At 68.1% G+C, this 53,604-nt stretch carries 55 protein-coding genes and 2 pseudogenes (2 of these 57 cut by a window edge); 29 read left to right on the forward strand and 28 right to left on the reverse strand.

Annotated features, from left to right (window positions below):
- Both CSEG_RS02585 and CSEG_RS02590 read left to right on the forward strand, forming a co-directional pair.
- On the forward strand, positions 1 to 393 hold the final stretch of the coding sequence (locus CSEG_RS02585) for a TonB-dependent receptor (RefSeq protein WP_013077702.1). 2,085 nt of this gene lie to the left of the window's left edge; the window shows 393 of its 2,478 coding nt (coding positions 2,086-2,478); its start codon lies off the left edge, out of view; the stop codon is at positions 391 to 393.
- A 66-nt stretch (positions 394 to 459) separates the two neighbouring features.
- Complete coding sequence (locus tag CSEG_RS02590; RefSeq protein ID WP_013077703.1) at positions 460 to 2,163, forward strand: alkaline phosphatase D family protein; 1,704 nt, start codon at positions 460 to 462, stop codon at positions 2,161 to 2,163.
- 161 nt (positions 2,164 to 2,324) lie between these two features.
- Here the strand turns inward: CSEG_RS02590 and CSEG_RS02595 are convergent, their stop codons facing one another.
- Both CSEG_RS02595 and hisI read right to left on the reverse strand, forming a co-directional pair.
- On the reverse strand, positions 2,325 to 2,951 hold the full coding sequence (locus tag CSEG_RS02595) for a LysE family translocator (protein ID WP_013077704.1): 627 nt from the start codon (positions 2,949 to 2,951) through the stop codon (positions 2,325 to 2,327).
- The gene (gene hisI, locus CSEG_RS02600) at positions 2,938 to 3,357 is read right to left on the reverse strand and encodes a phosphoribosyl-AMP cyclohydrolase (protein WP_013077705.1); all 420 of its coding nucleotides are present in this window, start codon (positions 3,355 to 3,357) and stop codon (positions 2,938 to 2,940) included. Before hisI ends, CSEG_RS02595 begins: the two co-directional genes overlap by 14 nt.
- A gap of 62 nt (positions 3,358 to 3,419) precedes the next feature.
- Here hisI and CSEG_RS02605 point away from each other — a divergent pair, with 62 nt between their 5' ends.
- Positions 3,420 to 4,304, forward strand: a complete 885-nt coding sequence (locus tag CSEG_RS02605) for a DUF817 domain-containing protein (protein ID WP_013077706.1) — start codon at positions 3,420 to 3,422, stop codon at positions 4,302 to 4,304.
- Between the two features lie 129 nt (positions 4,305 to 4,433).
- Here the strand turns inward: CSEG_RS02605 and folE are convergent, their stop codons facing one another.
- A complete protein-coding gene (folE, locus tag CSEG_RS02610; protein ID WP_013077707.1) occupies positions 4,434 to 5,069 on the reverse strand; it encodes a GTP cyclohydrolase I FolE in 636 nt (211 codons plus the stop codon).
- A gap of 199 nt (positions 5,070 to 5,268) precedes the next feature.
- Here folE and cysS point away from each other — a divergent pair, with 199 nt between their 5' ends.
- Genes cysS through CSEG_RS02645 form a run of 7 tightly spaced genes read left to right on the forward strand, consistent with a single transcriptional unit; the run spans position 5,269 to position 11,573 of the window.
- Positions 5,269 to 6,660 carry a cysteine--tRNA ligase gene (gene cysS / locus CSEG_RS02615; protein WP_013077708.1) on the forward strand — a complete coding sequence of 464 codons (1,392 nt, stop codon included), beginning with the start codon at positions 5,269 to 5,271 and terminating at the stop codon, positions 6,658 to 6,660.
- Positions 6,661 to 6,664: 4 nt separating this feature from the next.
- Entirely contained in the window at positions 6,665 to 7,426 is a 762-nt protein-coding gene (locus CSEG_RS02620) for a 3-oxoacyl-ACP reductase (protein WP_013077709.1), read from the forward strand.
- 9 nt (positions 7,427 to 7,435) lie between these two features.
- Positions 7,436 to 7,897: an SRPBCC domain-containing protein gene (locus CSEG_RS02625; protein ID WP_013077710.1), complete on the forward strand. Its 462-nt coding sequence runs from the start codon at positions 7,436 to 7,438 to the stop codon at positions 7,895 to 7,897.
- Positions 7,898 to 7,905: 8 nt separating this feature from the next.
- Positions 7,906 to 8,367 carry an iron-sulfur cluster assembly scaffold protein gene (locus CSEG_RS02630; RefSeq protein ID WP_013077711.1) on the forward strand — a complete coding sequence of 154 codons (462 nt, stop codon included), beginning with the start codon at positions 7,906 to 7,908 and terminating at the stop codon, positions 8,365 to 8,367.
- Positions 8,368 to 8,419: 52 nt separating this feature from the next.
- Positions 8,420 to 8,674, forward strand: a complete 255-nt coding sequence (gene yidD, locus CSEG_RS02635) for a membrane protein insertion efficiency factor YidD (protein WP_013077712.1) — start codon at positions 8,420 to 8,422, stop codon at positions 8,672 to 8,674.
- Entirely contained in the window at positions 8,671 to 10,647 is a 1,977-nt protein-coding gene (thrS, locus tag CSEG_RS02640; protein ID WP_013077713.1) for a threonine--tRNA ligase, read from the forward strand. The genes yidD and thrS overlap by 4 nt, the downstream gene beginning before the upstream one ends.
- Positions 10,647 to 11,573 (forward strand): glycosyltransferase family 2 protein, encoded by a 927-nt coding sequence (locus CSEG_RS02645; protein ID WP_013077714.1) that lies wholly within the window; start codon positions 10,647 to 10,649, stop codon positions 11,571 to 11,573. The genes thrS and CSEG_RS02645 overlap by 1 nt, the downstream gene beginning before the upstream one ends.
- A gap of 18 nt (positions 11,574 to 11,591) precedes the next feature.
- Here the strand turns inward: CSEG_RS02645 and CSEG_RS02650 are convergent, their stop codons facing one another.
- Genes CSEG_RS02650 through CSEG_RS02660 form a run of 3 tightly spaced genes read right to left on the reverse strand, consistent with a single transcriptional unit; the run spans position 11,592 to position 14,577 of the window.
- Positions 11,592 to 11,966: a hypothetical protein gene (locus CSEG_RS02650; RefSeq protein ID WP_013077715.1), complete on the reverse strand. Its 375-nt coding sequence runs from the start codon at positions 11,964 to 11,966 to the stop codon at positions 11,592 to 11,594.
- Complete coding sequence (locus tag CSEG_RS02655) at positions 11,963 to 12,862, reverse strand: hydroxymethylglutaryl-CoA lyase (protein WP_013077716.1); 900 nt, start codon at positions 12,860 to 12,862, stop codon at positions 11,963 to 11,965. The genes CSEG_RS02650 and CSEG_RS02655 overlap by 4 nt, the downstream gene beginning before the upstream one ends.
- The gene (locus CSEG_RS02660; RefSeq protein WP_013077717.1) at positions 12,859 to 14,577 is read right to left on the reverse strand and encodes an ArnT family glycosyltransferase; all 1,719 of its coding nucleotides are present in this window, start codon (positions 14,575 to 14,577) and stop codon (positions 12,859 to 12,861) included. The genes CSEG_RS02655 and CSEG_RS02660 overlap by 4 nt, the downstream gene beginning before the upstream one ends.
- 55 nt (positions 14,578 to 14,632) lie before the next feature.
- Between CSEG_RS02660 and CSEG_RS02665 the strand changes: the two genes are divergently transcribed.
- Both CSEG_RS02665 and CSEG_RS02670 read left to right on the forward strand, forming a co-directional pair.
- Entirely contained in the window at positions 14,633 to 15,370 is a 738-nt protein-coding gene (locus CSEG_RS02665) for a glycosyltransferase family 2 protein (RefSeq protein ID WP_013077718.1), read from the forward strand.
- 106 nt (positions 15,371 to 15,476) lie between these two features.
- Positions 15,477 to 15,896, forward strand: a complete 420-nt coding sequence (locus tag CSEG_RS02670; RefSeq protein WP_013077719.1) for a hypothetical protein — start codon at positions 15,477 to 15,479, stop codon at positions 15,894 to 15,896.
- Positions 15,897 to 15,898: 2 nt separating this feature from the next.
- Here the strand turns inward: CSEG_RS02670 and CSEG_RS02675 are convergent, their stop codons facing one another.
- Positions 15,899 to 16,357: a tRNA (cytidine(34)-2'-O)-methyltransferase gene (locus tag CSEG_RS02675; protein ID WP_013077720.1), complete on the reverse strand. Its 459-nt coding sequence runs from the start codon at positions 16,355 to 16,357 to the stop codon at positions 15,899 to 15,901.
- A 204-nt stretch (positions 16,358 to 16,561) separates the two neighbouring features.
- On the opposite strand from CSEG_RS02675, the gene petA reads away from it, so the two are divergent.
- Genes petA through CSEG_RS02690 form a run of 3 tightly spaced genes read left to right on the forward strand, consistent with a single transcriptional unit; the run spans position 16,562 to position 19,265 of the window.
- Positions 16,562 to 17,113: a ubiquinol-cytochrome c reductase iron-sulfur subunit gene (petA, locus tag CSEG_RS02680; protein ID WP_013077721.1), complete on the forward strand. Its 552-nt coding sequence runs from the start codon at positions 16,562 to 16,564 to the stop codon at positions 17,111 to 17,113.
- A 5-nt stretch (positions 17,114 to 17,118) separates the two neighbouring features.
- On the forward strand, positions 17,119 to 18,405 hold the full coding sequence (locus CSEG_RS02685) for a cytochrome b (protein WP_013077722.1): 1,287 nt from the start codon (positions 17,119 to 17,121) through the stop codon (positions 18,403 to 18,405).
- 5 nt (positions 18,406 to 18,410) lie between these two features.
- Positions 18,411 to 19,265 carry a cytochrome c1 gene (locus tag CSEG_RS02690; protein WP_013077723.1) on the forward strand — a complete coding sequence of 285 codons (855 nt, stop codon included), beginning with the start codon at positions 18,411 to 18,413 and terminating at the stop codon, positions 19,263 to 19,265.
- Between the two features lie 76 nt (positions 19,266 to 19,341).
- Here the strand turns inward: CSEG_RS02690 and CSEG_RS02695 are convergent, their stop codons facing one another.
- On the reverse strand, positions 19,342 to 20,121 hold the full coding sequence (locus CSEG_RS02695) for a hypothetical protein (protein ID WP_013077724.1): 780 nt from the start codon (positions 20,119 to 20,121) through the stop codon (positions 19,342 to 19,344).
- Between the two features lie 93 nt (positions 20,122 to 20,214).
- Here CSEG_RS02695 and CSEG_RS02700 point away from each other — a divergent pair, with 93 nt between their 5' ends.
- The gene (locus tag CSEG_RS02700; protein WP_013077725.1) at positions 20,215 to 20,919 is read left to right on the forward strand and encodes a TMEM175 family protein; all 705 of its coding nucleotides are present in this window, start codon (positions 20,215 to 20,217) and stop codon (positions 20,917 to 20,919) included.
- Positions 20,916 to 21,485, forward strand: coding sequence for a hypothetical protein (locus CSEG_RS02705; RefSeq protein ID WP_013077726.1), 570 nt, complete (start codon positions 20,916 to 20,918; stop codon positions 21,483 to 21,485). Before CSEG_RS02700 ends, CSEG_RS02705 begins: the two co-directional genes overlap by 4 nt.
- A 20-nt stretch (positions 21,486 to 21,505) precedes the next feature.
- Here CSEG_RS02705 and CSEG_RS02710 read toward each other — a convergent pair whose 3' ends face one another.
- The 3 genes from CSEG_RS02710 to ychF all read right to left on the reverse strand — a co-directional run bounded on the left by CSEG_RS02710 (position 21,506) and on the right by ychF (position 24,043).
- Positions 21,506 to 22,183 carry a dienelactone hydrolase family protein gene (locus CSEG_RS02710; protein ID WP_013077727.1) on the reverse strand — a complete coding sequence of 226 codons (678 nt, stop codon included), beginning with the start codon at positions 22,181 to 22,183 and terminating at the stop codon, positions 21,506 to 21,508.
- The gene (locus CSEG_RS02715) at positions 22,183 to 22,878 is read right to left on the reverse strand and encodes a dienelactone hydrolase family protein (RefSeq protein ID WP_013077728.1); all 696 of its coding nucleotides are present in this window, start codon (positions 22,876 to 22,878) and stop codon (positions 22,183 to 22,185) included. Before CSEG_RS02715 ends, CSEG_RS02710 begins: the two co-directional genes overlap by 1 nt.
- A 64-nt stretch (positions 22,879 to 22,942) precedes the next feature.
- Positions 22,943 to 24,043, reverse strand: a complete 1,101-nt coding sequence (gene ychF / locus CSEG_RS02720) for a redox-regulated ATPase YchF (RefSeq protein ID WP_013077729.1) — start codon at positions 24,041 to 24,043, stop codon at positions 22,943 to 22,945.
- Between the two features lie 123 nt (positions 24,044 to 24,166).
- Between ychF and CSEG_RS02725 the strand changes: the two genes are divergently transcribed.
- A complete protein-coding gene (locus tag CSEG_RS02725) occupies positions 24,167 to 25,012 on the forward strand; it encodes a pirin family protein (RefSeq protein ID WP_013077730.1) in 846 nt (281 codons plus the stop codon).
- A gap of 183 nt (positions 25,013 to 25,195) precedes the next feature.
- On the opposite strand, the gene CSEG_RS02730 is transcribed toward CSEG_RS02725, so the two are convergent.
- The 11 genes from CSEG_RS02730 to lgt form a co-directional block, all read right to left on the reverse strand.
- Positions 25,196 to 25,588, reverse strand: coding sequence for a response regulator (locus CSEG_RS02730; protein ID WP_013077731.1), 393 nt, complete (start codon positions 25,586 to 25,588; stop codon positions 25,196 to 25,198).
- Positions 25,585 to 26,670 carry a sensor histidine kinase gene (locus CSEG_RS02735; RefSeq protein ID WP_013077732.1) on the reverse strand — a complete coding sequence of 362 codons (1,086 nt, stop codon included), beginning with the start codon at positions 26,668 to 26,670 and terminating at the stop codon, positions 25,585 to 25,587. Before CSEG_RS02735 ends, CSEG_RS02730 begins: the two co-directional genes overlap by 4 nt.
- Positions 26,667 to 27,461: an alpha/beta fold hydrolase gene (locus tag CSEG_RS02740; RefSeq protein ID WP_041538446.1), complete on the reverse strand. Its 795-nt coding sequence runs from the start codon at positions 27,459 to 27,461 to the stop codon at positions 26,667 to 26,669. The genes CSEG_RS02735 and CSEG_RS02740 overlap by 4 nt, the downstream gene beginning before the upstream one ends.
- Positions 27,462 to 27,718: 257 nt before the next feature.
- Positions 27,719 to 28,471: a tetratricopeptide repeat protein gene (locus CSEG_RS02745; RefSeq protein ID WP_013077734.1), complete on the reverse strand. Its 753-nt coding sequence runs from the start codon at positions 28,469 to 28,471 to the stop codon at positions 27,719 to 27,721.
- A 31-nt stretch (positions 28,472 to 28,502) separates the two neighbouring features.
- A complete protein-coding gene (pth, locus tag CSEG_RS02750; RefSeq protein WP_013077735.1) occupies positions 28,503 to 29,123 on the reverse strand; it encodes an aminoacyl-tRNA hydrolase in 621 nt (206 codons plus the stop codon).
- 88 nt (positions 29,124 to 29,211) lie between these two features.
- Positions 29,212 to 29,811 (reverse strand): 50S ribosomal protein L25/general stress protein Ctc, encoded by a 600-nt coding sequence (locus CSEG_RS02755; protein WP_013077736.1) that lies wholly within the window; start codon positions 29,809 to 29,811, stop codon positions 29,212 to 29,214.
- A 155-nt stretch (positions 29,812 to 29,966) separates the two neighbouring features.
- Entirely contained in the window at positions 29,967 to 31,019 is a 1,053-nt protein-coding gene (locus tag CSEG_RS02760) for a hypothetical protein (protein WP_013077737.1), read from the reverse strand.
- Positions 31,020 to 31,181: 162 nt separating this feature from the next.
- A complete protein-coding gene (locus CSEG_RS02765) occupies positions 31,182 to 32,120 on the reverse strand; it encodes a ribose-phosphate pyrophosphokinase (RefSeq protein ID WP_013077738.1) in 939 nt (312 codons plus the stop codon).
- Between the two features lie 126 nt (positions 32,121 to 32,246).
- Entirely contained in the window at positions 32,247 to 33,035 is a 789-nt protein-coding gene (pgeF, locus tag CSEG_RS02770; RefSeq protein ID WP_013077739.1) for a peptidoglycan editing factor PgeF, read from the reverse strand.
- Positions 33,032 to 34,183 carry a class I SAM-dependent methyltransferase gene (locus CSEG_RS02775; protein WP_013077740.1) on the reverse strand — a complete coding sequence of 384 codons (1,152 nt, stop codon included), beginning with the start codon at positions 34,181 to 34,183 and terminating at the stop codon, positions 33,032 to 33,034. Before CSEG_RS02775 ends, pgeF begins: the two co-directional genes overlap by 4 nt.
- 4 nt (positions 34,184 to 34,187) lie before the next feature.
- On the reverse strand, positions 34,188 to 35,078 hold the full coding sequence (gene lgt / locus CSEG_RS02780) for a prolipoprotein diacylglyceryl transferase (protein WP_013077741.1): 891 nt from the start codon (positions 35,076 to 35,078) through the stop codon (positions 34,188 to 34,190).
- A gap of 281 nt (positions 35,079 to 35,359) precedes the next feature.
- Here lgt and CSEG_RS02785 point away from each other — a divergent pair, with 281 nt between their 5' ends.
- The 4 genes from CSEG_RS02785 to CSEG_RS02800 all read left to right on the forward strand — a co-directional run bounded on the left by CSEG_RS02785 (position 35,360) and on the right by CSEG_RS02800 (position 37,826).
- Positions 35,360 to 35,629, forward strand: a complete 270-nt coding sequence (locus tag CSEG_RS02785; RefSeq protein WP_013077742.1) for an accessory factor UbiK family protein — start codon at positions 35,360 to 35,362, stop codon at positions 35,627 to 35,629.
- Positions 35,630 to 35,761: 132 nt separating this feature from the next.
- Positions 35,762 to 36,268, forward strand: a complete 507-nt coding sequence (locus CSEG_RS02790; protein WP_013077743.1) for a type III secretion system chaperone family protein — start codon at positions 35,762 to 35,764, stop codon at positions 36,266 to 36,268.
- A 175-nt stretch (positions 36,269 to 36,443) separates the two neighbouring features.
- Entirely contained in the window at positions 36,444 to 37,226 is a 783-nt protein-coding gene (gene proC / locus CSEG_RS02795) for a pyrroline-5-carboxylate reductase (protein WP_041538154.1), read from the forward strand.
- 63 nt (positions 37,227 to 37,289) lie between these two features.
- Complete coding sequence (locus tag CSEG_RS02800) at positions 37,290 to 37,826, forward strand: hypothetical protein (RefSeq protein ID WP_013077745.1); 537 nt, start codon at positions 37,290 to 37,292, stop codon at positions 37,824 to 37,826.
- Between the two features lie 140 nt (positions 37,827 to 37,966).
- Here the strand turns inward: CSEG_RS02800 and CSEG_RS02805 are convergent, their stop codons facing one another.
- The 3 genes from CSEG_RS02805 to CSEG_RS02815 all read right to left on the reverse strand — a co-directional run bounded on the left by CSEG_RS02805 (position 37,967) and on the right by CSEG_RS02815 (position 40,702).
- Positions 37,967 to 39,307 (reverse strand): ATP-binding protein, encoded by a 1,341-nt coding sequence (locus CSEG_RS02805; protein WP_013077746.1) that lies wholly within the window; start codon positions 39,305 to 39,307, stop codon positions 37,967 to 37,969.
- A gap of 140 nt (positions 39,308 to 39,447) precedes the next feature.
- The gene (locus CSEG_RS02810; protein ID WP_041538447.1) at positions 39,448 to 40,155 is read right to left on the reverse strand and encodes a response regulator; all 708 of its coding nucleotides are present in this window, start codon (positions 40,153 to 40,155) and stop codon (positions 39,448 to 39,450) included.
- A gap of 40 nt (positions 40,156 to 40,195) precedes the next feature.
- Positions 40,196 to 40,702: a MarR family winged helix-turn-helix transcriptional regulator gene (locus CSEG_RS02815; RefSeq protein WP_013077748.1), complete on the reverse strand. Its 507-nt coding sequence runs from the start codon at positions 40,700 to 40,702 to the stop codon at positions 40,196 to 40,198.
- An 80-nt stretch (positions 40,703 to 40,782) separates the two neighbouring features.
- Here CSEG_RS02815 and CSEG_RS02820 point away from each other — a divergent pair, with 80 nt between their 5' ends.
- The 6 genes from CSEG_RS02820 to CSEG_RS02835 all read left to right on the forward strand — a co-directional run bounded on the left by CSEG_RS02820 (position 40,783) and on the right by CSEG_RS02835 (position 46,810).
- Complete coding sequence (locus tag CSEG_RS02820) at positions 40,783 to 41,673, forward strand: branched-chain amino acid aminotransferase (RefSeq protein WP_013077749.1); 891 nt, start codon at positions 40,783 to 40,785, stop codon at positions 41,671 to 41,673.
- Between the two features lie 60 nt (positions 41,674 to 41,733).
- Positions 41,734 to 41,877 carry a hypothetical protein gene (locus CSEG_RS23080; RefSeq protein WP_227878915.1) on the forward strand — a complete coding sequence of 48 codons (144 nt, stop codon included), beginning with the start codon at positions 41,734 to 41,736 and terminating at the stop codon, positions 41,875 to 41,877.
- Positions 41,878 to 41,935: 58 nt separating this feature from the next.
- On the forward strand, positions 41,936 to 42,019 hold the full coding sequence (locus tag CSEG_RS23670) for a hypothetical protein (RefSeq protein ID WP_106907040.1): 84 nt from the start codon (positions 41,936 to 41,938) through the stop codon (positions 42,017 to 42,019).
- Positions 42,020 to 42,119: 100 nt separating this feature from the next.
- Complete coding sequence (locus tag CSEG_RS02825) at positions 42,120 to 43,211, forward strand: 3-deoxy-7-phosphoheptulonate synthase (RefSeq protein WP_013077751.1); 1,092 nt, start codon at positions 42,120 to 42,122, stop codon at positions 43,209 to 43,211.
- 243 nt (positions 43,212 to 43,454) lie between these two features.
- Positions 43,455 to 45,575 (forward strand): TonB-dependent siderophore receptor, encoded by a 2,121-nt coding sequence (locus tag CSEG_RS02830; RefSeq protein WP_013077752.1) that lies wholly within the window; start codon positions 43,455 to 43,457, stop codon positions 45,573 to 45,575.
- A complete protein-coding gene (locus CSEG_RS02835) occupies positions 45,572 to 46,810 on the forward strand; it encodes a PepSY-associated TM helix domain-containing protein (protein ID WP_227878878.1) in 1,239 nt (412 codons plus the stop codon). The genes CSEG_RS02830 and CSEG_RS02835 overlap by 4 nt, the downstream gene beginning before the upstream one ends.
- A 688-nt stretch (positions 46,811 to 47,498) precedes the next feature.
- On the opposite strand, the pseudogene CSEG_RS23085 reads toward CSEG_RS02835, so the two are convergent.
- A pseudogene (locus CSEG_RS23085) lies at positions 47,499 to 48,614 on the reverse strand (phosphatidylinositol-specific phospholipase C1-like protein); the annotation flags it as partial.
- A 70-nt stretch (positions 48,615 to 48,684) separates the two neighbouring features.
- On the opposite strand from CSEG_RS23085, the pseudogene CSEG_RS02845 reads away from it, so the two are divergent.
- A pseudogene (locus tag CSEG_RS02845) lies at positions 48,685 to 51,538 on the forward strand (TonB-dependent receptor).
- A gap of 197 nt (positions 51,539 to 51,735) precedes the next feature.
- Here the strand turns inward: CSEG_RS02845 and ahpF are convergent.
- Together ahpF and ahpC are read right to left on the reverse strand one after the other, a co-directional pair.
- Positions 51,736 to 53,319 carry an alkyl hydroperoxide reductase subunit F gene (gene ahpF / locus CSEG_RS02850; RefSeq protein ID WP_013077756.1) on the reverse strand — a complete coding sequence of 528 codons (1,584 nt, stop codon included), beginning with the start codon at positions 53,317 to 53,319 and terminating at the stop codon, positions 51,736 to 51,738.
- A gap of 128 nt (positions 53,320 to 53,447) precedes the next feature.
- On the reverse strand, positions 53,448 to 53,604 hold the final stretch of the coding sequence (gene ahpC, locus CSEG_RS02855; protein WP_013077757.1) for an alkyl hydroperoxide reductase subunit C. The gene runs 407 nt beyond the window's last position; only the last 157 of its 564 coding nucleotides appear in the window; its start codon lies off the right edge, out of view; its stop codon occupies positions 53,448 to 53,450.

Genomic DNA, 53,604 nt, shown 5'->3' on the forward strand with positions numbered 1-53,604 from the left:
GGCAACCGTTTCCGGCTGTCGCCCGACCAGACCTATTCGGTCGGCGCCGCCTTCAGCCGTGAGGCCCTGGGCGGCAAGCTGACCTTCACGCCGACCTACACCTGGCGCTCGAAGATGTTCTTCGACGACGACAATGATCGGGGCGATCTGTCGAGCTCGGCGCTGTTCCCCGACACCAAGGTCGACGAGTTCCAGAACGCCTACGGTCTGCTGAACGTGCGTGTGGGCTTTGGCGCCGTCGACGAGCGCTGGAAGGTCGAGGCCTTTGTCGAGAACCTCGGCGACGTCCGCTACCTGAAGGACGCGGGCAATGTCGGCGACAGCTTCGGCATTCCGACCTTCATCGCTGGGAAGCCACGCTTCATGGGCGTAGGTGTCACATTCCGGCATTAGACGGTGTCGCTCTGGCCGGGCCTGCGCCGCGGCCTGGCTGACAAGCTTACCCGGGGAGAGCGCATCATGACGATAGACCGCCGTAAGGTTCTGGGCCTTCTGGGCCTGTCGGGCGCCGCCGCCGGCGAGGCCGCCGCCGCGACCGTAAAGGGCCTGCACGACGGTCCCGTGCGCTTCGAGCACGGCGTCGCCTCGGGCGATCCGCTGCAGGACCGCGTGATCCTCTGGACCCGCGTGACCGCGCCGGACGCCAAGCTGCCGGTGGGCGTGCGCTGGGACGTGGCGATCGATCCGGACTTCAAGACCATCGTCCGCCAGGGCCACGCCACCACCGACGCCGGACGCGACCATACGGTCAAGGTCGATGTCACGGGCCTGAAGCCTGGAACGGAGTATCACTACCGCTTCCGCGCCAGCCGCGCGGGCGAGGCGGTGGGCGAGGCCGTGATCGGTCGCACGCGGACCTTGCCGGCCGGCGCGACCAAGGACGTCGTCCTGGCGGTGACCTCGTGCAGCCTCTATCCGAACGGCTACTTCAACGCCTACGACGCGATCGCCAAGCTGGCCCGCGTCGACGCGGTGCTGCACCTGGGCGACTACATCTATGAGTACGGCGCCGCGCCCGGCGACTACGGCATGAACTCGCCGACGGCCAAGACGCGCAGCCCGCTGCCGCCCCACGAGATCGTCACCCTGGCCGACTACCGCCAGCGCCACGCCCAGTACAAGTCGGACCCGATGCTGCAGGCGGCCCACGCCCGCGCGCCCTGGATCGTCGTCTGGGACGACCACGAGACCGCCAACGACAGCTGGATCGGCGGGGCCGAGAACCATCAACCCAACGAAGGGGACTGGGCCACGCGCAAGGCCGCGGCGCTCAAGGCCTATTACGAGTGGATGCCGATCCGCGAGGCTGCGGCCGGGACCCTCCCCGAGGCCGCCTGGCGCGACTTCCAGTTCGGCGACGTGGCGACGCTACTGATGACCGAGACCCGCCTGACGGGACGGACGGCGGCGCTGGACTACGGGACCGACATGCCGATCGTCGACGGCAAGCCCGACGTCGCGGCCTTCGTGGCCAAGTGGAAGGATCCGTCGCGCCGCATGATGGGCGTGGATCAGGAGCGGTGGTTGGCCGGTCAGGTCCAGGCCTCGGTCAAGGCGGGCACGGCCTGGCAGGTGCTGGGCAATCAGGTCGTCATGGCCCGCGTCGCAACGCCCAACCTGAAGACCACGATGGGCGACGAGAAGTTCGCCGCCCTGTTCGCCCAACTGCCCGACTACGCCAAGGAGCCGGTCGCCCGCTCGGTGAGCATGTCGGCTTACGACATCCCGTCGAACCTGGACGCGTGGGACGGCTATCCGGCCGATCGCCAGCGAGTCTACGACATCTTCACCGCCGCCAAGGCGCAGCCGATCGTTCTGGCCGGCGACAGCCACATGTTCTGGGTCAACGAGCTGTGGAACGACGCGGGCGACAAGCGCGTCGCCGCCGAGTTCGGCGCGACCTCGATCACCTCTCCCGGCTATGGCGACATCCTGCCCGGCGCGCCGATCGGCGAGGCCTTTGTCCAACGCAACAAGGAAGTCCGCTACAGCCACGGCAGCGCCAAGGGCTTCGTCTTGCTGACCCTGGAGCGCGGCAAGGCGACCGGCGAGTTGGTGACGGTCTCGACGATCCTGGACCCGAAGTACGAGACGAGCGTGCTGAAGCGCTTCGTGGTGACCCCGGCGGCGGACGGCGGCGTCGAAGCGCTGAAGGAGGGGTAGGGCTTCTTGTCCTTCCTCCCCCATTGGGGGAGGGGGACCGGCGAACGCCGGTGGAGGGGCCCTGTGCGATGGCGACCTCACCGCCGCTACGCGGACCCCCTCCGTCTCGCCGCGTATTCGCGGCGATCCACCTCCGCCTAATGGGGAGGAGAGAATGTTCCTCACCGCCGCTCCAGCGCCAGCTTCAGGCCGAACGCCACGAACACGCAGCCGGTCACCCGGTCTAGCCACCGGACCACGACCGGGACGCGCAGCAGGCCGGCGATTGGCACCGTCGCGGCGATCAGGGCCGCGAACCACAGCAGGCCTTCAACGACGTGGATCAACGTCAGCAGCAGGCCAAAGCGGGCCGGATCGACGCCGGCCGGCATGAACTGGGGCAGGAACGAGACGTAGAAGACCCCGACCTTGGGATTGAGCAGATTGGTCAGCAGGCCCCGACGCAAGGCGGCGATGGGGCCGGCGTCCACCGGTCTCATTTCACCGGGCTCGAACCGATCCCGCGGTTTCAGGATCATCTTGATCCCGGTCCACGCCAGGAAGAGCGCGCCGGTCCACTTGAGGATCGTGAAGGCCATCTCCGAAGCGGTCAGCAGCGCGCCGACGCCGAAGGACGCCGCCGCGCCCCAGATCAGGCAGCCGATCCCGATCCCGATCGCCGCCCCGGCCGCGCGACGGGGCCCCTCGGCGGCGGCCGTGCGGATGACGAGCGCGGTGTCCAGTCCCGGCGTCAGGGTCAGCAGGCCCGCCGCCAGGGCAAAGGCGACGAGGGCCTCAGTCGTGGTCATGCAAGGGCGCGTCCCGCTCGATCAGCTTGCCGTCCTCCAGGACCCGGTAGAAGCACGAGCGGAAGCCGACGTGGCAGGCGCCGCCGTCGCCGCGCGGACGCACCTTCAGCAGCACGGCGTCCTGGTCGCAGTCGACGCGCAACTCGACGACGTCCTGCAACTGGCCGCTGGTCTCGCCCTTCTTCCAGAGTTCGTTGCGCGAACGGCTGAAGTAGTGGGCGATGTTCGTGTCGACGGTGAGCTTCAGCGCCTCGTCGTTCATCCAGGCCAGCATCAGGATCTCGCCGGTGTCGGCGTGCTGCGCCACCGCCACGACCAGGCCGTCGGCGTTGAAGCGCGGCGAAAGCTCGGCTCCGTGCTCCAGGGCGTGCTTGTCGGGGGCGGTCGGGAAGAGGGGCGTGCTCATGGGCCGACATATGGCGCAGGAGCCGGGTGCGCGCTAGCGTCCCGGGGCTTGCGGGGAGTCGGATGAACCTGAAGGATCGCATCAAGGGCGGGGTGGCGGCGCTGGACGTCTGGGCCAGGCCCTGGGCGCGGCGTTCGCGTTGGCGCGGCTACGCCTACGAGTTCCTGCTGTTCGGGCTGAAGCAGGCCTGGGCGTGCCTGTTCGGCGGCCTGATGCTGGCCCTGCTGGTCGGGACCAAGCTCTTCTGGCCCGAACACGCGCCGTTGGCCCGCTACGACTTTCTGGTCATCGCCTCAGTCGCCATCCAAGGTCTGCTGCTGGCGCTGAAGCTGGAGCGCTGGGACGAGGCGCTGGTCATCTTCATCTTCCACGTCGTCGGCACGGTCATGGAGCTGTTCAAGACCGCTCACGGTTCGTGGATCTATCCCGAGCCCAGCGTCTTGCGGATCGGCGGCGTGCCGCTGTTCACCGGCTTCATGTACGCGTGTGTCGGCAGCTACATCGCCCGCATCTGGCGGCTCTTCGACGTCACGTTCGTGCGCTACCCGCCGTTCTGGACGACCCACATCCTGGCGGTGCTGATCTATGCGAACTTCTTCACGCACCACTATGTGACGGACATCCGCCTGGGCCTGTTCGCCCTGTCGGCGGTGCTGTTCGGCAGGACCTGGTTCCTGTTCACGCCCGACCAGACGCCGCGCCGCATGCCCATGCTGATGGGCGCGCTCCTGGTGTCGCTGTTCATCTGGTTCGCCGAGAACCTCGGCACCTTCGCCGGGGCCTGGATCTATCCCAGCCAGGCGGCGGGCTGGCGCATGGTGCCGATCGAGAAGATGGGCGCCTGGTACCTGCTGATGCTGATCAGCTTTGTCTTGGTGACCTTGGTCCACCGCCCGGTGGACGCCTGCGTGGCGCGGCTCCGGGAGGGGATCCGGGTGGCGGCTTAGGGGACAAATCCCCTCCCCGTGGGAGAGGTGTCGGCGTAGCCGACGGAGAGGGGAGAGGCCGGATCGGCCATGCTTCCCCCTCCGGTCGCCTCGCGACCACCTCCCCCGCTAGGGGGAGGATTTCAAATCCTACTTCCTCACCACCAGGTCCATGAACCGCTGCTGCAGGACCTTGTCGGTCTTGAAGACGCCGCGGAACTGGGTGGTGATCGTCGAGACGTCGTGGTGGTGGACGCCGCGGGTGCTCATGCACTGGTGCTCGGCGTCGATCAGCACGGCCACGCCGGCGGCCGAGAGGTGATCCTCGATGGCGTCGGCGATCTGCATGGTCATGGTCTCCTGGGTCTGGAGACGCTTGGCGAAGATCTCGACCAGGCGCGCCAGCTTGGACAGGCCCACGACCTTGCCGGTCGGCATGTAGGCGACCCAGGCCTTGCCCAGGAACGGCGCCATGTGGTGCTCGCAGTGGCTCTGCACGTCGATGCCGCGCAGCATGACCATGTCGTCATAGCCCTGCACGTCCTCGAAGGTGCGCGACAGCTCCTTGGCCGGATCGCCCTGGTAGCCGGCGAACCATTCCTCGAAGGCGTCGACGACGCGCTTGGGCGTATCGATCAGGCCCTCGCGTTCCGGATTGTCGCCCGCCCAGGCCAGCAGGGTCCGGACGGCGGCCATGGCTTCCTCGCGGGAGGGGCGCTCGGCGGGTTCAAGATCAAGACCGGCGTCGCTGCCGATCAGGGTTCGCTCGCGGGCTAGGGCGTCCATGTCAGGGAGGTCTTTCCACGGGCTGAGTTGCGCCAGGACGCCGGTCGTCCTGGAATGACGCGTGCCACCCGTTTCACAGCTACGGTCGATGCGTCGCAGCGGACGTATCGTTGGGCGTGGCCCAATCCGTATCCGAAGGATATATGGAGCCGGCTCCGTCCCGGAGCAACCTCTCCTTACGTCACAGCACTGCGACCCGATGACCCTGAAGATCCACGACACCCTGGCGCGCGAGAAGCGCGACTTCGTCCCCGCCGATCCCAAGCGGGTGACGATGTATGTCTGCGGACCCACGGTCTACAACTACGCTCACATCGGCAATTTCCGGCCGGTGGTGGTGTTCGACGTGCTTTATCGCGTGCTGCGCCACCTCTACGGCGAGGAGGCGGTGGTCTACGCCCGCAACGTCACGGACGTGGACGACAAGATCAACAAGAAGGCCGCCGACGAGGGCGTGCCGATCAGTGTGATCACCGAGCGCTATCTGGCGGCTTATCACGAGGACGCCGACGCCCTGGGCGCTTTGCGGCCGGACCTCGAGCCCAAGGCCACCGAGCATATCGACGCCATCCTCGAGATGATCGGCCAGCTGGTCGACAACGGCAGCGCCTACGCCGCCGAGGGCCATGTGCTGTTCGACACCCAGAGCTTCGCCGACTATGGCCAGCTGTCGGGCCGGCCGCTGGACGAGATGATCGCCGGCGCCCGCGTCGAGGTCGCGCCCTACAAGCGCCACCCGGCCGACTTCGTGCTGTGGAAGCCCTCCAAGGAGAACGAGCCCGAGTGGGAAAGCCCCTGGGGCGCGGGCCGTCCGGGCTGGCACATCGAATGCTCGGCCATGATCGACAAGGCGCTGGGCAAGACGATCGACATCCACGCCGGCGGCATCGACCTGACCTTCCCGCACCACGAGAACGAAGTGGCCCAGAGCCGCTGCGCCCACAAGACGGCGGTGCTGGCCAACTACTGGATGCACAACGGCTTCCTCGACATGGGCGGGGAGAAGATGTCCAAGAGCCTGGGCAACGTGATCATCCCGCACGAGCTGCTGAAGACGGTTCCGGGCGAGGTGATCCGCTGGGCGCTGCTGTCGGCCCACTACCGCCAGCCGCTGGACTGGACGCCCGAGCTCTTGGAGCAGAGCAAGAAGTCGCTGGACCGCCTGTACGGGGCCCTGCGCCGCGCCAAGGACGTGCCGATGGACCAGGCCATGGAGGCTCCGGCCGAAGTGATCGCCGCCCTGATGGACGACCTGAACACGCCGCTGGCGACCTCGGCCTTCTTCGAGGTGTCGAGCCTGATCGAAAAAGCCGTGACGGCCGGCGACAGCGTCGCCATCGCCGCCAACAAGGCCCGCCTGCTGGAGGCCGGCGCCCTGCTGGGCTTCCTGCAGGCCGATCCGGACAGCTGGTTCGAAGGCGACGCCTCCGACGAGCTGAAGGCCAAGGTCGAGGACCTGCTGGCGCAACGCGTCGCCGCGCGGGCCGCCAAGGACTGGACCGCCGCGGACGCCATCCGCGCCGAGCTGGACGCCCTGGGCGTCGTGGTCATGGATGGTCCGTCGGGCGCGACCTGGCGGATGAAGGACTGATCTGATGACCTTCGAGAAGCAGGTCGTCCTCGTCTCCGGCGCGGGCCGGGGGCTGGGCGCGGCCATCGCGCGGGCCTTCATCGAGAACGGCGCCCAGGTGGTCGTCAACTATCGCCGCAGCGAAGCTCAGGCCAAGGCGCTGGTCGAGGAGCTTGGCCAGCGCGCGGTGGCCATACAGGCCGACGTCTCCGATCCGTTGGAGGCGCGTCGCCTGGTCAATGACGCGGCCGAGGCGTTCGGCCATCACGTCACGACGGTAGTCAACAACGCCCTGGGCGACTTCAGCTTCAACGGCGACGCGCGCGAGAAAATTCAGACGATCGGCTGGGACGACTTTCTGGGGCAGATGGACGTCGCCCTGCATGGGTCGCTGAACCTAATCCAGGCCGCCGCGCCGGCGATGGAAGCCGCGGGCTGGGGACGGATCATCAATATCGGCACCAACCTCTTCCAGAACCCGGTGGTGCCCTACCATGACTACACGGCCGCCAAGGCCGCCCTCCTGTCGCTGACCCGCACCGCGGCCGGCGATCTCGGACCCAGCGGGATCACCGTCAACATGGTCTCGGGCGGGCTTCTACGGGTGACTGACGCCAGCGCAGCGACCCCCGAGGCGATCTTCGAGCTGATCGCCCAAAGCACGCCCCTGCGCCGCGTCACGACTCCAGCCGAGTTCGCCGACGCGGTTCTGTTCTTCGCCTCCCCCTGGAGCCGCGCCGTCACCGGCCAGAACCTGGTGGTGGATGGCGGCCTGGTCAGGGATTAAGTAGGGCCCATGCAACGCGCCGTCGAACACCGCATCGGGGTCCAGGCCCCCGCCGAGATCGTCTGGGAGGTCGTCTCGGAATTCGAGACCTGGACCCACTGGAACCCACTCTACCGGCGCGCCGAGGGCCAGATGAAGATCGGCACGGCGCTTGTGCTGGAGCAGCATCTGCCCGGCGAGGCGCCGCGCGTCATCCAGCCGATCGTGCAGGACTGGGTGCCCTACGAGCAGCTTCACTGGCGCTCGAGCCGGATCGGCGGGCTGGTCACGGCCATCCGCTATCTCGAGATCGAGAACATGGGCCCGGCCAACGCGACCTTCTCGAACGGCGAGCTGTTCATGGGCATGCTGGTGCGCCTGGTCAGCCGCGAAGAGCGTCGCAAGCTGAAGACCGCCTTCACGGCCATGGGCGAGGCCGTTCGCGACCGCGCCGAGGCCCTCTGGTCCGAGCGCGGCGGGGCTCCCATCTAAGGCGCGCCATGATCGACGACCTCTACAGCGCCAAGATCCTGACGCTCGTGGCCAACATGCCGCGCGCCGGACGCTTGCCCGCGCCCGACGCCAGCAGCGAGAAGGTCGCCAAGCTGTGCGGCAGCAAGATCACGGTCGACGTCGTGGTCGAGGACGGCAAGGTGGTCGACTTCGCCCAGGACGTCAGCGCCTGCGCGCTGGGGCAGGCGGCCGCCGCGATCCTGGGCCGGAACGTCATCGGGGCCGATCTTTCCGACATCGAGTTGGCGCGAGACTCGCTTACGGCTATGCTGAAGACGAACGGTTCGCCTCCCGCGGGCCGATTTGCGGAGCTCGCCGTGCTGGAGCCGGTCAAGGACTATCCCGCCCGTCACGCCTCGACGCTGCTGGCGTTCGAGGCGACGGTCGAGGCTGTCCGCAAGGCCACAGGCGCCGCCGAAACGCGAACTAGCACCGCCGGCGCGGCTTGATCGTCCCGATCAGGGGGTTAGTACTTTACTGGACTAACAGTCGCGCGCCGGCATGACCCTCTACGAACGCACCGTCGATTTGGGCCTTCGGGCCTACAAGTTGACGCTCTCGCCTCTCATCGGGCGTCAGTGCCGCTTTACGCCGAGCTGTTCGGAGTACACGGCCGCCGCTCTCAAGGAACATGGCCCGCTCAAGGGCTCCTGGCTGGGTTTGCGACGGATTTGCCGCTGCAATCCGTTTGGTGGTTCGGGCTATGACCCGCCGCCGCCGCGACACCAGCCACGCAAGTGGAAATGTGAAGAATGATCGATCTGGTTTTCCCCGACGGCTCCTCGCGACAGTATCCGGACGGCGCCACGGGCCGCGATGTCGCCGCCGCCATCTCCAAGTCGCTGGAAAAGAAGGCCCTGCTGATCAAGCTGGACGGCCAGCTGCTGGACCTCGACCGTCCGCTGACGCCCGATCTGCTGGCCGGCGAGCGCAAGTTCGAGATCCTGACGCGCGAGGCGCCCGAGGCCCTCGACACCATCCGCCACGACACGGCCCACGTGCTGGCCGAGGCGGTGCAGGAGCTGTTCCCGGGCACCCAGGTGACGATCGGCCCGAACGTCGAAGACGGCTTTTACTACGACTTCGCCCGCGACGAGCCGTTCAGCCTGGACGACCTGGAAAAGATCGAAAAGCGCATGAAGGAGATCGTCGACCGCGACGAGAAGATCTCGCGCGAGGTCTGGGATCGCGAAGAGGCGATCAAGCACTTCGATGACATCGGCGAGCAGTACAAGGCGCAGATCATCCGTGACCTGCCCCCGACGGACACGATCACGGTCTATCGCCAGGGGAACTGGAAGGACTTGTGCCGCGGTCCGCACCTGCCCTCGACCAAGCATGTCGGCAAGGCCTTCAAGCTGACCAAGCTGGCCGGCGCCTATTGGCGTGGCGACCAGAACAACGCCCAGCTGCAGCGCATCTACGGCACGGCCTGGGCCTCGGAGGCCGATCTCGACGCCTATCTGAAGCGCATCGAGGAAGCCGAGAAGCGCGATCACCGCAAGCTCGGCAAGACGATGGACCTCTTCCACATCCAGGAAGAGGGCAAGGGCATGGTGTTCTGGCACCCGAAGGGCTGGGCGCTCTATCGCGTGCTCGAGGACTACATGCGCCGTCGCCTCGACGCGGCCGGCTACAAGGAGGTGAAGACCCCGCAGATCCTCGACAAGAGCCTGTGGGAGAAGTCGGGCCACGCCGAGAAGTTCGGCCACGCCATGTTCATGTGCGAGAGCGCCGAGGGCGAGGTCCTGGCGGTCAAGCCGATGAACTGCCCCGGCCACATCCAGATCTTCAACGTCGGCCAGAAGTCCTATCGCGAGCTGCCGCTGCGCATGGCCGAGTTCGGCGCCTGCCACCGCTACGAGCCGTCGGGCGCCATGCACGGGATCATGCGGGTGCGCGCCTTCACCCAGGACGACGCCCACATTTTCTGCCGCGAAGAGCAGGTCACGGAGGAAAGCGCCCGGTTCATCGAACTGTTGCGCTCGGTCTATAACGACCTGGGCATGACGCTCGCGGACACCAAGTTCTCGACGCGGCCCGACCTGCGCGCCGGCACGGACGAGGTCTGGGACAAGGCCGAGTCCGCCCTGTCGGCCGCCGCCGAGGCGGCGGGCGAGACGCTGGTGTTGCAGCCAGGCGAGGGCGCCTTCTACGGCCCGAAGCTGGAGTTCTCGCTGAAGGACGCCATCGGCCGCGTCTGGCAGTGCGGCACACTGCAACTTGATTTCGTTCTGCCGGAACGATTGGACGCTGAATACGTTTCGGAGGACGGTTCGAAGAAGCGTCCCGTGATGCTTCACCGTGCGATTTTGGGGTCGTTCGAACGTTTCATCGGCATTCTGTTGGAGAACTTCGCGGGCGCTTTGCCCGTGTGGCTGGCGCCGACTCAGGTCGTCGTGGCCACGATCACCTCGGACGCCGACGACTATGCTCGCGAGGTCGTTGAGACGTTGACGAAACTAGGTATGCGCGCGGAACTGGACCTGCGAAATGAGAAGATCAACTATAAGATTCGCGAGCACAGCCTCGCCAAGGTGCCAGTGATCGCAGTGGTCGGACGTAAGGAAGCGGAGACGAGGCAGCTGGCCTTGCGTCGCCTAGGCGGCGAAGGGCAGAGCATCCTGTCGCTCGAGGAGGCCATCTCCGTGCTGACCTCCGACGCCACCCCGCCTGACGTGGCGCGCGCCCGCGCCGCCAAGGCCGTTCCGGAGGCGGTGACCGCCTGATGAACAGCATTCTCCCGTCCGTCTCGACCCTGACCGCGGGCGCCCGCCCGGCCCGACCGAATGTGTCGGTGGTCATGGTCGTGTACCGGACGGGAGAAGCGTTGGCCGAAAGCATCAAGCACGTTCTGGCCGAGCCGCTGGTCGACGAGTTCGTCATCGTCGACAACGGCTCGTGCGCGCACGAGCGTGACCTTCTGCGCTCCCTGGCCCTGACCGAACCGCGGGTGATCCTCAAGCAGGGCCATGGCAACATCGGCTTCGCGCGCGGGGCCAATCTGGGCGCCCAGACCTCGGGGGGCGAGCACATCGTCTTCCTCAATCCCGACGCCAACCTGCAGCCGGGCTGTGTCGGCGCCCTGGTCACGGCCTTCAAGGGCCAGGCGACCCCGACCATCGTCGGCGCCCGGGTGCTGAACGTCGATGGCACCGAGCAGCGCGGCGGCCGTCGGGGCGAGGTCACGCCGATCACCACGGTGCTGAGCTTCGGCCAACTGACCCGCCGCTATCCCAAGCTGGCCGCCTTCGAGATCCATCGCGAGCACGAGCCGTTGCCGCGCGCCCCCGTCCCGATGCCGACCATCTCCGGCGCCTGCTTCGCCATGCGTCGCCGGGACTTCGAGGCCCTGAACGGCTTCGACGAGGCCTATTTCCTGCACGTCGAGGACATCGACCTGTGCTGGCGCGCGCGCCGGGCGGGCGGCCAGGTGCTGTTCCAGCCCCAGGCGCGGGTCGTGCACCTGGGCCACACCAGCCTCGAGCACCCGGTGAAGGTGGAGTTCCACAAGGGCGTGGGCCTGACCCGCTACTTCATCAAGCGCGCCGACAGCCTTCAGCTCTTCGCCGCCGCCGTCCTGCTGGCCCCGGCCATCATGCTGATGTCGGTGTTCCGCCCGCTGCTGTGGAAAATGACCGGCCGGCCGATCTAGGCGCGGCCGACAAGAGGACTACATCGGCGCGATCGTCTCGAACCGCAGCCCCTCCGGCCCCTCGATCGAGGTCGGCGCCTGCAGATTCCGCGCGGGCAGCAGCGCGCGATAACGCTCATACAGCGCCTTCATGTCCCGACCGGGCTTCGCCGTCAGGCAGAGGTCGTACTCGCCCTCCCGGCCCCAGGGCCTGCGTTCCAAGCGCGCCACGTCGCGGTCCGCCTTGATCGCCGCCGCAACCTTGTCCGCCAGCGGCCGATCGATGCCGGCGCCATAGCTGCCGAACTTGATCGTCACGTCGCAGCGCCCCGCGCCCCCGGGGGAGGCTTCGGGCGTCGCGGCCGCCGCGCAGGCGCTCAAGGAGAGGGCGAGCAGGGCGGCTAGGCGTGTCATGCGGGGAACCCTCCGGCGCGGGCGAGGGACGAGGCGGGAGCCTTGCCCAGGCGGTCGCTGATCTCGCGGCCGATGGCGATCAGGGCCGCCAGGTCATAACCGGTCTCGAAGCCGGCGCGTTCCAGCATGTAGACGAGGTCTTCGGTCCCGATATTGCCCGTGGCGGCGGGGGCGAACGGACAGCCGCCCAGGCCGCCGACCGAGGCGTCCAGCACGTCGACGCCGGCCTCGACGCTGGCGTAGGCGTTGGCCAGGCCGGTGTTGCGGGTGTCGTGGAAATGCATGCGCAGGCGCGCGTCCGGCGCGGCGGCGCGGACCGCCTCGATCCGCTTGCGCACGGTCCAGGGATCGGCGACGCCGATCGTGTCGGCGATGGCGATCTCCGGCACGCCCAGGGCGGCGGCCTCGCGAACGATCGCCACGACTTGGTCCTGGCTGACCTCGCCGTCGAAAGGACAGCCGAAGGCGACCGAGATGGTGGCGGTGATCGGCGGGCCGCCGTCGATCGCCTGCCGCTCGGCGATGGCGGCCAGGGTGTCGATCTGCTGGGCCACCGTGGCGCCCTGGTTGCGGACCCCGAAACCGTCCGACGCGCAGACCACGACATTGGCCTCGTCGCAGCCGGTCGAAATGCAGCGCTCCCAACCGCGCAGATTCAGCACGAGACCGATCCGCGAACGGCTCGGATCGGCGGGCAGGGCGGCCATGATGTCCTCGGCGCCGGCCATCTGCGGGACGCGGGCGGGATTGACGAACGAGACCACCTCGGTGCGCCGCGCGCCGGCGGCTTCCAGCTTGCCGATCAGGTCCAGCTTCTCGGCGACCGACAGCGAGATCTTCTCGTTCTGCAGGCCGTCGCGCGGCCCGACCTCGACGATTTCGATGAAGCGGCTCATCGCTGCGACTCCTCGGCGGGTTCGGTCGGTTCGACGGCGTCCTCGGCGGGGGGCAGGGGTTCGCCGCGATAGACGGTGAGCCGTTCGCGATCCCCGTCGGAATAGTTCAGGCCCTCGACGGTCGTCACGGGGCGCGGCGCCAGGCCCAGTTGATCCATGGCGGCGCGGAACGGCTTTTCCTCGCGGCCCTCCACGATGGCGGGGCGGCCCTCGGCGATGGCGTCCGCCGCGCCTTCGCCGTCAGTCAGCTGGGTGGTCGTGCCCAGCTGGAAGATCAGGCTAGGTTCGGCGTAGCCGGTCACGGCCACCGGGCCGGGCGCGCCGGAGCGCGGCGAAAGCCGGGCCTGGTTCAGGGCCTGGGCGAGGTCGCGCGACAGGAAGAGCGGCTCCAGCCGTGGGATCAGACCGGCGGTCAGGGCGATGTGGGCGGCGATCCCCAGGGCGCCGGCGACGAACAGCGCCCGCACCGCATGACGCCGCGCCACCAGAACCGCCCCCGCCCCGGCGCTCCCGGCGGCCAGGGCGAAGGCCGCGGCCACGACGGTCCAGCCGAGATCATGGGCGGTTCCGAACTCCTTCTGGCCGTAGATGGCGACCGCGGCCAGCAGCGCGCCCATCAGCACCGACAGTCCTCCGCCCAACCAGCGGACGAGCTTACCCAGAGGTTCTCGCACGGCCGCCGCCATCAGCATGGCCAGGGCCCCATAGGCGGGCAGGGCGTAGTGGACCAGCTTGGTCGGCAGCAGCTCGAACATCAGCCAGGTTGGGACCAGCCAGCACACGGCGAAGCGTACGCCCGGATCCTTGCGGCGGGTCCACGCAACGGCGAGGCCGGCCGGCAGCAGGACGGTGGCGGGGAACGACAACAGCGGCGAGAGCAGGGCGTGATAGCCGAACGGCCCCGCGTGTCCCTCCTGGCCGCCGGCCATCTTGGGGGCCAGGTCGCCGCCGATCGCCGTGCCCCAGAAGGCGCCGTCGGTGGCCACGGTGATCATCATCGCCCAGGGCAGCACCACGGCGGCGAACAGGATCAGGCCCCAGGTCCAGCCAAGGTCCTTCATCCACCGCGCCTTGCGGTCCCAGAGGGCGAGAGCCGCCAACGCCAGGAATACGGTCAGAAGGCCGACGGGCCCCTTGATCAGCGCCGCCAAGGACAGGCCCATCCAGAAGGCGAACTTGGTCAGCTTGCTCGCCGACTCGCCTTTCAGCTGGGCGGCGTAGATCCGCGCCAGCGCGCCCATGGCCAGGGTCGTGGTCCCGCAAAGCGCCGCGTCGGTCTTGGCGATGAAGGCTTCCGACGACAGTAGGAAGGTCGCGCCCAGGATCGAGCCGGCGATCAGTCCCGTGCGGGGATCCAGCAGCGCGGCCGCGCCCCAGGCGCAGGCCGCCGCCGCAAGCATCGCGCCCAGCAGCGAGGGGATGCGATAGGCCCAGATCCGGCGGTCCTCGGCGTCGGAGAAGGTCTTGACGCTGACCGCCTGCAGCCAGTGGATGCCGACCGGCTTCTTGAAGCGCGGCTGATCCTGGAACTTGATGACGACGTAGTCGCCGGTCTCCAGCATCTGCGAGGTGGCCTGCGCGAAGCGCGACTCGTCACGGTCCAACGGCGGCATGGCCAGCAGGCCGGGCAGTCCGGCGATCAAGGCGACGAGGGCGGCGAACAGAGGGCCGCGCCACCCCCGGCTCCAGTCATCCAGGCGAGATTCAAGCGTCATGGCGCCTGGAATAGCACGATCTTTCCCGAAGCAACTTTTGCTGTATGAGGAGGCGATGAACGACATCGTCTCGCCGACGCCCGATTTCTCCGTCGTCGTCCCCGTTTTCGACGAGGGCGAGGCCGCGCCGAAGCTGGCGCGCGAGATCGCCGCCGCCTTCGCCGGCGAAAACTACGAGATGATCTTCATCGACGACGCCAGCCGCGACGACACCAAGGCGCGGCTGATGGCCTTGAAGGCCGAAATTCCGCAGTTGCGCGTGCTGGGTCATCGCAAGAACTCGGGCCAGAGCCGCGCCGTGCGCAGCGGCGTCCTGGCCGCTCGCGGCCCGATCGTCATCACCCTCGACGGCGACGGCCAGAACGATCCGGCCGACGCGCCGCGCCTGGCCAAGGCCTTGGCGGCCGGCCCCGAAACGCTGGCGCTGGTCGGCGGCGAGCGCGTGAAGCGCCAGGACAGCAACGCCAAGCGCTTCGCCTCCAAGTTCGGAAACGGGGTGCGCAAGCGCCTGCTCAAGGACACCGCCAACGACACCGGCTGCGGGCTGAAGGCGTTCCGCCGCGAGGCCTTCCTGCGCCTGCCGTACTTCGATCACATCCACCGCTATATCCCGGCCCTGATGCTGCGCGAGGGCTACGAGGTCGCGTTCCAGCCGGTCAATCACCGGCATCGCGAGACGGGGGTGTCCAAGTACACGAACCTCGGGCGCCTCAAGGCCTCGATCTCCGATCTCCTGGGCGTGATGTGGCTGCAATCGCGGGCCCGCAATCCCCAGGGCGTCGACGAGGTCTAGGCCCGAGGACCCGAGTCGAAAGGTCGCGCCGGCTTCACCCGGCCAGGAAATCCCGTTAGGCCTTAACCACCACGACGCCGGGGGCGCCGTCGAAGGGGAAAGTTCGATGTTCGCCGCGGTTCCGCTGCTGGCCCTGCCGGTCCTGGTCTACAACCTGATCGTCCTGCTCCTGCCGGGCGGCTTCAAGGCGGCGGACGCCACCCTGCGCCTGGCCGAGCCGCTCTTCACCATCCGCATGACCTCTGGCGCGGGGTGGGCCGTCAGCCTCTCCGACCTGCTGCTGGCCGGCGCGCTGGTGGTTCTGTTCGTCGAGCTGCTGAAATCGACCAACAGCAAGCGTCTCGCCATCGTCAATCACTCGCTGTCGATGGTGCTGTTCATCGTTTGCCTGGTCGAGTTCCTGCTGCTGCCAGCCTTCGCGACCTCGACCTTCTTCCTGCTGGCCCTGATGGTGCTGCTGGACGTGCTGGCCGGCTTTATCGTCACCATCGTGGCCGCCCGGCGCGACGTCGACTTCGGGGAATGAGCCTATTCCGGAAAGCCGCCGGTCTGCCGGAGCGCCTCGCCCAGGGCCATGGCGGCGGTGGTCGCCAGGTTCATCGAGCGGGTCTCGGGGCGGATCGGGATAATGATCCGTCCGTGGACGGCGGCGTGGACCTCCTCCGGCGCGCCGCGACTCTCGTTGCCGAACAGCAGGGTGTCGCCAGGCGCGAACTCAAACCTGTGAAACGGTGTCGCACCCCGGGTCGTGAAGAGCAGCAGCCGTCCGTCAACGCGCTCCGGCGCCTTAAGGAATGCCCCCCAACTGTCGTGCCGCTTGAGGTGGGCCAGGGGGCCATAATCGAGCGCCGCTCGCTTCAAGCTCTTGTCATCCAAAGGAAAACTGCAGGGCTCGATGACGTCGAGGCCCACGCCGAAGCAGGCGGACAAACGAATGGCCGCCCCGACGTTTTGGGGAATGCCTGGTTGAAAAAGTGCGATGCGCATAATAAGCGAACCAACCACAGGGGCAGCAGGGGCTTTGCCACGAATCGAAAGGACTTGCGGACTCCGTCCGCGCGTCCGATACGACGATCCGACCGCTGCCTTGTGGCGGAGATCCGCTTGCGGGTCGAGCAAGATATGGCGTCGAATGACGCTTCTCCAAGCCGGTCGCTTCCGCGGCCCGGCGGAATCGAAGGGTGACGTAAGGTGGCCGACACCGCCGTGGGCGCAACGACCGAGCCGGAACACGGGAGCGATCCCTCCCGGCGCGACTTCATTCACATCGCCGCGATCGCGGCCGCCGCCGGCGGCGCCGCGACCCTGGTCTGGCCGTTCATCGACCAGATGAACCCGTCCGCGGACACGCGGGCCCTGGCTTCGACCGAGTTCGACCTGACCAAGGTCGCCGAGGGCCAGCAGGTCACGATCAAGTGGCGCGGCAAGCCGCTCTTCGTGCGCAACCGCACCAAGGCCGAGATCGCCAAGGCTGTCGCCGACGACAGCGCGGCGATGAAGGATCCCGCCACCGACGCCTCGCGCGTGAAGCCGGGCAAGGCCCAATGGCTGATCGTCGGCGGCAACTGCACCCACCTGGGCTGCGTGCCGACCTTCGGCGGCGGCGAGTACGGCGGCTGGTTCTGCCCGTGCCACGGCTCGGTCTACGACACCTCGGGTCGTATCCGTAAGGGCCCCGCGCCCACGAACCTGGTGGTTCCGGAATACGCCTTCCTCACCGACACCAAGGTCAAGATCGGCTAAGCGAGATGAGCGGACATTCGACCTATCAACCCAAGACCGGTTTCGAGCGCTGGCTCGACGCCCGTCTGCCGATCGTGCGTCTGGGCTACGACTCGTTCGTCGACTATCCCACGCCGCGTAACCTGAACTACTGGTGGACGTTCGGCGGCATCCTGTCGCTGTGCCTGGCCTCCCAGCTGATCACCGGCATCATCCTGGTGATGCACTACACGCCGAGCGCCTCGGGCGCCTTCGCGTCGGTCGAGCACATCATGCGCGACGTGAACTACGGCTGGCTGATCCGCTACATGCACGCCAACGGCGCGTCGATGTTCTTCATCGCCGTCTACATCCACATGCTGCGCGGCCTCTACTACGGCTCCTACAAGGCGCCCCGCGAAGTGCTGTGGCTGCTGGGCTGCGTGATCTACCTGCTGATGATGGCGACCGCCTTCATGGGCTACGTCCTGCCCTGGGGCCAGATGTCGTTCCACGGCGCCGTCGTGATCACCAACCTGTTCGGCGCCCTGCCGCTGGTCGGCGAGAGCATCACCACCTGGCTGTGGGGCGGCTTCGCGGTCGACAACCCGACCCTGAACCGCTTCTTCTCGCTGCACTACCTGCTGCCCTTCATGATCGCGGGCGTCGTGATCCTGCACATCTGGGCGCTGCACGTGGTGGGCCAGAACAACCCGACCGGCGTCGAGCCGAAGTCGAAGGCCGACACCCTGCCCTTCACGCCGTACGCGACGGTGAAGGACGGCTTCGCGATGAGCGTCTTCCTGATCCTCTTCGCCTTCTTCGTCTTCTACATGCCGAACGCCTTGGGCCACGCCGACAACTACATCGAGGCCAACCCGCTGGTGACGCCGTCGCACATCGTTCCGGAATGGTACTTCCTGCCGTTCTACGCGATCCTGCGCGCCGTGCCGGACAAGCTGATGGGCGTGCTGGCCATGTTCGGCGCCATCGCCTGCTTGTTCGCCCTGCCTTGGCTGGACACCTCGAAGGTGCGCTCGATGCGCTACCGCCCGACCGCGAAGATCTACTTCGTGTTCTTCCTGGTGGCCTGCTGCATCCTGGGCGTCTGCGGCGCCAAGCTGCCCGACGATCCGGTGATCCCGCACCTGACCACGTTCCAGCTGATGGGTTCGGACCTGAACAGCTTCGTGTGGCTCTCGCGCGTCGCCTCGCTCTACTACTTCGCTTTCTTCCTGGTCGTGCTGCCGGTCCTGGGTCTGGTCGAGAAGACCCTGCCCGTGCCGGACTCGATCGCCTCGCCGGCCCTCTCGGCCGACGCCAAGAAGGGTTGATCCCGATGCTCCGCAAACTCTCGGTTATCGCGGCGGCGGCGGGTCTCCTGGTCGCCGGCGCCGCCGGTCCGGCCCTCGCCAATGGCGGCGCGCTGGAAGCCAAGGACGTCCACTGGTCGTTCGAAGGTCCGTTCGGCAAGTTCGACCAAGCCCAGCTGCAGCGCGGCTTCAAGGTCTATCGCGAGGTCTGCTCGGCCTGCCACTCGCTGAAGCTGGTGGCGTTCCGGAACCTGGGCGACAAGGGCGCTCCGTTCTATAGCGAGAAGTACCCGAACTCGAACGACAACCCGTGGGTCAAGGCGATCGCCAAGGACTACGAGGTCAATGACATCGACAGCGAGACCGGCGACGCCATCAAGCGTCCGGCCACCAGCGCCGATCACTTCCCGTCGCCCTTCGCCAACGAAGCCGCGGCCCGTGCGAGCAACGGCGGCGCCCTGCCGCCGGACATGTCGCTGCTGGCCAAGGCTCGCGAGGCCGGTCCGGACTACATCTACTCGCTGGTGACCGGCTACGCCGAGCCGCCGAAGGGCCTGACGGTCCCGACCGGCGGTCACTACAACCCGTACTTCCCGGGCGACCTGACCTCGGCCTGGCACGGCGATCACAAGTCTGTCCCGAAGGGCGGCTTCATCGCCATGGCTCCGCCGCTGAAGGCCGACCTGGTGACGTTCGACGACGGCACCAAGTCGACCCTCGACCAGCAGGCCAAGGACGTCTCGGCCTTCCTGATGTGGGCCGCCGAGCCCAAGCTGGAAGAGCGCAAGCAGACCGGCTTCGCCGTGCTGATCTACCTCGTCCTGCTGAGCGGCCTGCTGTACGCCAGCTACAAGACGGTGTGGCGCAACGAGTCGCACTAAGCGATTTTCGTTCCGACCTGAAAATGGAAAGGCCCGGTGGAAACGCCGGGCCTTTTTCTTTTTGGGGCTCGCGGATCTATGGCGCGACCGACAGCGTCCGCGCTTCGGCGTCGAGCCTGAGCCGATGACGAGCCCATAAGCCCGTTCCCAGGGTTCCGCTGATCCCCTGGGGGAGATCGTCGGCCAGCGTGGCGGGGACATTCTCGGCCAGTACGCCGCCGATCGACAGCGCGCGCAGCTTGGCCGGCGCTTGGTGGCGGGCGGCCGGGTTCAGCTTGCCCGTGGCGTTGGCGTCGCGGGTCGAGAGGCGGGTCATGGCCCTCGAGGCGGTGTCGATCGCGAAGGCGCCGTAGAAGGCGCGCGGGCCGTCGCTGACGCCGGCCGCCACCGTCGGCAGGCCTTCGATCATCGAGACCGGAAACACCACTTGCCGACTCGGGCGCCAGGGCCGGTCGATGCGAAGCCAACAGCGGGCGAAGTCGATCTCGACGCTGTGGCCGGCCAGGACGTCCATGCCGATCACTCCGGCGATCGGGGTCACGAAGCCCGCGCCTCGGGCGTCCAGGTCGGCGACCTTCACCGACACCGCCGACGCCTTCAGCCCAGCCACCTGGACCGAGGTGGTGATCTCGGGCTCTAGGATCCCCTCCATCTCCGCCTTGGTGTTGTGCAACAAGGTGCGCGGCGCCGAGAGGTCGATGACGTAATCCCCGGCCATGACCCCGATCACCGCCGGCGCCACCACCGCGCCGTTCTCGAACCAGCAGGATGTTTCGCCCGCCCGAGCTTGCCCCGCGCAGGCGAGGACCACGGCGAGCGCGACGGGCGGGATCACGGCGGGGGGGCGACGAGGCATGGCGCCAGCTTAGCTCAGGCATGACCTCCGCGCGATGGACTCGACATTCTTGGAGAACGCCGTTCATTCTTGGCCCGGGTAGGAGGGGCGAGCATGGCCGGCGACGAGGCTTCTGATCGCGAAGCGGGCAAGCGGCTGGACGCGTTCGTCGACGCCGCCTTCGCTTTCGCGGTGTCGCTGCTCATCATCGCTAGCGCGGATCGGACGACCAGCATCGCCGCCCTGTGGGATGCTCTGGGCCGTATTCCGGCCTCGCTGGGCGCCTTCGCCCTGATCGTCATGTTCTGGCTGGCCTATCGCCAGTTCGGACGGCTCGTACCGCGTCGCGACACGCTGACGACCCTGAACGCCCTGGCGATCGTGTTTACCGTGCTGGTCTATGTCTTCCCGCTTCGCATGCTGGTCGAGTCCGGTTTCGTCTGGGCGTCGCGCGGCTGGCTATCGGGCGCCGAGATGATCCGCACCCTGAGCGACCTCAGAGACCTTTTCCGGATCTACGGGGTCGGTTTCGCGGTCCTGGCGGGGCTGTTCGCTTCGCTCTACCTGCGGGCTCTGCGCCACCCCGATCGCCTGGGCGTCGCGCCCGCCGATCGGGCGGACGTCCGCGCAAGCTTCGAGATCTGGAGCCTTTCGGGCGGAGCGGGGCTGTTGTCTGCAGCCTTGACCTTCGGGCCGATGGCGAAGACGCCCTGGCTGCCAGGCCTGGCCTATTGGCTGATCCCGCTGATGATCGCTGTGCGCCAGCCGATAGGCCGGTGGCTCGCCCGCAAACCCGCGCCTGAAGGAGCCGCGTCATGATGTTGAAGTTAGCGATCGCCTGCGCCCTGGCCCTCTGGGCCGGCGTCGCCAGCGCCCAGGTCCCGCCGGACGCCGCCGCCCGCCTGGCCGCTCAGGCCGAGGCCATGAAGAAGCTCTCTCGTCTGGACGGAGTCTGGCGCGGCCCGGCCTGGACGATCACGCCCGGCGGGCGTCGCGAGGTGATCCAGACCGAGCGGATCGGGCCGATGCTGGACGGCGCGATCAAGATTTTGGAAGGGCGCGGCTACAACCCCGACGGATCGCTCGGCTTCAACGCCTTTGGGGTAATTTCCTTCGAGCCCGATACGGGGGTCTACACGATGCGCTCGCACGCCATGGGCCGCGCCGGAGACTTCAAGCTCACCCCGACCCCTGACGGCTACGACTGGGAAATCCCATCGGGTCCGGCGACCATCCGCTACAGCGTAGTGATCCGAGACGGCGTCTGGCGCGAGGTCGGCGAACGGGTGGTCGAGGGCCGCCCGCCGTTCAGATTCTTCGAAATGACCTTGAGCCGCGTTGGCGACAGCGCTTGGCCGGCGGCGGGCGCGATCCCGCCGAAATAGGGTGGGGCGCCAGACAGGCTCTAGGCCTCCCCCTTGCCGCCTCCAGACCGCTGGAACAGTTGGAAGGTCCGTAGGAGCGCCAAGTGCGCGCTGTCGGCGTGGTGGCCGCTGGGCGCGACGAAGGCGTGGCCGGCTTCGTAGAGATAGATCGGCAGGTCTGGATGGATCTCGCGAATGGCCTCGATGTCGGCCAGAGGGATCATCGGATCGGTCTTGCCGAAGTGCAGGATGGTCGGCGTCTTCGGCGTCTCGTCCTTGTAGGCGGCGATGTCACCGCCATAGAAGGCCGACACGGCGCTGAGGCCTTCGCAGCGGCAGGCGGCCAGCCAGGCCGTCGTGCCGCCATAGCAGAAGCCCATGGCGAACACGGGGCCTTCCATCGCCTCGATCGCGGTCTGCACCCGGGGCAGGGTCGAGACGCCCCACCCGGTCAGCCGGCCCATCTCCATGCGCGCGTCCAGGATCTCCGGCTTGGTGTCATGGTCGGGGAAGTCGGCGTCGGCCGCGTCGATCAACGAGGGTGCGATCACCTCGTAGCCTTGCTCGGCCAGCCGGCCCGACAGCTCGCGGATATGCGGGGTGACGCCCCAGATGGCGTGCAGCATGACGACGCCGCCGCGCCGAGCCTCCCGGGCGGGCTCATGCCAGGCGGAGAACGGCGCGCCGCCGCGCGTGGCCAGGGCGATCTTTTCTCCCATCACGAGGCCTCGTGCTGGGCGAAGAACTCGACCGTGCGTTGGCGGGCCAGTTCGGCGTCGGCCAGATCGGAGTCGGGCCGGCCGTCGTTGTTGAAGCCGTGGCCGCTGGCCTCGTAGACGTGGACCGGAACCTCGGGGTGCGCCGTCCAGATGGCGGCCTTGACCTCCTCGGCGGGGATGTGGGGGTCCGTGGCGCCCAGGTGGACGATCACGGGCGCGCGGAGGTCGAACTTGGCCATGCCCGCGACGCCGCCGCCATAGTAGCTGGCGGCAGCCGCGAGGCCTTCGCAGCGCGCCGCCGCCAGCCAAGCCATGGTCCCGCCGTAGCAGTAGCCGACCAGGAACACCGGGCCGCGGTCCTTCAGAAAGTCGATGCAGGCCTGGATGTCGCCCATGGCGTTGTCGGGGCCGTTGGCCAGCGCCAGCTCCTTGCCGCGCGCGAAGCCGGCTTCGTCATGCAGGGCCGTGAAGCCTTTTTCGCCCCGGTCGAACATCGACGGCGCCAGCACCTCGAAGCCACGCGCTGACCAGCGGGCGACGTCCTCGCGGACGTACTGGTCGAGGCCGAAGATCTCCTGGATCACGATCACCCCGCCCCTCCCACCTTCTTGGGGGCGCGGGCCTTCCGGCTGGGCGTGCAGGGCGGTGAAGCCGAAGCCGTCGTGGGCGGCGGTCAGGGTGATGATCTCGGCCATACGCCTACTCCCGAATGAGAAACGGCCGGGGCGTCTCCGCTCCGGCCGCTGACATCTTGAACGCCTAGACGTTGAAGCGGAAGTGCATCACGTCGCCGTCCTTGACGACGTACTCCTTGCCCTCGGCCCGCATCTTGCCGGCCTCCTTGGCCCCGGCTTCGCCGCCCAGCTTGATGAAGTCGTCGAAGGCGATGGTCTCGGCGCGGATGTAGCCCTTCTCGAAGTCGGTGTGGATGACGCCGGCCGCCTGCGGGCCGGTGTCGCCGACGTGGATGGTCCAGGCGCGCGCTTCCTTGGGACCGACGGTGAAGTAGGTCTGCAGGCCCAGCAGCGTGTAGGCCTCGCGGATCAGGCGGTTCAGGCCCGGCTCGGAGAGGCCCAGGGTCTCGAGGAACTCGGTGCGCTCCTCGGCGTCCAGCAGAGCGATCTCGCTCTCGATCTGGGCCGAGATGACGACGGCCTTGGCGTTGTCGCGGGCGGCGCGCTCGGCGACCAGGTCGCTGTACTTGTTGCCCTTGTCGGCGCTGCCTTCCTCGACGTTGCAGACATAGAGGGCCGGCAGCGAGGTCAGCAGCTGCAGCATGTGCCAGGCCTTCTCGTCCTCCTTGTCCACGGTCGCGGCGCGGGCCGGACGGCCCTCGCGCAGCTGGGCCAGGGCCAGGTTGATCAGGCGCAGGGTGTTGGCGGCTTCCTTGTCGCCGCCCGACTTGGCCTTCTTCTCGATGGCCGGCAGGCGCTTTTCCAGGCTTTCCAGGTCGGCCAGCATCAGCTCCATCTCGATGATCTCGAGATCGCTGAGCGGGTCGATGCGGCCCTCGACGTGGGTGATGTCGTCGTCCTCGAAGCAGCGGGCCACGAAGGCGATGGCGTCGCAGTCGCGGATGTTGGCCAGGAACTGGTTGCCCAGGCCCTCGCCCTTGGACGCGCCGCGCACCAGGCCGGCGATGTCGACGAAGGTGATCCGGGCCGGGATGATCTCCTTGGAGCCCGCAATCTTGGCCAGGGCTTCCAGGCGCGGCTCTGGCACGGCCACGTCGCCGGTGTTGGGCTCGATGGTGCAGAACGGGTAGTTGGCCGCCTGGGCCGCCGCCGTCTGGGTCAGAGCGTTGAACAGGGTGGACTTGCCGACGTTGGGCAGGCCGACGATGGCGACTTTCAGGGCCATGGAACTCTCATGAATTTCGTTGGCGCGCGCTTAGCACGGATGGCCGCGAAAGGCGAACCGACGCGCCCCCCTTGCGCCAACCGCAACAAGATCTGATATCGATCGCCGAGTAAGGAGCCCGCCATGAGCGTTAGACCCGTCCTGAAGATCGTGAAAGGCCTGCCCGCCTCGGATGGCGCGGGCGTGCGCCTGACCCGCATGCTGGGTACGCCGGAAGCCCAGATGTTCGACCCCTTCCTGATGCTGGACTGTTTCGACAACGACCAGGCGTCGGACTACATGGGCGGCTTTCCCGACCACCCGCATCGCGGCTTCGAGACCGTGACCTACATGCTGGAAGGCCGGATGCGCCATAAGGACAACACCGGCCGCGAGGGCGTGATCGGGCCGGGCGGCATCCAGTGGATGCGAGCCGGCAAGGGCATCGTCCATTCCGAGATGCCCGAGCAGGCCGAGGGCCGGATGCGCGGCTTCCAGCTGTGGGTGAACCTGCCCGCCGAGCTGAAGATGAGCGCGCCCGGCTATCAGGAGTTCGAGGCCGACAGCATCCCGGTCGAGGCTCGCGACGGCGGGGTTTCGGTCAAGGTGATCTCCGGCGCGACATCTCCTCCCGATGGGGGCGCCGGCACGGCGGGCCCGATCGGCGGCGGCGCGGTCGACGCGCTGTACTTCGACGTCGTGCTGCCGGCGGGGACGGTGTTCGAAGAGCCGGTCGGCGACGATCGCAACGCCATGCTCGCTGTCTACGAGGGCCAGGTTCGCGTCGCCCATGACACGGTGGGCGCGCTGTCGGGCGTCTTCCTCGGGCGGGGCGACACGGTCCGTGTCGAGGCGGTCACCGACTCTCGGGTGCTGCTGCTGGCCGGGCGGCCGATCGGTGAGCCGGTCTTCTGGCACGGCCCGTTCGTGATGGACACGCGCGAGGGGCTCATGCAGGCGTTCGACGATTTCCAGCGCGGCCGGTTCTAGGGGCTGGATTCCATGCCGCTCCAATCCCAGTGTCATCCCGGCCGAAGCGTAGCGTAGAGCCGGGACCCAGGGGCGGCTCGCACGGCGTTCACGCACCCCCTTGGTCCCGGATAGCCTCTGCGAGGCTTCCGGGATGACACGAGAATTGGCTTCAGAGATAGCGAGGTCGACTTCGACCGCGCCCTAAGCCTGCGACGGTGGGGCGTCCTTCAGCACCTTCTGGACCACCGAGCCCAGTTGGCCCTCCGAGACCGGCTTGAACAGCACCGCGGCGGGGTGGTGGCTTTCGATGCGTTCCAGCGTCGCCGGCTCGCGTGAGCCGGTGATGAAGATGACCTTCGAGCCCACCTGCTGGCTGATGTCTTCCGAGGCCTCGATGCCGTCGCGCTCGCCCTGCAGGCGGACGTCCATCAGCACGATGTAGGGCTGGTGCGCGTGCGCCATCTCCAGCGCGCTGTCGGCGGTCGCGGCCGTGCCGCAGACCTCGAGCCCCATGTCCTCGACATAGATGCGCAGCGTCTCGGTGATGATGAACTCGTCGTCGACGATCAGGACGCGGTTGGGGTGCAGCATCATGCGGTTCTCGGCGCGGGAAGATGGGCTTCCCAGCAGACGCCCTTAGTCTGAATCGCTTCGATGCGCCCGCCGAGTTGTCGGACGAGCCCATCGACGATGGAAAGTCCGGATGTCCGCTGCTTCTGGAAGCCCTCGGGCAAGCCGACCCCGTTGTCGGCGACGCGCAGCAAAACCTCGCCATCGTTCGTTGCGCTCAAGCTTACGCTGATTTCGCCCGATCTCCCCGGAAAGGCGTGCTTCAGAGCGTTGGTGGCGAGTTCTGTCACCAGCAGGCCCAGCGGGACGGCGAAGTCGAGATCGACGGCCAGCGGCGCCACGTCGAGGGCCAGGCTGACGTTCTCGGGCGCGTCGGCTCGCAGATGCGCGATCAGCTCCTTGAGGAAGGCCCCGACATCGAAGGTCTTGAGGTCCTTCGAGCCCATCAATTGGTGATGCACCAGTCCCAGGGCGAAGACCCGTTTGCGTATCTCTTCCATCGCGGCCTTGGCGGCGGGGTCGCCCAACTGGCGCGCGCGCATAAACAGAAGCCCGTCGACGACCTGGAGGTTGTTCTTCACCCGGTGGTAGACCTCGCGCAGCAGCAGGTCCCGCTGCCCGAGCGCGGCGGTGCGTTCGGCGACCAACTGTTCGAGCCGCTCGTTGGCTTCCCTCAAGGCCCGCTTGGCCAGGCTCTGCTCGTTGATCTTCTCGACCACGGCCTGACGGGCGGCGATCAGCTCAAGCTCGTAGGCGCGGCGCTCGGGGGCCGAGAACAGCGCGCCATGGCGTCGATCCGGATTGTCCTGGTCGGGCGTCACGGTCAGCAGCACCGCGCGCGACCTGCCGTCGGCATGATCGAGTTCGAGGAAGATCTCCTCGGCCGCGCCGTCCGTCAGCAGGGCGTGCTCGACCTTCAACGCGTAGACGAACTGCGACGAGCGGGTGAGCAGGGTCCGGAGGGGGCGACCGACGAGATCGTCGCGAGACAGGCCGACCATCTTGGCCATCCGAGCGTTCGCCGCCCGGATGATCATGTCGCCGTCGGTTTCGAAGAGGCCTACGGGGGCGGTCTCGGCCAGCCCCCTGTCGTCGCCAGAGCTCAAGAGGGCGTCTCCGCCAGGAAACGCTCGATCGCGTCGACCACGACGTCCGGGGCGCTGAGCTGGGGATAGTGTCCCCGCACGTTCATGATCTCGAGGCGGGCGCGGGGAATGTGATCGGCCAGAAAGCGCGCCGCGGCCAGCGGAACCACCACGTCGGCCTTGGCCTGGAGGATGGCCGCCGGGACCCTGCACTCGGAAAGATGCGCGCGATAGTCCGACGTGAACGTCGCCTCCGCGAAACGGCGCGTCAGCTCGGCGTTCTCCCGGCTGAAGCTGAAGACCAGCTCCTGGGTCAGGGAGGGGTTGTCGGGCTGGTCCATCACCCTGGGGGCCAACGCCCTGGCCCAGCCTTGGAAGTCCAGCTCCATCAGTCCGAGGAAGTCCTCCACGTCCTTGGGCTCGAAACCGCCCTCGTAGGAGCCGTCGTTCAGATAGCGCGGCGAGGCGCCGATCATGATCAGCCTGCCGATCCGATCGGTCCGCAGGCTGGCCAGCAGGGAGATCATCCCCGAGACCGAGTGACCCGCCACGCTGACGTCCCGCAAGTCCAGCGCGTCCAGGATCTCCACCAGGTCATCGGCGTAGCCCTCCAGCGTCCGGTAGCGATCCGCGTCGTAGTGGGCGAAGTCCGAGGCGCCGGAGCCCATGTGGTCGTAGAGGACCACGCGCCGCTTGGCGGAAAGTTCCGGGGCCATTTTCCCCCAGATCGTCTGGTCGGTGCCAAAGCCGTGCAGAAGGACAAGCGGCGGCTCGCCGGCGCCTATCTCGCTGATGGCGTGCGCCTTGAGCATGGCCTCTTCGCGCTCGGAGAAGGCGTGGGCGCGTCTGACGACCTCGTGCGACAAAGCGATCGACCTCCTCTCAAGCGGGAATCGCCGACTTTTCCTACACTTTTTGGGCGAATGTCGGGGGAAGTCAATGCAGCCTCAAGCCTAGCAGAACGCCCGGCGCCGCGGCGAATGGGTCAAACGCAGTTTCGCGGATTTATATTATAAACAAAGACTTAGGTTATTCTTGTCGAAGGCGTCGCGGGGCCGCCCTTGGTTCCCTAGCCGCCGACCGCCGCCGCCGCGAAATCCCGCCAGCGCTTGGCCTCCTTGCGGAAGTGGCTATGGGTCTTGGCGAGGCGCTTGTCGATTTCGGCCAGCTGAGCGCGGGCCTCGTCCTTGCGGCCTTGGCGGGCCAGGAAGACGGTGTAGCGCGCGACGCCCTCGAAGCCGGGATAGTGATCGGCGGCCCACCGCAGGGCGGTCTCGGCCTGCTCGTCGCGGGCCAGCGCCTGATAGACGCGGCCCAGGGCCAGCATGGTATGGGGCGTGCGACCGGCGTTGGGCGTCTCGCCCAGCTTCTCCAGCAGCGGCAGGGCCTCGGCCGGACGGTTCAGCTCGATCAGGGCGTTGGCGCGCCCCAGCAGAAGCTGCGGATCATCGGCGTACATCCCCGCCAGGCTGTCGGCGTAGAGCCGCTCGGCCTCGGCGTGCTTGCCAAGCTCGGTGGCCGCGACGGCCAGGCGGACCCGGTTGGCGACCGTGGGGGCGTCGTCGACGGCCTTGGCGGCCTCGCGGTACTCGCGCTGCGGGTCCAGCGCCTGGCGGGCGGCGGCGCCGACCGTGCGAGCGGCCTTGCCGCCCATCAGCTCGGGCAGGATCACGGCGACCAGATAGACCACCCCGCCGACCGGCTGGAACAGCAGGATGATCCACAGCCAGTACATCTCGCGGTGCGTCCGAACGACATGGACGCACAGAGCGATCGAGAACAGCAGCGACAGGCCGAGCAGCGGCAACGGAAGCGAGAACATGCTGGCGTCTTCTCCCGAGCGGCCGACGGCGTCAATCGTCCGTTTTCGAGGGCTTCCTCGGATCGGCCTTGGGCGCGGGGGCCAGGCGCATGACCTCGGCTTGGTAGCGCTCGTCGTCGCCGACCGCCGCGAAGGGCAGGGCGTCGGCGATGGCGTCCAGCATCGGGTCCAGCCACTGGTGCTCGACCTTGTGGAAGTCGCCCAGCACGTAGTGCATCACCGCGTCCTTGTGGCCCGGGTGGCCGACGCCGATCCGACCCCGGCGGAAGGCGTCGCCGACCTGGCTGGTCACCGAGCGAATGCCGTTGTTGCCTGCCGCCCCGCCGCCGGCCTTCATGCGGAAGCGGCCGGGCGCCATGTCGATCTCGTCGTGGAAGACGATCACGTCGGCCGGCTTGAGCTTGAAGAATTTCATGGCCTCGCCCACGGCGCGGCCGCTCTCGTTGTAATAGGTCTTGGGCTTGAGCAGCAGCAGCTTCACCGGACCGTCCGGCGTGCTGACCTGGCCCTCGCAGGCGAGGCCCTGGAAGCGGGCGCGCCACGGGGCCGTGCCCCACTTCCGCGCCAAGGCGTCGACGGCCATGAAGCCGACGTTGTGGCGGTTCTTCTCGTACTTGGGCTCGGGATTGCCCAGGCCGGCGAGGATCAGCATCGCGGAGGTCTCGAGGGGACAAACAAAAACGGGCGGACCCGAAGGTCCGCCCGCTCTTTAAATCGGTTCGATCCGAAGACCGAGCGGATTAGGCTTCGGTCGTGGTGTCGCCGGCGTCCGACTGGGAGGCCGACGAGGCCTTCAGGGTCGCGATCACGAAGTCGCGGTCCACGGCCGGCTTCACGCCTTCCGGCAGCTTCACTTCCGAGATGCGGATGGTGTCGCCGATGTCGTGGCTGGCCAGGTCGATGACCAGTTCTTCCGGGATCTTGTCGGCCGGGCAGGCCAGCTCGACGGTGTGACGGATCACTTCCAGCGAGCCGCCCTTCTTCAGGCCGACCGAGATGTCGTGGTTCTTGAAGTGCACCGGCACTTCGATCTTGATCAGCTGGTGCTCGTCGACGCGGTACAGGTCGAAGTGGACCGGCTCGTCGGTGACGGGGTGGAACTGGACGGCCTTGGCGATGACCGATTGCTTTTCGTCGCCGTGCTGCAGCGTGACCAGGTGGCCGAGCAGCTTGCCGGTGTACAGCGACTTGCGGAATTCGTTGGCGCGCACGGCGATGTTCACCGGGGCCTTGCCGCCGCCGTACAGGACGCCGGGGATCTTGCCTTCGCGGCGGACGGCGCGGGCGGCGCCGGTGCCGGAACCGTCGCGAACTTCAACGTTCAGAATGATCTCAGCCATGGGACTGTCTTTCTGGAGAGCCGTATGCTCTCCGCTATGACCCAGCGCCTATGGCCGTATCGCCACGCTCGCCCGGTCGTTTTGGGGTCGCGCTACATACACAAAAGGGCCGGGCGACGCAACGCCCGGCCCTTTCGGCGTGATCGCGCGGAAAATCAGCTCTTCTTGGTGGTCGACTTGCGCACGACCTTCTTGGCCTTGGTCTTGACCGTGGTCTCGATCTTCGGGGGCGGCGGCGGTTCGGGCGGCAGGGCCGCGCCGGCGGCCTTGGCCATGCAGGCGCCGGTGTCCATCAGGATGTGCTGACCCAGGCAGAAGATGTCCTCGTAGTGGGGCTTGGACACCGCCAGGCACTGATAGAGGTTCAGCTTGGCCATGTTCAGGCACGAGCCGGTAGCCGGGTCGACGCTGAGAGCGTCGATCGAGGTCAGGTTGTTGTCGCCGGCCGCGCCGAGCGCGGCGAGCGCCGCCACGGCCAGGCCGCGGATCACGACGGGCTGATAGGGCGCGGGTGCGGCGCGCGGGGTCAGGCCCAGGGTCTGGCCGCCGAGGGAGGCCTGCTGCAGAACCGCGACGTCGGCGCTTTCGGCCAGGGCCGGCGCGGTCGACAGGGTCTTGGCGGAGGCCAGGCGAGCGTCTCGGTCGCTGACCGAGCTCTTGGACCAGGACGAACGCTGCACGTCGTAGGCGGCCTGCTTCACCGCCTTGCCGGCCACATAGACCTTCAGGCCGTCGCCGCCGAGCTGGTCGATGATCAGGCCCGCGGCGCTGTCGGCGCCCTTGAACACGGTCGCGTACGAAGGGTTGGAGAAGATGTTGTTGATCATCTCCTGACGCTGGGCGGGATGGGCCGCGACTTCGCGCACCGAGGCCACGAAGGTGGGGTCCTGCAAGGCCATGACGGCGGCGTAGGCCACCGCGCCGTTCATCAACGACTTGGGCTCGTAGGCCGCTCCGACCTTCAGCGAGACCTGGATCTGGTCGCCGTTCTGGAAGGTCGGCGAGATGGCCGCGGCCCGGGCCATGTAGCCGCGGAAGGCGCTGGCGCGCTCGATGACCTGAGACGACAAGGTGATCGGCGGCGGCGGCGGCGGGGCTTGGACCACCGGCGGCGGCGGTGGCGGCGGGGAGCTACAGGCGGCGACGATCGCCGTCAGCGCCACGGCGGTCGTCGCCAGCACGACGCGCGCACGCGAAAAGGAACGCATTCTCGAACTTCCCCATCAGGTCTTGGCGGAGCCCATAGCAGCCTGGGCGGGCGACATTGTGACTGTCGGTCCGTTAACCAAGCTTTGACAAGCGTGGCCGTGGTTTTGGGTCGTTTTGGCTTGCGCCGGTTAACCACGACGGCCGCGATGGGGAAGAAGCTCCTAGTCGAACAGCTTCGACACCGACTCTTCGTTGGCGATGCGGCGGATGGCTTCGCCGATCAGCGGGGCGCACGAGACGTAGCGGATCTTGGGGCAGGCCTTGGCCGGGTCCGAGGCCTCGATCGAGTCGGTGACCACCAGCTCGGTCAGCACCGAATTGGCGACGCGGTCGGCCGCCGCGCCGGACAGCACGCCGTGGGTGATATAGGCGCTGACCGACTTGGCGCCGTGATTCATCAGGGCCTGGGCGGCGTTGCACAGGGTGCCGGCCGAGTCGGCGATGTCGTCGAACAGGATGCAGCGGCGATCCTTGACGTCGCCGATGATGTTCATGACTTCCGATTGGCCGGGGCCCGAGCGGCGCTTGTCGACGATGGCCAGGTCGGCGTCGTCCAGACGCTTGGCCAGGGCGCGGGCGCGGACCACGCCGCCCACGTCCGGCGACACGACCAGCAGATCATCGCCCATCTTGTAGTGCTTGCGGATGTCGTCGGCCATCAGGCGCGAGGGCAGCAGGTTGTCGGTGGGGATGTCGAAGAAGCCTTGGATCTGGCCGGCGTGCAGGTCCATCGTCAGCACCCGGTCGGCGCCCGAGCGGGTGATCAGGTTGGCGACCAGCTTGGCCGAGATCGGGGTGCGGCCCCCGGTCTTCCGGTCCTGGCGGGCGTAGCCGAAGTAGGGCAGCACCGCGGTGATCCGCTTGCCCGACGCGCGCTTCAGGGCGTCGATGCAGATCAGCAGCTCCATCAGGTTGTCGTTGGCCGGGTAGCTGGTCGACTGGATGACGAAGACGTCCTCGCCCCGCACGTTCTCGTCGATGGTGACGAAAACCTCGAGGTCGGCGAACCGGCGCACCTGGGCGCGGGTCAGCGGCATGTCGAGATATTCCGCGATCGCCTGGGACAGCGGGCGGTTGGAGTTGCCGGACAGCAGCTTCATGGAGATATCTCGGGATGGGGGCGGCCGATGCGGCGCCTTCTAGCAGGCGAAGCTCTGGAAACAAGTGTTAACGGCTAGACTTTTTCGATTCCGTGGACGGAGGATCCGCGCCGTGTCGTTCGCGCCTCACGCTTCCAGCATGATCGCCGACAGCAGACGGCCGTAGTCGCCTTCGTTGTTCAGGAAGGCGCGGCGGTTGGAGAAGAACCATTCCTCCTCCGCCCGCGTGTCGCGACCGACCCATTCGCGACGCTCGACCCCGGCGGTCTCCAGGCGATCCAGAACGAAGGCGGGCAGGTCGAAGAAGCGCTTGTCGTCCGAGACGCCGGGCTTGAAGAACCGGCCCGAGCCGGGACAGTCGGCCTCGAACTTGTGCAGGAAATCCAGGCCCACCTCGTAGGACTTGGGCCCGATGCAGGGGCCGACGACGCCGGTGATGTTGGCCGGGTTCGCGCCCAGCTCGACCATCCGGTCGACGGCGGCCTGGATGACGCCGTCCAGCGCCCCGCGCCAGCCGGCGTGGGCGGCGGCCACGACGCGGGCGTCGGGATCGACCAGCAGCACGGGCGCGCAGTCGGCCGCCATCGCGCCGCAGATCACGCCCGGCGTCTTGCTGACCACCGCGTCGCCCTGGGGGCGCGCGTCGCCCCACGAGCCGTCGGCCGTGATCGCGATGGTCGAATGGATCTGGTAGCAGACGTTCAGATCCTCGGGCCCGCCGCCGAACCAGCGCGCGATGCGGGCGCGGTTCTCCTCGACGTCGGCCGGCTCGTCCTGGCTGCCGCGGCCGACATTGAGGCTGGCGTAGATCCCCTTCGAGACCCCGCCTTGGCGCGTGAAGAAGGCGTGCTTGACGCCCGGCAGGCTGGCCAGCAGCGGCGACTGGACGGTGGGCAGGTCGGGCGTGTGGGTCATGTCGCGTCCTCGAAGAGGGGGGGCGAAAGATCGGGCGCGCACAGGCACGCCACCTTGAACAGGGTCCCCATCTGCGCCTCGCCGAGCAGACGATCAAGCTGTCTTCCGATCTGGTCGGTCTTCTCGGGCTGACGGGCCGCGAGCGCCTCGGCGCGGTCGAGGATGCCGAGCGCCACCAGGAACTGGCCTTGCGTCAGGATCGGCCCGGCCTTGGCTCCGGTGTCGCGCGCGGCGGCTACCACCGACGGGAAGTCGGCCCAGACGGTGAGGTCGGCCAGGCCCGCGGTCTTCAGCGGGTCGACCTTCTGGTGGTTCTGGACGGCTTGCAGCGTGTCGCCGGCCTCGGGCTCGGCCCGGCCATAGTCGATCAGCAGCGCCGCGCCGCCGTCTGTCACGAGGCGATGGGCGATCTCGGAGGCGAGGGCCGCCTGGGCGGGAGAGGTCTCGACGACCGCGCCGACTGGGAAATCCTCCCCCTGAGGGGGGAGGTGACGCGAAGCGTCGGAGGGGGAAGAGGCAGGACCAGACGAACTTCCCCCTCCGGTCGCTCCGCGACCACCTCCCCCTCTGGGGGGAGGACTTAAACTCCGCAGCCCAAACGCCAGGTCTCCGTCCTCGCCCAGCCCGATCACCCGCTCGGCCCAGCCGTCCTTCGTCCGGACGAACTGGCGGGCGGGCAGGCAGTCCAGGAGCTCGTTGGCGACCAGGATCATCGGCGCGCCGCCTGGGACCTCGTCGAGGCGCGAGGCCCAGCGGGGGCGCTCGCCCAGCCGTTCGGCTTGGCGAGCCTTCAGGGGCTGGGAGACCTCGACCAGCCAGACGTCGGTGGCCGCGAGGAAGTCCGGGGCCAAGCGCGCGGCGCGCAGCAGGTCGCTCATCAGGGCGCCGTCGCCGGGACCCATCTCGACCAGGCGGAACGGGGCGGGGCGGCCCATGCGGGTCCAGGTCTCGATCACCCAGAGGCCGATCAACTCGCCGAACATCTGGCTGACGAGGGGCGCGGTGATGAAGTCGCCGCTCGCGCCAAGATCCGGGCGCGTGGCGTAGTAGCCGTCGCGCGGGTCGTGCAGGCAGCGGGTGAAGAACTCTGGCGCGCCGATCGGCCCGTCCTGGGCGATCTGGGCCTTGAGGCGGTCCAGCAGGCTCATGCGGTCAGGCGGCGGTCTCGACGGGCGCGCGCAGCGAGCGCCACAGCAGCCAGCCGCCGACCAGGATCATCGGCGCCGACAGCATCATCCCCATGGTCAGGCCCAGCGGGAAGTCGGGCATGCCGATGTCTGGATTGCGCACGTTCTCCAGCGACAGGCGGAACAGGCCATAGGCCAGCAGGAAGGTCGCGACGATCGCGCCGCGCCGTTGCAGCCACTTCAGCCGATAGATGGCGAGGGCCAGGATCAGGAACAGCAGCAGGCCCTCCAGGCCAGCCTCGTAGAGCTGGCTGGGATGGCGCGGCAGCTCTCCCGCGGGGCAAATCCCTTGCGGATGGGTGGCGCGGATCGTGTCGTTGCAGAAGATGATCCCCCACGGACCGTCGGTGACCCGGCCCCACAGCTCGCCATTGATGAAGTTGGCGATGCGGCCGAAGAAGATGCCGATCGGGGCGACGGGCGCGACCAGGTCGCCCAGCTTCAGCATGTCGATCTTGTTGCGTTGGGCGAACAGGGCGATCGCCGCGCACACGCCCAGGAAGCCGCCGTGGAAGGACATGCCGCCTTCCCAGATCTTGAGCACGTCCAAGGGATTGGCCATCAGCCACGTCCGCTGGGCGTCGTTGGGCAGCATGTAGAAGAGGATGTAGCCCAGGCGTCCGCCCAGGATGATGCCCAGGGTGATCCAGAGCACGAGGTCGTCGATCTGCAGCGGCGTGGCGGTCGGGGTCCGGCCGCCCCACAGGCTGGGCGTCTTCACCAGGCGAACCGCGTAGCGCCAGCCCAGCAGGATGCCCGCCACATAGGCCAGGGCGTACCAGCGCAGGGCGAGCGGCCCCCACTGCAGGGCCCAGGGGCCGATATGAACCACCGGATCAATGTCGGGGAAGATCACGCGCTCGGGCTCCGCTCGGGACAGATCGTCGCACCGTATAAAGCGCGTCAGGCGAAAGTGTGAGCGGTTTCGCCGCCCGGACGCGCGCCTAGCAAAGCCGCGTCAGGCGAAAGTGTGAGCGGTTTCGCCGCTCGGACGCGCGTCTAGGAAGAGCTGGTCAGGCGAAAGTGTGAGCGGTTTCGAGGCTCCGGCGCGCGCCTAAGGAGTCGTTGGCTCTTCGCTTTCACCTCTTGTTTCCCATATAAGGAGGGCTCGCCCATCCGCGGGCGCGTGGAAAGCCGATGCACAGCCAGAACCCGATCCTCGACGAATTCGCCAAGCTGACGCAGGCGGCCATGGGCATCGCCCAGACGGCCGGCGAGGAAGCCAAGTCCGCGATGCGGGCTCAGGCGGACCGTCTGGCGGCCGAGTTTGACCTGATCCGCCGCGATGACTTCGAGGCCCTGAAGGCCGAGGTCGCGGCGCTGCGCGAAGAGATCGCCAGCCTCAAGGCGGCCCCTAAGGAAGCCAAGAAGGCTCCCGCCAAGAAGAGCGCGGCGACGGGCGAATAACAGGCTTAACAGCTCGCCCCCGGCGTGAAGCGAGTTGAGACGAACGCCGCGAAGCAGATTACTGTCCCTGGTACGGAAGCGAATCACGGCGGGGCTAACCCCCGCCCGCGCTGACGGGGACGCAGGATTCTCATGGACACCCAACCGGAAGAAGACGACGTCCTGATGGCTCTCGATCCCCTCGAGGTGGTCGAACATGTGCTGTCGGCCGAAAACCTGACCTTTGACCGCACCGAAGACGGCGACCTGGCCTTCGCGCTGAAAGGCGACTGGAAGGACTACGAGCTGTGGTTCGCCTGGCGGCCCGAGGCCGACTGCCTGCAGCTGTGCCTGTCGCTGGACCTGCGCGCGTCCAAGACCAAGCGGACCAACGCCTACGAACTTCTGGCCCTGATCAACCAGCGCGTCTGGCTGGGCCACTTCGAGGTCTGGACCGAGGACGGCGAGGTCGTGTTCCGCCACGCCCTGGCCCTGCCGGCCGGCGAGCGTCCGACCATGGCCCAGGCCGCCTCGATGATCGACGCGGCGGTGGAGGCGGCCGACCGCTTCTATCCGGCCTTCGACTTCCTGCTGCACGGCGCCAAGACCCCCGACCAGGCGATGGCGGCCTGCATGTTCGAGACGGTGGGCCAAGCTTAAGGCTTTAAATCCTTCTCCCCTTGCGGGAGAAGGTGTCGCGAGGCGACGGATGAGGGGTCGCGCGGCGACCGCCTCTTTGGTTCGCGCTCGCTGCGCCGAGAGACCCCTCATCCGACCTGCTTCGCAGGCCACCTTCTCCCGCAAGGGGAGAAGGGGTGAGATCGAGGTGACGACCATGACCCCCATCCTCCTCCTCGGCGCCGGGCGCATGGGCGGCGCGCTGGTCCAGGGCTGGCGCGAGGCCGGCGCCTTTGCGACCGCCGACCTGATCGTCCGTGATCCGAACATCTCCCCCGGCGCCTTCCGGGGCGCGGTGATCAATCCGCCGCTGGAGACGCTCGGCGCGGCCAAGACCGTGCTGCTGGCCGTCAAGCCGCAGATCTGGCGCGAGGCGGTCAACGACGTGGTCCCGCACCTGGCGCCCGACGCCGTGATCGTCTCGATCGCAGCCGGCGTCCGCGCCGCCGACATCTCCGAAACCTTCGAAGGCCGGCGCGTGGCGCGGGTGATGCCGACCACCGCCGTCGCCATCGGTCGCGGCGCGGCCAGCCTCTACGCCGAGGACGCCGAGGCCCTGGCCCGCGCCCAGGCCCTGTTCGAACCCGTCGCGGCGGTCTCGGTCCTACCCAACGAGGACCTGATGCACGCGGCCACCGCCGTCTCGGGCTCGGCCCCTGCCTATCTTTACGCCTTCGTCGAGGCCCTGGAGGCCGCCGGCGCGGCCCAGGGGCTGGATCCCGCCGAAAGCGCGCGCCTGGCCCGCGCCACGATCATCGGCGCGGCCGCCCTGATGGAGCAGAGCGGCGAGGAGCCGGCGGAACTCCGCAAGCAGGTCACGTCCCCCGGCGGCACCACGGCCGCGGCGCTGGCGGTGCTGATGGGCGAGGGCGGGTTTGGGGATCTGTTGCCCAAGGCGCTGGCGGCGGCGGTGGCGCGCTCGAAGGAGCTGGGGGGCTAGAGAAACCCTCTCCCTCAGGGAGAGGGGTTGTTTCAGGGCGATCTTCGGCTCATCTGAGTCGGCATGACCGACGACATCCTCGACCGCGCCGCCGACGCCGCCCTGACCCTCGCCGCCGATCAGCCTTGGCCGACCGTCTCGCTGCGCGATATCGCGGTGAAGGCCGAGATTCCGTTCCCGGACCTCTACACGCGCGCCAAGAGCCGCCTCGCCGTGCTCGCCCGCGTGTCCGAGCGCTTCGACCGCGCGGCGCTGGCGATCGACTATCCGCAGGGCTCGAACGCCCAGGACCGGCTGTTCGACGCCGTCATGGCCCGGCTCGAGGCGATGGAGCCGCATCGCACGGCCTTGCTGAACATCGCCAAGGCGCAAGGCGCCGTGATCGCCGCGGCGCGCTTCCCGATGATCGCCCGGGCTCTGCTGGAGGCCGCCGGCGTTCCCGCCACCCCGCCGCGCCTGCTGGCCATGGCGGTCGTGTGGGGCCGCGTCGTCCAGGTCTGGCGCGAGGATGACGCCGCCCTGAACCGGACCATGGCCGAGCTCGACAAGCGCCTGAAGCAGATGGCTCAGCGGCTGGGCATGATCGGAGCGGGGTTTTAGGGGAGCGGGCATAAATCCTCCCCCTCGCGGGGGAGGTGGTCCGAAGGACCGGAGGGGGAAGTTCTGCCGACCCCGCCTCTTCCCTCTCCGTCGCCTCTTCGAGCCGACACCTCCCCGCTAGGGGGAGGATTGGGGAGCCCCTACCCCGGCAGCCGGATCAGCGCCCGCAAGCCCCCCATCGCCGAGCGCGACAGCATCAGATCGCCGCCCAGGCCGCGCGCCATGTCGCGGGCGATGGCGAGGCCCAGGCCCACGCCCTTCTCGTTCTGGTTCCGGCTCTCGTCGAGGCGCGAGAAGGGCTTGAAGGCTTCCTCGTAGCGGTCTTCGGGGATGCCTGGACCATCGTCGTCGACGGCGATCTCGACGCCCCCGGTCTGGCGGGCGGTGGCCGTGACCTTCACGTGGTCGGCATGGGCGACGCCGTTGTCGACCAGATTGGCCAGGGCCCGGCGGAAGGCCAGCGGCCGCACCCGCGCTTCCAGCCCAGCCGCGATCTCGGTCTCGACCACGGCCCCGCCGCGCTCGGCGTCAGCGACGACGCCCTCGATCAGCTCCGAGAGATCGACCGCCCGCGCCTCCTCGCCGCCCTCGCCGCGGGCGAAGGCCAGGTACTCGTCGATCATGTGCTCCATCTCGGCCAGGTCGCCCTTCATCGCCTCCAACTGCTCGCAGGGCTCGGCCATGGCCATTTCCAGCTTCAGGCGCGTCAGTGGCGTGCGCAGGTCGTGGCTGACGCTGGCCAGCAGGGCGGTGCGCTGCTCGATGTGGCGGACGATACGGGCTCGCATGGCCAGGAAGGCGCGGGCGGCCTTGCGCACCTCGCGCGCCCCGTGCGGCTTGAAGTCGTGGTCCTCGCCCCGGCCGAAGGCGTCGGCGGCGTCGGCCAAGCGCTCGATGGCCCGCACCTGGTTGCGGATGAACAGGATGGCGATCGCCGTCAGCAGCATGGTCGCCACCACCATCCACAGGATGAAGATGTGGCCTTGCGTGGCGTAGGCCCGGTCCCGCAGGGCGTAGATCTGCAGGACCCCGTCCTTCACCTGCACGCGGATGTCGATATAGGCGGTGTAGCGGGTGGTATCGAACCAGAACGGGTTGTCGAGCCGGTCGTCCAAGGCCTGCTGCAGCGAGCGGTCCAGCGCCGCGAACAGCGACGGCCTGCGGCTGGTTGGCAGCTTGCGGCCCTTCTGGAAGGCGATCGACAGGGACATCGAGTCCTCGGCCCGCTTGGCCAGCTTTTCGACGGCGGCGGGGCTGGGGTCGTCCTCGTAGGACTGCACCGCCCAGGCGATGTCGCCGGCCAGGCCTTCGGACAGCTTGCTGGTCACCGATTGCCAGTGCGCGTCGAAGAAGGCCCAGGTCACGGCGATCTGCATCACCGCCACCGGCAGGATGATGATCAGCAGGCTTCGCCCGAACAGCGAGGTCGGCAGCAGGCGCTTCAGCGCGGGCGGGATGTGCAGGCGGGTGGAGAGCGGCATCTAAATCCTCCCCCCAGCGGGGGAGGTGGCGCGAAGCGCCGGAGGGGGAAGATGAACCTCCCGCCGCGGGCTGACTTCCCCCACCGTCGCCTTCGGCGACACCTCCCCCGCTGGGGGGAGGATTTTCGAAAGGCGTCCCATCAATCCGGCGCCAGCCGATACCCGATCCCGCGCACGGTCTGCAGGTAGCGCGGATTTTTGGGGTCAGGCTCGATCTTGCGGCGCAGGCGGGTAACCTGGACGTCGACGGCCCGGCCGGTGGCGTCGGCGGTGTCGCGGGCCAGCTCCAGGCGGTCGACGGGGTCGTGGGCCGATCGGGCCAGGCGCCGCATCAGCGTGACCTCGGCCTCGGTGAGGCGCACCACCTCGCCGTCGCAGGTCAGCTCGCCGCGCTCGGGCTCGAACGTGCAGCGACCCAGGCTGAGCGTGGCGGTCCGCGTCCCCACCGGACGGGCGGTCGAGCGGCGCAGGATCGCCTCGATGCGCAGCAGCAGCTCCTGCGGCTCGAACGGCTTGCCCAGATAGTCGTCAACCCCGTTGGACAGGCCCTCGATCCGGTCGGCGGTCTGGTCGCGGGCGGTCAGCATCAGGATCGGCGTGCGGCCGGCCTCGCCGCCCTTGGCGCGCAGGCGCTTGGTGAACGCCATGCCGTCCTCGCCCGGCATCATCACGTCCAGCACCATCAGGTCGAAGTCCAGCGCCTCGAACAGCTTGTCGGCGCCCGCCGCGTTCGAGGCGGCGGTGACGCGGAAGCCGGCTCGGCCCAGGAATTCCTTGATCAGCTTGCGCAGGCGGTCGTCGTCATCGACGACCAGGAGGTGGCGTTCGCGGCGCTCGTCCGGGGTCATGGCGCTATCCTCACGCATTCTGGCCTCACGCGTTCCGGCCTCACGCGTTCTGGCGCCGCGCGACGCCCACGCCCTGGCGAGGGCCCGCCAGCGCCGCCAGGATTCGCCGGGCGCCGGCCACCCCGTCCAGGCCGCCGGTGCGATAGGCGCGGGCCAGCAGCGCCCGCAGCCGTTCGGCCGTGCGCTGCTCGAAGGCCACGCCCTCCGTCGTCAGGGTGGCGGGGCGGCGGCGCCCATCCAGCTCGCCCGCGCCGCGTTCGACCAGCCCGGCCTTCTGAAGGTCCGAGAGGGTGCGGCTGGCGGCCTGCTTGGACAGGCTGGTCAGCTTGGAAAGGTCCTGCACCCCGATGCCCGGCCGGCGGCGCAGCAGGAAGGCCGCGCGCCAGTGCGAGCGGCCCAGCCCCAGGCTTTCGCTCTCCAGCACGGCGTCCACGGCGGCCCACAGCGAGGCCTCGGCCAGCAGGATCAATTCCAGCCCGCCGTCCAGCTCCTCCTCGCGAAGGATCAGACGGGGATCGTCCGAACTGGGCGGCAGCGGGGCTATCATCGCGCGGAGTCCATTTTATTTGACGCGCCCACCCTCGGGGCGTCTAAGGGCCGGGTTTTCCATAAGGAGGTCTTGGGCCGATGTCTCTGGTTCCCTTCGACGATCGTGATGGTTGGATCTGGCTGGACGGCCAGTTCGTGCCCTGGCGCGAAGCGAAGGTGCACGTCCTGACCCACGGCCTGCACTACGCCTCGTCCGTCTTCGAGGGCGAGCGGATGTACGGTGGCGAGATTTTCAAGCTGACCGAGCATACCGAGCGCCTCTTCAAGTCGGCCGAGATCCTCGACTTCAAGATCCCCTACACGGTGGCCGAGATCGACGAGGCCTGCAAGGCGACGGCGGCGAAGAATGGCCTTAAGGACTGCTATGTTCGCCCGATCGCCTGGCGCGGCAGCGAGATGATCGGCGTCTCGGCGCAGCAGACCAAGATCCACGTCGCCATCGCCGTCTGGGAATGGCCCAGCTATTTCGACCCGGCCACCAAGGCCAAGGGCATCCGGCTGACCTGGGCCAAGTACCAGCGTCCGGACCCGAAGACCGCCCCGGTCGCGGCCAAGGCCGCCGGCCTCTACATGATCTGCACCATCTCCAAGCACGCCGCCGAGAAGGACGGCTACGCGGACGCGATGATGCTGGACTATCGCGGCTATGTGGCCGAGGCGACCGGCGCCAACGTCTTCTTCGTCAAGGACGGCGTGCTGCACACGCCCAAGCCCGACTGCTTCCTGGACGGCATCACCCGTCGCACGGTGATCGCCATCGCCAAGGACAAGGGGATCGAGGTCGTCGAACGCCATATCCAGAAGGAAGAGCTCTCGGGCTTTTCCGAGTGCTTCATCGTCGGCACCGCCGCCGAGGTGACCCCGGTCTCCGAGATCGGCGAGTTCAAGTTCACGCCGGCCAAACTGTCGCTGGACCTGATGGACACCTACGCGGCGCTGGTGCGCGGCCAGGCGATGGCCGAGGCGTAAGGTCTCGTCTCTTCGCTAAAAGACATGACGCCGCCCGGAGCGATCCGGGCGGCGTTTTTCATGGCGTTCATCTCTCGTCATCCCGGCCGTAGCGAAGCGGAGCGCCGGGACCCAGGGGCGACCACGGTGCGCCGGCCCCTGGGTCCCGGGTCGGCTATGCCGCCCGGGATGACGACGGGTTGTTCCAAGGATGAGTGGCGGTGAGAGCGTTCCCAGAAATCCGGGGGTGACTCCCAGCCAACTTCGCCTTACCTTTCCTCCGATGACCCTCGCCGCCAGCCACACGCTGTTTTGGTATTTTAGCTATCCGACGCCTCTGGCGCCGGGAGGGTTTCGTTCGGCCTGAGATCAGGGCCATTCAAGAACACCTTCACCAGCCGCCAGGGGACCCCCGGGCGGCTTTTTTGATGGCCGCCGGACCTTCCCAGATTTCTCCGGAGCCATCCATGCCGTCTTCCACCGCCCATATCGTCTCGCTGCCCGTCCCGACCGACGACCTGCGGATCGAGAAACTCCAGACCCTCAGCCCGCCCGCCCGGGTGATCGGCGAGGCGCCCGCCACCTCGTCGGTGGCCGAGGTCGTCGGCGCCGGTCGCCGCGCCGTGCACGAGATCCTGCAGGGGCGCGACGATCGCCTGGCGGTGGTGATCGGGCCGTGCTCGATCCACGACCCCAAGGCCGCCCTGGAGTACGCCCACCGCTTGGCGGCCGAGCGCGAGCGTCACGCCGGCGAGCTGGAGATCATCATGCGGGTCTACTTCGAAAAGCCCCGCACCACGGTCGGCTGGAAGGGCCTGATCAACGACCCGGACCTGGACGGCGGCTTCCGCATCAACGAGGGCCTGCGCCTGGCGCGCCGGGTGCTGCTGGACGTCAGCGCCCAGGGCCTGCCGGCCGCCTGCGAGTTCCTGGACGTGACCACGCCGCAGTACATCGCCGACCTCGTGGCCTGGGGCGCGATCGGCGCGCGCACGACCGAAAGCCAGATCCACCGCGAGATGGCGTCTGGCCTGTCGTGCCCGGTCGGCTTCAAGAACGGCACCAACGGCGACGTGAAGGTGGCGGTCGACGCGGTGATGGCCGCCAGCCAGCCGCACCATTTCCTGGCCGTGACCAAGGAGGGTCGCGCCGCCATCGCCACCACCACCGGCAACGCCGACTGCCACCTGGTGCTGCGGGGCGGCAAGACCCCGAACTACGACGCCGCCAGCGTCGCGGCCGCCGCCGAGGTCCTCAAGAAAGCCGGCCTGCCCGAGCGGATCATGGTCGACGTCAGCCACGCCAACAGCGGCAAGAACCACGAGAACCAGCCCGCGGTGGTCGCCGACGTTTGCGCCCAGGTGGCGACGGGCGCCTCGCCGATCATGGGCGTGATGATCGAGAGCCACCTCGTCGCCGGCCGCCAGGAAATCGTTCCCGGCAAGCCCCTGACCTACGGCCAGTCGGTCACCGACGCCTGCGTCGACTGGGAGACCTCGGTCCGGATGCTCGACGACCTGGCGGCGGCGGTGCGGGCCGGTCGCGCGGCGCGGCGCTAGCGGAGGCGCGCCGTCTCTCCCTCTATCCCGCCCTGAAGGGGGCGGGATAGACCGTGCGGCGATGCCTCCGCCGAGCGCCACGAGCCGCCAGGGTGACCGCACGCCGCAGGAACGATCCGCGCCTCCAATCGCGAATCGTTCGCATTTAAATTTGATATTGGTTCTCATTCTCTGTAGAGCGGCCGTCCAGGTTGATCGCTACGGAGTCGGGTTGTGGGTATGGGTAGAGTGTCGGCGGTCGCCATGGCGACGCTGATCAGCGTCGCGGGCCTGGGCGGGCTTGGCTTTGCCTGGGCGGACGAGGCGCCGACGGCGTCATCCGAAGACGAGCCGGATCTGACGATCATCATCACCGCCCGCGCTCGCCAGCTCTACCGCGCCCAGGAGACCACCAGCGGCAAGCTGGAGACCCCGCCGTTGGAGTCCAGCCTCAACATCCAGGTTCTGAACGAGGAGCTGATCCGCGACCAGGGCGCGCGCGACGCCCAGGACCTCTATCGCAACATCGCCGGCGTCAGCCTGTTCTCCTATGCCGGCGTCACCGCTCGGGGCTTCCGTCAGGAGGAGATCTTCTTCGACGGCCTTCGCGGCGACCCCTATGTCGCCTTTTCGGTGCCGCAGCTGTTCAATGTCGAGCGACTGGAGTTCCTGAAGGGGCCGGCCGGCATGCTTTATGGCCCCGGCGCGCCGGGCGGACTGTTCAACTACATCACCAAGACGCCCAAGAACGAGTTCTCGGCGCGGGCCACGGCGGTGGTCGGGACCGAGGCGCGCAAGGGTGGCTCGGTCGAGGTCGAGGGCTTCCTGCCGGGCGACAAGGCTCCGGCCACGCGGCTGGGCGTATTCTACGAGGATCGCAACACTCCCCGCCGCAACTCCGGCAGTGAGGTGCTGATCCTGGACGGCGGGATCAAGACCGATCTCGGCCCGGCCGCCCTGACGCTGCAGGCCACCCGCTACGAGCAGAACCTGCAGGGCAACCGCCTGCGCGGCGTGCCAACCGACAATCTGGGCAATTTTCTCGCCGACCGGCGCTGGAACCACAACGAGAAGAGCGATTTCCTCGACCTGACGGCCAACGTGCTGCAGGCGCGCGTGGCATGGCCGGTCAGTGAAAACCTGACCGTCGATGCGGGGCTGCGCTACTCGAAAAGCGTGGAGCGCCAGCAGTATCACGAGCCGCGCGGCCTGACCGACAGCAACCGTGACGGCGTGCTGGACCTGTCACGCCGCGAGTTCCGCGATCAGGAGCGCGATCTGGAGCAATTGAGCTTCGGCGCCAACGCCATCTGGTCGCGCGACTTCGGCGCGGTGCGCAATCGCGTCCTGGTCGGCGTCGACGCCTATCGCAGCGAACTGATCAACAACAACCGGCCCTCTCTGCTGGGCGGCTTCACCGCGGTGGCGGGACTGCCGGCGCCGCTGAGTCTGACCAATCCGGTCTACGGCGTCACGGACCCCAAGACCTATAACCTCAAACCCCGCGTGCGCACTTCGGCCATTCAAGAGCGGTCCGGCGCGTACCTGCTGGAAGAGGCCACGATCGGCCAATTCATCGCCACCGCCGGCGTGCGTTTCGACCGCTATGAGGACCAGTCCGACGCCAGCACCTTCGAGGATGAGAAGGCGACTTGGCGCGCGGGTCTGGTCTGGCGCGCGCGTCCCGACGTTTCGGTCTACGGCCAGTGGGCTCAGAGCTATGAGCCGCAGAGCGTGTCTAGTCAGGACCCGCGGGCGGGCGGGCCCTTCGCCCCGACCGACGGCGAGATCCTGGAAGGCGGCGTCAAGACCGAGCTGCTGGGCGGGCGCCTGCAGTCCACCATGGCCATCTATAGGATCGTCCGTGGCAATATGCTGCAGAGCGATCCGCGCGGCGACGTCGACGGGGACGGCATCGACGATCTGGTCGCGTTCGGCGAGGTGACCAGCAAGGGCGTCGAGTTCGACCTGGCCGCCGACCTGACCAACAACTGGGTGCTGACCGGCTCCTACGCCTACAACGACACCCGCATCACCAAGACCAACGGCGCGACGGTGATCACCAACAGCGTCGGCGACCGCTTCGCCAACGCGCCCAAGCACAAGGCCGGCTTCTGGACCCGCTACCAGTTCCCCAAGCTTGGCCTGGCCCTGGCCCTGGGCGGCGACTACGTCGATGTCCGCACCTCGATCAGCGGCCAGAAGGTGCGTCCCTACACCGTGTTCGACGCCTCGGTGATCTACAAGTTCGGGCCGTGGTCGACGCTGCTGCGCGTCGACAACCTGCTGGATAAGACCTACGCCGCTTCCGGCTTCATCGACCGCACGGGCCACTTCCCCGGCGAGCCGCGGTCGGTGTTCCTGGAGGTGTCGCGGGAGTGGTGAGCGTCGAGCGCGCCCAGACGGCGGCGGCGCCTCGGCGCGCCGCCAAGCCGAAGGCCTCGCGCCTGTGGTGGAGCGTCCACCAGTGGGTGGGGCTGAAGCTGTCGATCCTGATGGGCTTCGTCTTCCTGACGGGGACGATCGCGGTGTTCAGTCACGAGATCGACTGGGCGTTGCGGCCCGCCCTGCGCGTCGATCCAGCGACGGTCCACGGTCCCATCGCCTGGTCGGCGGCGGCTCGCAATGTCGCGGCCCTGCACCCCGACGCCAGGATCCTTCTGCTGGACGAGCCCATTGACCGGGGCTTCGCCCTGACCGCGACGATCCAGAAGCCGGACGGCGCCCGCGCCTTCGTGTATCTGCACCCCTCGACGGGGGCGGTGCGGGGCGAGGGCCCGTGGGTCGGCGCCCATCGCGTCCTGCGCAACATGCACCGCCACCTGAACCTGCCCACCCCGATCGGGGTGCCGATCGTCTCGGCCTTGTCGATCCTGCTGCTGATCAGCGTCGGCACGTCCTTCGTGGTCTACAAGAAGTGGTGGCGGGGCTTCTTCAAGCCGGTGCGCTGGCGCGACGCCCGCACGGCCATGGGCGATCTGCACCGCCTGGCGGGATTGTGGAGTCTGTGGTTCGCGGCCCTGATCGGCGCGACGGGCCTTTGGTACCTGGCCGAGAGCACCGTGGCCAAGGCCCCGCCCTCGCCGCGCGCCAAGGTCGCCGCCGTCAAGCTGGACACCCGGGAGCTGGCCGATCGGCTGGAGACCAATCTCAACGCGGCTCGAACCGCCTATCCCGGCCTGCGCGTTCAGCGCATCGCCTTTCCGGCTGGCAAGGTGGGCGCCTTCCAGTTCGCGGGGCAATACAAGGCGGTTCTCGTGCGGGAACGGGCCAACATGGCGTGGACCAACCCCGCCACCGGCGCCGTCGTGCTGTTGACCGACGGGCGAGAATTGACCGTTCACCAACGCATCTCCGAAATGGCCGATCCGCTGCATTTCGGCACGTTTGGCGGGGTTTGGACCAAGCTGATCTGGTTTGCCTTCGGCCTCGTCCTGACCGCGCTGGCCGTATCGGGCGTGGCGATCTACGCCTTGCGGCTCTCGCGCGAAGGGCGGGCGTGGGCCGTTTGGACGACGGCGTGGCGCGGCATGGGCGTCTGGCGCTGGCCCGCCCTGGCCGGGATCGGCGTCGCTCTGGCCCTGCTGCCGGCGTTGTTCCTCGCGGCGGGCGGCGACTAGGCGCCAAAAGGGGTTATTGGCCTTGGCCCGCCGCCATTACCGCCGCCACCTCCGCTCGCGCCATGGCGATGTCGCGCAGGAAGGTCTCGGAGCGGTGCTCGGCGGCGTAGATGACCTCGCCCGACTGCAGGCCGGCCTCGGCGGCGCTGAGCGAGTGGCTGCCGCAGATCCAGCGGCTGTCGGCGTAGTCGCGGCCGCGCGCGTAGAGGGCGTCGGCGCGCGAGGGGACGACCTCGGCCAGGATCATGGCGACGTGACCGCCGAAGGCCGAATGGCCGGACGGGTAGTCGGGATTGGCGGTCAGGTCGGGGCGCTTGGGCTCGCAGACCGGCGCGGAGTCCTTGCCGACATAGGGCCGCTTGGTCCCCCAGAAGGACTTGGCGACGCCGACCACCGAGCGATCGTCGCCGGCGCGCTCCAGCAGGGCTGAGAGGATCGGGGCGTTCTGGGCGGTGAGCTTGACGCCCAGGGCCTTTTCGAAGTGGCCGAAGGCGGGGCCGCTGACGTCCGCCGTGGCCTCGGCCCAGCGCGCCGGGTCCTTGTCCTTGATCGCGCGGCTTTGGTCGAAGATCGCCGCGTCGGCGATCGCGCGGGGCGAACCGGGCTGGGGCGGGGCGGCCAGGATCTTGGTCAGGTCCGGACGCGCCTCGGGCGCCAGGTAGCCGCGCATCGGCGCGCCGGGCAGGGCCTCGATGGCGAGGTTGTCGCAAGCCTTGGGCTCGCGCACCGGATTGCAGACCGCGACGTCGCCGCCGGTCAGCCGCACGGTGTAGCCGCCCGGAAAGCGCGGATCGGGCCAGATGTAGTCGGTCGAGACGTACTGGGCGCCGCTGGTGAACGCGGCGGTGCGGCGGGTGACGTCGTTGCGGCGCGCCTCCCAGGTGTCGGCGTCAGCGCGGGTGCGCACGATAAAGCCGGCCTTCACGGCGGCGGCGATGCGGTCCTTCTGCGCGACCGGATCGTTCAGCGTCAGATAGGCGGCGGCGGGCGAGGCCTCGTCGGTGTTGACGAACATCGCCCGGCCTTCGAGCGAGGCGCGCTTGCCCCGATAGATCGCGACCTTGGCGGGGCCTTCGTCGAGGGCGAAGAACACCTTGCCGCGGGCCTGGCCGATCTTGGGCCAACCCCCAGCCAGGACCGCCTCTCGCAGGGTCTTGGCCTTGCCCTGGACCTGGTCCGGCGTGACCAGGCGATCATCGCCGAACACCGAGCGGATCTCGGCGTCGAAGGCGTCGAATAGGCTTTCCGTGAAGGGCAGGGGCTTCACGCCGCCCGGCACGGTCGCCTCGCCCTCCTTGGCGTTGATCATGATCAGGATCGGCGCGTGGTCGCGGTGCGCGTCCGACCAGGCGCGGACTTCCTTCAGGCACGCGACGAAGGTCACGCACGAGACGCGGAAGTCGACGTCGGTCATGTGCATGGTCTTGAAGCCCGGCTTAGCCAGGGCGGCGGCCATCTCGGGCGGCAGGGCCGTGCCCTGTCCAAAGACGGTGAGCGGCTTGGCGTAGCGGCCGCCCTCGGGGTCGGCGACGACGTCCAGCTCTAGCTGGCGGGCGCCGGCGTCCAGCTGCTCGGCGAGGCGACGGTGACCGTAGTCGACGCCCAGCGCGGCCTGGCCGCGCGCGGCGACCATGGCCGCCATCTCGTCCGCCGGAATGGCCTGCTTGTAGGAGTTGTGCGTGCCCACGGCCATCAGGTCGTTCATCGGCAGCGCGTCCATCCGCTGACGAACGCAGGACGCGCTCTCGTCGGAAGCGGGGCAGGGGGCGGCGACGACGGCCAGGGCGGCGAGCAGATTCAGCATGAGCGGACTCCGAAACAGAGCGTCGCCATACCGCTAGCACATGACGGTTTGACGTCGCGGCTCTCCGGAAATCGCGGTCTCGTCATCAAGCTTTAAAGAAACCGAGACGCTCTCGTCATCGAGACCCCCTAACGCCGCGACTAACCGTCGGCGCCCAAATTGTGGCGGCTCTCTCCCGACGGAATAAGTTTGGGGATCTCACAATGTCTCGCACCAAGATCGCGCTCCTGGCGGGCGCGGCTCAACTCGTCATGGCCACGTTCGCGCCGGCCGCCTTCGCCCGGGTCGAAGACCCCGCGCCCGCCGCCGAGCCGGCGGATTCGGTCGACGCCGTCGTCGTCACCGGCTTCCGCAAGTCGCTGGGCGCCGCCCGCGAGGCCAAGCGCTCCAGCGCCATCGTCACCGACGTGATCGTCGCCGAGGACATGGCCAAGTTCCCTGACCTGAACCTCGCCGAGTCGCTGCAGCGCCTGCCCGGCGTGGCCATCAACCGCGAAGGCGGCGAGGGCCGTCGCGTCTCGCTGCGGGGCCTGGGTCCCGACTTCACCCGCGTCCAACTGAACGGCATGGAAGTGCTGGGCAACGTCGACTCGCCGATGGACAGCCGCGGCCAGACCTCGCGCGACCGCGCCTTCGACTTCAACATCTTCGCCTCTGACCTGTTCTCGAAGGTCGACGTGCGCAAGTCGTTCTCGGCCGAGCAGGACGAAGGCGGCATGGCTGGCACTGTCGGCCTCTACACGGCCAAGCCGTTCGACTATTCCGGGACCAAGGCGGCTCTGTCGATGCAGGGCGGCACCAACAGCGCCACCAAGGACTTCCAGCCGCGCGGCGCGGCCATGATCAGCAAGAACTGGGACGACAAGTTCGGCGCCCTCTTCTCGGTCGCCTACTCCAAGCGCAAGACCGAGGAGCAGGGCTACAACACCTATGGCGCCGGCACCCAGAAGGCCGTCGCGGCCAACGTGGTCAAGCTGAGCGCCGCCGATGCGGCCAAGGCGACCAACGGCGAACTGATCTTCCAGCGCGGCAACCGCCTGTCGGTCTGGGATTCCAACCAGGAGCGCCTGGGCCTGACCGCCGCGCTGCAATGGCGTCCGGTCGAGAACGTCACCCTGACCCTCGACGCCCTGCACGGCAAGTTCACCAACGACCGCTCGGAACTGCACCTGGCCACCCGCGCCAGCGTCGGCTCGACCATCCTGGGCGCGGCCACGCCGCACTCGGGCAACCTGGTCAGCGCGCCGCCGGTGCTGAACGCGATCGAGTACGATAAGTACAATTCGATCGTCTACGCCGACGTCGACAACACCGTCTTCGCCACCGAGACGCGTCGCCAGGAAACCAAGAACACCTTCGACCAGCTGGTCCTGACCGGCGAATGGAAGGTCACCGACAAGCTGACGATCGACGGCCACATCGGCCGCGAGAAGTCCGACTACGACATTCCGATCTCGGACAAGTTCTACACCGAGGCGTTCGGCGGCCTGATCACCGACTATCGCGGCGACACGGGCAAGAACACCTACAAGTGGGACACCACCGACGCGAACAACTACCGCGCCCACGAGATCGACTTCTCGGCCACCTATCAGACCACCGAGCTGAACAACGCCGAGCTGAACGGCGCCTACGCGTTCAATGACGACTTCACCCTGAAGGGCGGCGTGTCGTATCGCGGCTTCGAGAACTCGGGCTTCACCCAAGCCAATGACGACGTGAACAAGACGGCCTGGGAAAAGGGCACGCTGGACGACCGCCTCGACGGCGTCACCAAGGTGTTCAGCCAGCACCACGACCAGTCGTGGATCATCGTCGACTGGGACAAGGCGCTGTCGAAGTGGGGCGTGACCCGCACGCTGTTGGCGCCCAAGGGCATCTACGCGGTCAAGGAAGACACCAACGCCGGCTATCTGCAGCTGGACTGGAAGACCGAATTCCTGGGCCGTCCGCTGCGCGGCAACACCGGCCTGCGCGCCTATGAGACCGAACTGAAGTCCTCGGGCGTCATGTCGGTCAAGGGCGTCAACACCCCGACCGAGGCCAAGAAGAAGTACTCGGGCGTCCTGCCGGCCCTGAACGCGGTGCTGGAGGTCTCCGATCAGTTCCAGATCCGCATGGCCGCCGCCAAGAACATCAACCGCCCGGCCCTGGGCGCCTACGCCATGAACGGCTCGATCAGCGTCGACGGCTCGACCGTCACGGTGTCGACCGGCAACCCGAACCTGGATCCCTACAAGTCGAACGAGTTCGACCTGTCGGCCGAGTGGTACTTCGGCAGCGTCGGCATGCTGACCGCCGGCGTGTTCCACAAGGACATCGACGGCCTGGTCTCCAGCCAGACGACAACCAACGTCACCTACGCCAGCACCGGCCTTGCCGAAGGCCTCTATCCGGGCGTGACGGGCTCGACGATCGTGGCGTCGTACACCCGCCAGGTGAACAACACCTCGGCCAAGCTGACGGGTCTGGAGCTGTCGGCCCAGAGCGACTTCTTCTTCCTGCCGGGCGTGCTCAAGCACATGGGCGCGGTGGCCAACCTGACCCTGATCGACTCGTCGACGACCAACCTGGTCAACGGCAAGCCGCAGAAGACCGACATCTTCGGTCTGTCGGACGTCAACGCCAACGCCACGCTGTACTACGAGACCGCCAAGTGGGGCGGCCGCGTCTCGGCCAACTACCGTTCGGACTATCTGATCGACAGCGGCGCGTTCAACGCCACGACCTATGTCGACGCGGCGGCCTTCTACCAGCTGACGCCGAGCATCCGCCTGTCGCTCGACGCGATCAACCTGACCAACGAGCGCGAAGAGCAGGTCAACAGCTTCAACAACGGCTTTGGCCAGACCGGCGCCCGCCGCCTGTGGAACTTCACCACTAGCGGCCGCACCGTGTTCGTGGGGGCCAACATCCAGTTCTAAGGACTGGGACTAGACACGAAGACGCCGCCCGGGAGCGATCCCGGGCGGCTTTTTTGTCTGGGCGATGATCAGCGTCCCCTCCGGCCCTCCGGGCCACCTCCCCCGCAGGCGGGGGAGGATGGGTGTTCCTCCTCACCCGAGAAACGGGGGAGGTGGCGCGCGGCGTAGCCGCGTGACGGAGGGGGCGTCCGCTAACCCTACGCCGCGACCTGCGACGCCTCGGCCGGCAGGCGGATCAGGTAGTCGAAGGCCGAGAGCGAGGCCTTGGCGCCTTCGCCCATGGCGATGATGATCTGCTTGTACGGGGCGGTGGTCGCGTCGCCGGCGGCGAACACGCCGGGGATCGACGTCTCGCCGCGATAATCGACCTCGATCTCGCCACGCGGGGTCAGGGCCACGCCCGAGTCCTTCAGCCACTCGGTGTTGGGCACCAGGCCGATCTGCACGAACACGCCTTCGAGGTCGACGCGGTGGACGGCGTCGCCATTGCGGTCCTTGTAGGACAGGCCGTTCACGCGGGCGCCGTCGCCGTGGATCTCGGTCGTCATGGCCGAGGTGACGATCTTGACGTTCGGCAGGCTGGCCAATTTCCGTTGGAGCACGGCGTCGGCGCGCAGCTGGCTGTCGAACTCGATCAGCGTCACGTGCGCCACGATGCCGGCCAGGTCGATGGCCGCCTCGACGCCGCTGTTGCCGCCGCCGATCACCGCCACGCGCTTGCCCTTGAACAGCGGGCCGTCGCAGTGCGGGCAGTAGGCCACGCCCTTGTTCTTGTACTCGGCCTCGCCGGGCACGTTGACGTTCCGCCAGCGGGCGCCGGTCGACAGGATCACGCTCTTGGACTTCAGGCTGGCGCCGTTCTCGAGCTTGATCTCGATCAGGCCGCCCGGGGTCTTGGCCGGAACCAGGCCCACGGCCTTCTGCAGGTTCATCACGTCGACTTCGTAGTCCTTGACGTGCTGCTCCAGCGCCGAGGCCAGCTTCGGGCCTTCGGTGTGCGAGACCGAGATGAAGTTCTCGATGTCCATGGTGTCCAGCACCTGGCCGCCGAAGCGCTCGGCCGCGACGCCGGTGCGAATGCCCTTGCGGGCGGCGTAGATGGCCGCGGCCGCGCCGGCGGGACCGCCGCCGATGACCAGCACCTCGAAGGCGTCCTTGGCCTTGATCTTCTCGGCCATGCGGTCGGCGGCGCCGGTGTCCAGCTTGGCCAGGATCTGTTCGACGTCCATGCGGCCCTGGCCGAACGGCTGGCCGTTCAGCAGGATGGTCGGCACGGCCATCACCTGGCGTTCCTCGACCTCGGCCTTGAAGAAGGCGCCGTCGATGGCGACGTGGCGGATGCGCGGGTTCAGGGCGCTCATCGTGTTCAGCGCCTGCACCACGTCGGGGCAGTTCTGGCACGACTGCGAGAAATAGGTCTCGAAGCGGTAGTCGCCGTCTAGGCCCTTGATGCGCTCGATCACCTCGGCGTCGAGGCGCGGCGGGTGACCGCCGACGTGCAGCAGGGCCAGCACCAGCGAGGTGAACTCGTGGCCCAGCGGCAGGCCGGCGAAGCGCACGTCAGCGTCGCCCGCGGCGCGCGTAATGGCGAACGACGGCTTGCGTTCGTTGTCGCCGGCCAGGTTCAGGCTGACCTTGTCCGAGGTGGCGACGATGTCTTCCAGCAGCGCCTTCATCTCGGCCGAGCCGGAAGAGTCGTCCAGAGACGCGACCAGTTCGATCGGCTGGCGCAGGTTCTGCAGATAGGTGGTCAGCTGGGTCTTCAGACCGGCGTCCAGCATGATGGGCTCCCTGGTGGGTTGGGGAGTGGAAAGGGCGTTCGATTGTCGGGGAGAACGATCGAACGCGGCGTACGATCGAGAAATCGCGTCGCCGACCCGAGCGGCCGGCGACGCGGGTAGCTCAGGTGTTAGATCTTGCCGACGAGGTCGAGCGAGGGGGCCAGGGTCTTTTCACCCTCTTCCCACTTGGCCGGGCAGACTTCGCCCGGGTGCGAGGCCACGTACTGGGCGGCCTTGACCTTGCGGAGCAGTTCGGCGGCGTTGCGGCCGATGCCTTCGGCGGTG

The sequence above is a fragment of the Caulobacter segnis ATCC 21756 genome, assembly GCF_000092285.1.
Taxonomy (GTDB): Bacteria; Pseudomonadota; Alphaproteobacteria; order Caulobacterales; family Caulobacteraceae; genus Caulobacter; species Caulobacter segnis.

Excerpts from the sequence above, each read along its gene's own strand:
- CSEG_RS02590 (WP_013077703.1), top strand. The coding sequence starts at position 460 with ATGACGATAGACCGCCGTAAGGTTCTGGGCCTTCTGGGCCTGTCGGGC.
- CSEG_RS02595 (WP_013077704.1), bottom strand. The coding sequence starts at position 2,951 with ATGACCACGACTGAGGCCCTCGTCGCCTTTGCCCTGGCGGCGGGCCTG.
- hisI (WP_013077705.1), bottom strand. The coding sequence starts at position 3,357 with ATGAGCACGCCCCTCTTCCCGACCGCCCCCGACAAGCACGCCCTGGAG.
- CSEG_RS02605 (WP_013077706.1), top strand. The coding sequence starts at position 3,420 with ATGAACCTGAAGGATCGCATCAAGGGCGGGGTGGCGGCGCTGGACGTC.
- folE (WP_013077707.1), bottom strand. The coding sequence starts at position 5,069 with ATGGACGCCCTAGCCCGCGAGCGAACCCTGATCGGCAGCGACGCCGGT.
- cysS (WP_013077708.1), top strand. The coding sequence starts at position 5,269 with ATGACCCTGAAGATCCACGACACCCTGGCGCGCGAGAAGCGCGACTTC.
- CSEG_RS02620 (WP_013077709.1), top strand. The coding sequence starts at position 6,665 with ATGACCTTCGAGAAGCAGGTCGTCCTCGTCTCCGGCGCGGGCCGGGGG.
- CSEG_RS02625 (WP_013077710.1), top strand. The coding sequence starts at position 7,436 with ATGCAACGCGCCGTCGAACACCGCATCGGGGTCCAGGCCCCCGCCGAG.
- CSEG_RS02630 (WP_013077711.1), top strand. The coding sequence starts at position 7,906 with ATGATCGACGACCTCTACAGCGCCAAGATCCTGACGCTCGTGGCCAAC.
- yidD (WP_013077712.1), top strand. The coding sequence starts at position 8,420 with ATGACCCTCTACGAACGCACCGTCGATTTGGGCCTTCGGGCCTACAAG.
- thrS (WP_013077713.1), top strand. The coding sequence starts at position 8,671 with ATGATCGATCTGGTTTTCCCCGACGGCTCCTCGCGACAGTATCCGGAC.
- CSEG_RS02645 (WP_013077714.1), top strand. The coding sequence starts at position 10,647 with ATGAACAGCATTCTCCCGTCCGTCTCGACCCTGACCGCGGGCGCCCGC.
- CSEG_RS02650 (WP_013077715.1), bottom strand. The coding sequence starts at position 11,966 with ATGACACGCCTAGCCGCCCTGCTCGCCCTCTCCTTGAGCGCCTGCGCG.
- CSEG_RS02655 (WP_013077716.1), bottom strand. The coding sequence starts at position 12,862 with ATGAGCCGCTTCATCGAAATCGTCGAGGTCGGGCCGCGCGACGGCCTG.
- CSEG_RS02660 (WP_013077717.1), bottom strand. The coding sequence starts at position 14,577 with ATGACGCTTGAATCTCGCCTGGATGACTGGAGCCGGGGGTGGCGCGGC.
- CSEG_RS02665 (WP_013077718.1), top strand. The coding sequence starts at position 14,633 with ATGAACGACATCGTCTCGCCGACGCCCGATTTCTCCGTCGTCGTCCCC.
- CSEG_RS02670 (WP_013077719.1), top strand. The coding sequence starts at position 15,477 with ATGTTCGCCGCGGTTCCGCTGCTGGCCCTGCCGGTCCTGGTCTACAAC.
- CSEG_RS02675 (WP_013077720.1), bottom strand. The coding sequence starts at position 16,357 with ATGCGCATCGCACTTTTTCAACCAGGCATTCCCCAAAACGTCGGGGCG.
- CSEG_RS02685 (WP_013077722.1), top strand. The coding sequence starts at position 17,119 with ATGAGCGGACATTCGACCTATCAACCCAAGACCGGTTTCGAGCGCTGG.
- CSEG_RS02690 (WP_013077723.1), top strand. The coding sequence starts at position 18,411 with ATGCTCCGCAAACTCTCGGTTATCGCGGCGGCGGCGGGTCTCCTGGTC.
- CSEG_RS02695 (WP_013077724.1), bottom strand. The coding sequence starts at position 20,121 with ATGCCTCGTCGCCCCCCCGCCGTGATCCCGCCCGTCGCGCTCGCCGTG.
- CSEG_RS02700 (WP_013077725.1), top strand. The coding sequence starts at position 20,215 with ATGGCCGGCGACGAGGCTTCTGATCGCGAAGCGGGCAAGCGGCTGGAC.
- CSEG_RS02705 (WP_013077726.1), top strand. The coding sequence starts at position 20,916 with ATGATGTTGAAGTTAGCGATCGCCTGCGCCCTGGCCCTCTGGGCCGGC.
- CSEG_RS02710 (WP_013077727.1), bottom strand. The coding sequence starts at position 22,183 with ATGGGAGAAAAGATCGCCCTGGCCACGCGCGGCGGCGCGCCGTTCTCC.
- CSEG_RS02715 (WP_013077728.1), bottom strand. The coding sequence starts at position 22,878 with ATGGCCGAGATCATCACCCTGACCGCCGCCCACGACGGCTTCGGCTTC.
- ychF (WP_013077729.1), bottom strand. The coding sequence starts at position 24,043 with ATGGCCCTGAAAGTCGCCATCGTCGGCCTGCCCAACGTCGGCAAGTCC.
- CSEG_RS02725 (WP_013077730.1), top strand. The coding sequence starts at position 24,167 with ATGAGCGTTAGACCCGTCCTGAAGATCGTGAAAGGCCTGCCCGCCTCG.
- CSEG_RS02730 (WP_013077731.1), bottom strand. The coding sequence starts at position 25,588 with ATGATGCTGCACCCCAACCGCGTCCTGATCGTCGACGACGAGTTCATC.
- CSEG_RS02740 (WP_041538446.1), bottom strand. The coding sequence starts at position 27,461 with ATGCTCAAGGCGCACGCCATCAGCGAGATAGGCGCCGGCGAGCCGCCG.
- CSEG_RS02745 (WP_013077734.1), bottom strand. The coding sequence starts at position 28,471 with ATGTTCTCGCTTCCGTTGCCGCTGCTCGGCCTGTCGCTGCTGTTCTCG.
- pth (WP_013077735.1), bottom strand. The coding sequence starts at position 29,123 with ATGCTGATCCTCGCCGGCCTGGGCAATCCCGAGCCCAAGTACGAGAAG.
- CSEG_RS02755 (WP_013077736.1), bottom strand. The coding sequence starts at position 29,811 with ATGGCTGAGATCATTCTGAACGTTGAAGTTCGCGACGGTTCCGGCACC.
- CSEG_RS02760 (WP_013077737.1), bottom strand. The coding sequence starts at position 31,019 with ATGCGTTCCTTTTCGCGTGCGCGCGTCGTGCTGGCGACGACCGCCGTG.
- CSEG_RS02765 (WP_013077738.1), bottom strand. The coding sequence starts at position 32,120 with ATGAAGCTGCTGTCCGGCAACTCCAACCGCCCGCTGTCCCAGGCGATC.
- pgeF (WP_013077739.1), bottom strand. The coding sequence starts at position 33,035 with ATGACCCACACGCCCGACCTGCCCACCGTCCAGTCGCCGCTGCTGGCC.
- CSEG_RS02775 (WP_013077740.1), bottom strand. The coding sequence starts at position 34,183 with ATGAGCCTGCTGGACCGCCTCAAGGCCCAGATCGCCCAGGACGGGCCG.
- CSEG_RS02785 (WP_013077742.1), top strand. The coding sequence starts at position 35,360 with ATGCACAGCCAGAACCCGATCCTCGACGAATTCGCCAAGCTGACGCAG.
- CSEG_RS02790 (WP_013077743.1), top strand. The coding sequence starts at position 35,762 with ATGGACACCCAACCGGAAGAAGACGACGTCCTGATGGCTCTCGATCCC.
- proC (WP_041538154.1), top strand. The coding sequence starts at position 36,444 with ATGACCCCCATCCTCCTCCTCGGCGCCGGGCGCATGGGCGGCGCGCTG.
- CSEG_RS02800 (WP_013077745.1), top strand. The coding sequence starts at position 37,290 with ATGACCGACGACATCCTCGACCGCGCCGCCGACGCCGCCCTGACCCTC.
- CSEG_RS02805 (WP_013077746.1), bottom strand. The coding sequence starts at position 39,307 with ATGCCGCTCTCCACCCGCCTGCACATCCCGCCCGCGCTGAAGCGCCTG.
- CSEG_RS02810 (WP_041538447.1), bottom strand. The coding sequence starts at position 40,155 with ATGACCCCGGACGAGCGCCGCGAACGCCACCTCCTGGTCGTCGATGAC.
- CSEG_RS02815 (WP_013077748.1), bottom strand. The coding sequence starts at position 40,702 with ATGATAGCCCCGCTGCCGCCCAGTTCGGACGATCCCCGTCTGATCCTT.
- CSEG_RS02820 (WP_013077749.1), top strand. The coding sequence starts at position 40,783 with ATGTCTCTGGTTCCCTTCGACGATCGTGATGGTTGGATCTGGCTGGAC.
- CSEG_RS23080 (WP_227878915.1), top strand. The coding sequence starts at position 41,734 with ATGGCGTTCATCTCTCGTCATCCCGGCCGTAGCGAAGCGGAGCGCCGG.
- CSEG_RS23670 (WP_106907040.1), top strand. The coding sequence starts at position 41,936 with ATGACCCTCGCCGCCAGCCACACGCTGTTTTGGTATTTTAGCTATCCG.
- CSEG_RS02825 (WP_013077751.1), top strand. The coding sequence starts at position 42,120 with ATGCCGTCTTCCACCGCCCATATCGTCTCGCTGCCCGTCCCGACCGAC.
- CSEG_RS02830 (WP_013077752.1), top strand. The coding sequence starts at position 43,455 with ATGGCGACGCTGATCAGCGTCGCGGGCCTGGGCGGGCTTGGCTTTGCC.
- ahpF (WP_013077756.1), bottom strand. The coding sequence starts at position 53,319 with ATGCTGGACGCCGGTCTGAAGACCCAGCTGACCACCTATCTGCAGAAC.